Annotated in this window: 47 protein-coding genes and 2 pseudogenes; 12 read left to right on the forward strand and 37 right to left on the reverse strand. The window is 72.4% G+C overall.

Going from position 1 to position 54,491, the window contains the following annotated elements; all coding sequences use genetic code 11:
- Positions 1 to 268: 268 nt before the first annotated feature.
- From ACIRYZ_RS37745 to ACIRYZ_RS37815, 15 genes are read right to left on the reverse strand one after another with little or no spacing between them, the layout of a single operon-like run.
- The gene (locus tag ACIRYZ_RS37745) at positions 269 to 1,513 is read right to left on the reverse strand and encodes an MFS transporter (RefSeq protein ID WP_402952987.1); all 1,245 of its coding nucleotides are present in this window, start codon (positions 1,511 to 1,513) and stop codon (positions 269 to 271) included.
- An 8-nt stretch (positions 1,514 to 1,521) separates the two neighbouring features.
- A complete protein-coding gene (locus ACIRYZ_RS37750) occupies positions 1,522 to 8,670 on the reverse strand; it encodes an amino acid adenylation domain-containing protein (protein ID WP_402952989.1) in 7,149 nt (2,382 codons plus the stop codon).
- A gap of 38 nt (positions 8,671 to 8,708) precedes the next feature.
- Positions 8,709 to 16,574, reverse strand: coding sequence for an amino acid adenylation domain-containing protein (locus ACIRYZ_RS37755; protein WP_402952990.1), 7,866 nt, complete (start codon positions 16,572 to 16,574; stop codon positions 8,709 to 8,711).
- A 26-nt stretch (positions 16,575 to 16,600) separates the two neighbouring features.
- Positions 16,601 to 18,292: a condensation domain-containing protein gene (locus ACIRYZ_RS37760; protein WP_402952992.1), complete on the reverse strand. Its 1,692-nt coding sequence runs from the start codon at positions 18,290 to 18,292 to the stop codon at positions 16,601 to 16,603.
- 58 nt (positions 18,293 to 18,350) lie between these two features.
- On the reverse strand, positions 18,351 to 19,871 hold the full coding sequence (locus ACIRYZ_RS37765) for an AMP-binding protein (protein ID WP_402952994.1): 1,521 nt from the start codon (positions 19,869 to 19,871) through the stop codon (positions 18,351 to 18,353).
- Positions 19,872 to 19,905: 34 nt separating this feature from the next.
- Positions 19,906 to 21,210 (reverse strand): PLP-dependent aminotransferase family protein, encoded by a 1,305-nt coding sequence (locus ACIRYZ_RS37770; RefSeq protein WP_402952996.1) that lies wholly within the window; start codon positions 21,208 to 21,210, stop codon positions 19,906 to 19,908.
- Positions 21,207 to 22,310: an alpha-hydroxy acid oxidase gene (locus ACIRYZ_RS37775; protein WP_402952998.1), complete on the reverse strand. Its 1,104-nt coding sequence runs from the start codon at positions 22,308 to 22,310 to the stop codon at positions 21,207 to 21,209. Before ACIRYZ_RS37775 ends, ACIRYZ_RS37770 begins: the two co-directional genes overlap by 4 nt.
- A complete protein-coding gene (gene hppD / locus ACIRYZ_RS37780; protein WP_402953000.1) occupies positions 22,307 to 23,368 on the reverse strand; it encodes a 4-hydroxyphenylpyruvate dioxygenase in 1,062 nt (353 codons plus the stop codon). Before hppD ends, ACIRYZ_RS37775 begins: the two co-directional genes overlap by 4 nt.
- A gap of 14 nt (positions 23,369 to 23,382) precedes the next feature.
- Positions 23,383 to 24,153 carry a thioesterase II family protein gene (locus ACIRYZ_RS37785; protein WP_402953001.1) on the reverse strand — a complete coding sequence of 257 codons (771 nt, stop codon included), beginning with the start codon at positions 24,151 to 24,153 and terminating at the stop codon, positions 23,383 to 23,385.
- Positions 24,150 to 25,877, reverse strand: coding sequence for an amino acid adenylation domain-containing protein (locus ACIRYZ_RS37790; RefSeq protein ID WP_402953003.1), 1,728 nt, complete (start codon positions 25,875 to 25,877; stop codon positions 24,150 to 24,152). Before ACIRYZ_RS37790 ends, ACIRYZ_RS37785 begins: the two co-directional genes overlap by 4 nt.
- Positions 25,870 to 26,907 (reverse strand): TauD/TfdA family dioxygenase, encoded by a 1,038-nt coding sequence (locus tag ACIRYZ_RS37795; RefSeq protein WP_402953005.1) that lies wholly within the window; start codon positions 26,905 to 26,907, stop codon positions 25,870 to 25,872. The genes ACIRYZ_RS37790 and ACIRYZ_RS37795 overlap by 8 nt, the downstream gene beginning before the upstream one ends.
- Positions 26,908 to 26,933: 26 nt before the next feature.
- A complete protein-coding gene (gene ddaH / locus ACIRYZ_RS37800) occupies positions 26,934 to 27,776 on the reverse strand; it encodes a dimethylargininase (RefSeq protein ID WP_402953006.1) in 843 nt (280 codons plus the stop codon).
- A 4-nt stretch (positions 27,777 to 27,780) separates the two neighbouring features.
- The gene (locus ACIRYZ_RS37805) at positions 27,781 to 27,993 is read right to left on the reverse strand and encodes an MbtH family protein (protein WP_097239155.1); all 213 of its coding nucleotides are present in this window, start codon (positions 27,991 to 27,993) and stop codon (positions 27,781 to 27,783) included.
- Entirely contained in the window at positions 27,990 to 28,313 is a 324-nt protein-coding gene (locus tag ACIRYZ_RS37810) for a hypothetical protein (RefSeq protein ID WP_402953008.1), read from the reverse strand. Before ACIRYZ_RS37810 ends, ACIRYZ_RS37805 begins: the two co-directional genes overlap by 4 nt.
- An 11-nt stretch (positions 28,314 to 28,324) precedes the next feature.
- The gene (locus tag ACIRYZ_RS37815; protein ID WP_402953010.1) at positions 28,325 to 28,504 is read right to left on the reverse strand and encodes a hypothetical protein; all 180 of its coding nucleotides are present in this window, start codon (positions 28,502 to 28,504) and stop codon (positions 28,325 to 28,327) included.
- 251 nt (positions 28,505 to 28,755) lie between these two features.
- Here ACIRYZ_RS37815 and ACIRYZ_RS37820 point away from each other — a divergent pair, with 251 nt between their 5' ends.
- Both ACIRYZ_RS37820 and ACIRYZ_RS37825 read left to right on the forward strand, forming a co-directional pair.
- Positions 28,756 to 29,733, forward strand: a complete 978-nt coding sequence (locus ACIRYZ_RS37820; protein ID WP_402953012.1) for a LuxR C-terminal-related transcriptional regulator — start codon at positions 28,756 to 28,758, stop codon at positions 29,731 to 29,733.
- A gap of 158 nt (positions 29,734 to 29,891) precedes the next feature.
- Entirely contained in the window at positions 29,892 to 32,867 is a 2,976-nt protein-coding gene (locus tag ACIRYZ_RS37825) for an AfsR/SARP family transcriptional regulator (RefSeq protein WP_402953013.1), read from the forward strand.
- Between the two features lie 193 nt (positions 32,868 to 33,060).
- On the opposite strand, the gene ACIRYZ_RS37830 is transcribed toward ACIRYZ_RS37825, so the two are convergent.
- Positions 33,061 to 33,240: a hypothetical protein gene (locus ACIRYZ_RS37830; RefSeq protein ID WP_402953014.1), complete on the reverse strand. Its 180-nt coding sequence runs from the start codon at positions 33,238 to 33,240 to the stop codon at positions 33,061 to 33,063.
- Between the two features lie 492 nt (positions 33,241 to 33,732).
- Here ACIRYZ_RS37830 and ACIRYZ_RS37835 point away from each other — a divergent pair, with 492 nt between their 5' ends.
- Positions 33,733 to 34,509 carry a hypothetical protein gene (locus tag ACIRYZ_RS37835; protein ID WP_402953015.1) on the forward strand — a complete coding sequence of 259 codons (777 nt, stop codon included), beginning with the start codon at positions 33,733 to 33,735 and terminating at the stop codon, positions 34,507 to 34,509.
- A gap of 516 nt (positions 34,510 to 35,025) precedes the next feature.
- On the opposite strand, the gene ACIRYZ_RS37840 is transcribed toward ACIRYZ_RS37835, so the two are convergent.
- The 3 genes from ACIRYZ_RS37840 to ACIRYZ_RS37850 are packed head-to-tail and all read right to left on the reverse strand — an operon-like array spanning position 35,026 to position 36,394.
- A complete protein-coding gene (locus ACIRYZ_RS37840) occupies positions 35,026 to 35,535 on the reverse strand; it encodes a hypothetical protein (protein WP_402953017.1) in 510 nt (169 codons plus the stop codon).
- Positions 35,532 to 35,825 carry a helicase associated domain-containing protein gene (locus tag ACIRYZ_RS37845; protein ID WP_402953019.1) on the reverse strand — a complete coding sequence of 98 codons (294 nt, stop codon included), beginning with the start codon at positions 35,823 to 35,825 and terminating at the stop codon, positions 35,532 to 35,534. The genes ACIRYZ_RS37840 and ACIRYZ_RS37845 overlap by 4 nt, the downstream gene beginning before the upstream one ends.
- Positions 35,780 to 36,394, reverse strand: coding sequence for a transposase (locus ACIRYZ_RS37850; RefSeq protein WP_402953021.1), 615 nt, complete (start codon positions 36,392 to 36,394; stop codon positions 35,780 to 35,782). The genes ACIRYZ_RS37845 and ACIRYZ_RS37850 overlap by 46 nt, the downstream gene beginning before the upstream one ends.
- Before the next feature lie 687 nt (positions 36,395 to 37,081).
- On the opposite strand from ACIRYZ_RS37850, the gene ACIRYZ_RS37855 reads away from it, so the two are divergent.
- The 3 genes from ACIRYZ_RS37855 to ACIRYZ_RS37865 all read left to right on the forward strand — a co-directional run bounded on the left by ACIRYZ_RS37855 (position 37,082) and on the right by ACIRYZ_RS37865 (position 40,683).
- Complete coding sequence (locus tag ACIRYZ_RS37855; RefSeq protein ID WP_402953022.1) at positions 37,082 to 39,439, forward strand: penicillin acylase family protein; 2,358 nt, start codon at positions 37,082 to 37,084, stop codon at positions 39,437 to 39,439.
- A 265-nt stretch (positions 39,440 to 39,704) separates the two neighbouring features.
- On the forward strand, positions 39,705 to 40,454 hold the full coding sequence (locus tag ACIRYZ_RS37860) for an IS630 family transposase (RefSeq protein WP_402953024.1): 750 nt from the start codon (positions 39,705 to 39,707) through the stop codon (positions 40,452 to 40,454).
- Positions 40,387 to 40,683, forward strand: a complete 297-nt coding sequence (locus ACIRYZ_RS37865; RefSeq protein WP_402953025.1) for a transposase — start codon at positions 40,387 to 40,389, stop codon at positions 40,681 to 40,683. The genes ACIRYZ_RS37860 and ACIRYZ_RS37865 overlap by 68 nt, the downstream gene beginning before the upstream one ends.
- On the opposite strand, the gene ACIRYZ_RS37870 is transcribed toward ACIRYZ_RS37865, so the two are convergent.
- Positions 40,639 to 41,052 (reverse strand): hypothetical protein, encoded by a 414-nt coding sequence (locus ACIRYZ_RS37870; protein WP_402953027.1) that lies wholly within the window; start codon positions 41,050 to 41,052, stop codon positions 40,639 to 40,641. The genes ACIRYZ_RS37865 and ACIRYZ_RS37870 overlap by 45 nt on opposite strands.
- Before the next feature lie 333 nt (positions 41,053 to 41,385).
- Between ACIRYZ_RS37870 and ACIRYZ_RS37875 the strand changes: the two genes are divergently transcribed.
- Positions 41,386 to 41,844, forward strand: coding sequence for a hypothetical protein (locus tag ACIRYZ_RS37875; RefSeq protein WP_402953028.1), 459 nt, complete (start codon positions 41,386 to 41,388; stop codon positions 41,842 to 41,844).
- A gap of 342 nt (positions 41,845 to 42,186) precedes the next feature.
- Complete coding sequence (locus tag ACIRYZ_RS37880) at positions 42,187 to 42,534, forward strand: hypothetical protein (RefSeq protein ID WP_402953030.1); 348 nt, start codon at positions 42,187 to 42,189, stop codon at positions 42,532 to 42,534.
- A 150-nt stretch (positions 42,535 to 42,684) separates the two neighbouring features.
- Here the strand turns inward: ACIRYZ_RS37880 and ACIRYZ_RS37885 are convergent, their stop codons facing one another.
- A complete protein-coding gene (locus ACIRYZ_RS37885) occupies positions 42,685 to 42,960 on the reverse strand; it encodes an alpha/beta hydrolase (protein ID WP_402953032.1) in 276 nt (91 codons plus the stop codon).
- 103 nt (positions 42,961 to 43,063) lie between these two features.
- Here ACIRYZ_RS37885 and ACIRYZ_RS37890 point away from each other — a divergent pair, with 103 nt between their 5' ends.
- Entirely contained in the window at positions 43,064 to 43,348 is a 285-nt protein-coding gene (locus ACIRYZ_RS37890; protein WP_402953034.1) for an antibiotic biosynthesis monooxygenase, read from the forward strand.
- A 144-nt stretch (positions 43,349 to 43,492) separates the two neighbouring features.
- Here the strand turns inward: ACIRYZ_RS37890 and ACIRYZ_RS37895 are convergent, their stop codons facing one another.
- From ACIRYZ_RS37895 to ACIRYZ_RS37930, 8 genes are all read right to left on the reverse strand, one after another.
- Positions 43,493 to 43,690, reverse strand: coding sequence for a hypothetical protein (locus ACIRYZ_RS37895; protein WP_402953035.1), 198 nt, complete (start codon positions 43,688 to 43,690; stop codon positions 43,493 to 43,495).
- Positions 43,691 to 44,263: 573 nt separating this feature from the next.
- On the reverse strand, positions 44,264 to 45,841 hold the full coding sequence (locus tag ACIRYZ_RS37900; RefSeq protein WP_402953036.1) for a pyruvate, phosphate dikinase: 1,578 nt from the start codon (positions 45,839 to 45,841) through the stop codon (positions 44,264 to 44,266).
- 29 nt (positions 45,842 to 45,870) lie between these two features.
- Positions 45,871 to 46,500, reverse strand: a complete 630-nt coding sequence (locus tag ACIRYZ_RS37905) for a transcriptional regulator (protein WP_402953037.1) — start codon at positions 46,498 to 46,500, stop codon at positions 45,871 to 45,873.
- Positions 46,497 to 47,105 (reverse strand): helicase associated domain-containing protein, encoded by a 609-nt coding sequence (locus tag ACIRYZ_RS37910; protein WP_402953039.1) that lies wholly within the window; start codon positions 47,103 to 47,105, stop codon positions 46,497 to 46,499. The genes ACIRYZ_RS37905 and ACIRYZ_RS37910 overlap by 4 nt, the downstream gene beginning before the upstream one ends.
- A gap of 1 nt (position 47,106) precedes the next feature.
- A complete protein-coding gene (locus ACIRYZ_RS37915) occupies positions 47,107 to 47,883 on the reverse strand; it encodes a hypothetical protein (protein ID WP_402953040.1) in 777 nt (258 codons plus the stop codon).
- Positions 47,884 to 47,891: 8 nt separating this feature from the next.
- Positions 47,892 to 48,242: a helix-turn-helix domain-containing protein gene (locus ACIRYZ_RS37920; RefSeq protein ID WP_402953042.1), complete on the reverse strand. Its 351-nt coding sequence runs from the start codon at positions 48,240 to 48,242 to the stop codon at positions 47,892 to 47,894.
- 109 nt (positions 48,243 to 48,351) lie between these two features.
- Positions 48,352 to 48,588, reverse strand: a complete 237-nt coding sequence (locus ACIRYZ_RS37925) for a hypothetical protein (protein WP_402953043.1) — start codon at positions 48,586 to 48,588, stop codon at positions 48,352 to 48,354.
- Positions 48,589 to 48,642: 54 nt separating this feature from the next.
- On the reverse strand, positions 48,643 to 49,188 hold the full coding sequence (locus ACIRYZ_RS37930) for a hypothetical protein (protein ID WP_402953044.1): 546 nt from the start codon (positions 49,186 to 49,188) through the stop codon (positions 48,643 to 48,645).
- 31 nt (positions 49,189 to 49,219) lie between these two features.
- On the opposite strand from ACIRYZ_RS37930, the gene ACIRYZ_RS37935 reads away from it, so the two are divergent.
- Positions 49,220 to 49,426: a hypothetical protein gene (locus ACIRYZ_RS37935; protein WP_402953045.1), complete on the forward strand. Its 207-nt coding sequence runs from the start codon at positions 49,220 to 49,222 to the stop codon at positions 49,424 to 49,426.
- Between the two features lie 45 nt (positions 49,427 to 49,471).
- Here ACIRYZ_RS37935 and ACIRYZ_RS37940 read toward each other — a convergent pair.
- The 4 genes and pseudogenes from ACIRYZ_RS37940 to ACIRYZ_RS37955 form a co-directional block, all read right to left on the reverse strand.
- Positions 49,472 to 49,726 (reverse strand): annotated as a pseudogene (locus tag ACIRYZ_RS37940) (IS1380 family transposase); the annotation flags it as partial.
- Positions 49,727 to 49,846: 120 nt separating this feature from the next.
- Positions 49,847 to 50,353, reverse strand: a complete 507-nt coding sequence (locus ACIRYZ_RS37945; RefSeq protein WP_402953047.1) for a hypothetical protein — start codon at positions 50,351 to 50,353, stop codon at positions 49,847 to 49,849.
- Between the two features lie 132 nt (positions 50,354 to 50,485).
- Complete coding sequence (locus ACIRYZ_RS37950; RefSeq protein ID WP_402953048.1) at positions 50,486 to 50,716, reverse strand: hypothetical protein; 231 nt, start codon at positions 50,714 to 50,716, stop codon at positions 50,486 to 50,488.
- Positions 50,717 to 50,768: 52 nt separating this feature from the next.
- Positions 50,769 to 51,104: a hypothetical protein gene (locus ACIRYZ_RS37955; RefSeq protein ID WP_402953049.1), complete on the reverse strand. Its 336-nt coding sequence runs from the start codon at positions 51,102 to 51,104 to the stop codon at positions 50,769 to 50,771.
- A gap of 163 nt (positions 51,105 to 51,267) precedes the next feature.
- Here ACIRYZ_RS37955 and ACIRYZ_RS37960 point away from each other — a divergent pair, with 163 nt between their 5' ends.
- On the forward strand, positions 51,268 to 51,501 hold the full coding sequence (locus tag ACIRYZ_RS37960; RefSeq protein WP_402953050.1) for a hypothetical protein: 234 nt from the start codon (positions 51,268 to 51,270) through the stop codon (positions 51,499 to 51,501).
- Positions 51,502 to 51,786: 285 nt separating this feature from the next.
- Here ACIRYZ_RS37960 and ACIRYZ_RS37965 read toward each other — a convergent pair whose 3' ends face one another.
- Positions 51,787 to 52,197 carry a hypothetical protein gene (locus ACIRYZ_RS37965; protein WP_402953052.1) on the reverse strand — a complete coding sequence of 137 codons (411 nt, stop codon included), beginning with the start codon at positions 52,195 to 52,197 and terminating at the stop codon, positions 51,787 to 51,789.
- A gap of 345 nt (positions 52,198 to 52,542) precedes the next feature.
- On the opposite strand from ACIRYZ_RS37965, the gene ACIRYZ_RS37970 reads away from it, so the two are divergent.
- Positions 52,543 to 52,746 carry a cold-shock protein gene (locus ACIRYZ_RS37970; RefSeq protein ID WP_402953054.1) on the forward strand — a complete coding sequence of 68 codons (204 nt, stop codon included), beginning with the start codon at positions 52,543 to 52,545 and terminating at the stop codon, positions 52,744 to 52,746.
- 134 nt (positions 52,747 to 52,880) lie between these two features.
- Here ACIRYZ_RS37970 and ACIRYZ_RS37975 read toward each other — a convergent pair whose 3' ends face one another.
- From ACIRYZ_RS37975 to ACIRYZ_RS37985, 3 genes and pseudogenes are all read right to left on the reverse strand, one after another.
- Positions 52,881 to 53,213 carry a hypothetical protein gene (locus ACIRYZ_RS37975; RefSeq protein WP_402953056.1) on the reverse strand — a complete coding sequence of 111 codons (333 nt, stop codon included), beginning with the start codon at positions 53,211 to 53,213 and terminating at the stop codon, positions 52,881 to 52,883.
- Between the two features lie 273 nt (positions 53,214 to 53,486).
- Positions 53,487 to 53,897 (reverse strand): annotated as a pseudogene (locus ACIRYZ_RS37980) (zinc-binding dehydrogenase); the annotation flags it as partial.
- 39 nt (positions 53,898 to 53,936) lie between these two features.
- Positions 53,937 to 54,491: YHYH protein (locus ACIRYZ_RS37985; protein ID WP_402953057.1), on the reverse strand; the 555-nt coding region annotated here is incomplete at its 5' end.

Here is a 54,491-nt window from a genome sequence, read left to right on the forward strand (position 1 = left end):
CCAGTCCCACCCTCGATCGACGAACAGGCCGATCATGGCAGCCCGGACAACTGTTCATCAGCGGTTTGCGAATTTCCCAACGGAGTCCTGAAGCCCCGGGCTTCCTCGGCAGAATCAGGTGAAGACAGGATTGGACACCCTCGCACGGGCAATCTACGTCACGATCGACGACCAGCTGAAGGCTTCGCCGCATCTGGCTGCGTGGCGCCCGGCGGCCGGGATCGCGCCCAGGCTCAGGAAGGGCCGTGGCGGCGCCTTTCGCTTCGCCTCACGGCACCGGCAGTTCCCGTCGGGTGCGCAGGGGGCCGATGAGGAGGAGCAGGGCGCAGAGCGCGTTGCCCGTGTACAGGAGCCACAGGGCGCCCCGGTCGCCGAGGACGGTGCCCAGGGTTCCGCCGAGGAGGCTGCCGATCGGAATCGTCCCGTACATCACGAAGCGGATGCTGGAGCTGACCCTGCCGAGCATGTCCGGGGGGCAGTAGGCCTGGCGGAAGCTCACGATGATCACGTTTCCGGCGACGACCCCGGTCATCAGGCAGAAGTCTCCGACCAGGAAGGCCAGCAGGCCCGTGCCGTCCGTGGTGAGCGGGATCAGCAGTCCGAACGGGCCGCTGCAGAAGGCGCAGAGGATGACCGCCCGGGCGGTGCCGAACCGGCGGGCCAGGCGGGGCGAGATCACCGCGCCCAGGACGCCGCCGAGACCGGTCAGGGCGATCAGGACGCCGATGACGCCGCCGCCGGCGCCGACCGTTCGGCTGAGGAAGACGATCGCCAGGCACTGGGCGCCGGCCAGGAACAGGTTCATCACGGCGTCGCACGCCAGGATCGTCCGCAGGAACGGGTCCCGGGCGAGGAACACGATGCCCTCCCGGATCTCGGCGGCCAGGGACCGGTCGGCTCCCGCCCGCTCCTCGCGGCCGGGCGGGCTCTCGCGGGCGCGGATCCGGGTGAGGAGCACGGCCGAGATCAGGAAGCTCAGGCCGTCGGCGAGGAAACCCAGGGCCGCGTTCGCCGTCTGGGCCAGTACGCCGCCCGCCCCCGGGGCCGCGACCTCGGCGGCGGACTCGCTGGTCTGGAGCTTGGCGTTGCCGTCCGCCAGTTCCTCCTGCGGCAGGAGGGCGGGGATGTACGCGCTGTAGGCCGCGCGGAAGAACACGTCGGCGGTGCCGGACAGGAGGGCGACGAGAAGGAGTTGACCGGTCGTGAGGAGGCCCAGCCAGTCCGCCGCCGTCAGGGAGAACATCAGCACCGCCGACACCGTGTTGCACACGATCATCACCGGTCGGCGTCTCATCCGGTCGGTCCAGGCTCCTACGGGCAGGCCGAGCAGAAGCCACGGCATCCAGGCCGCGGCGCCCAGCAGGCCCATGGTGAAGGAGCCGGCGTCCAGTGTGTTCACCGCGATCAACGGCAGGAGCACGCGGGTGGTCGCACTACCGAACTGGCTGACGGACTCGCCGGCCCACAGGAGGCGGAAGTCGCGCCGGCGCAGGGCGCGGGGTGTCGTACTCATCGTCGTGCTCATCGGCGGACCACGCCCTCGCGCAGGAGCGCGGCGATCTGCGAGGCCGGTTTCGCGGCCATCATCTCGCCGTGCGTGCACGGTGCCTCGTGGTGGTCGATGCGGCCCGAGGTGTAGGGCTGCCAGGTCCCGGGCCCCGGTGCGTCGGCCTCGTGCGCGGCGCCGACGAGCGTGAGGTCGCCCCGGAAGACGCCCGGACGGTGGGCCGCGGCCAGCGTGTCATGGTGGACGTACGCCTCCCCCAGCGCGGCGATGGTCCCCTCGTCGAAGGCTGCCAGCGGGCCGTCCGCCGTCCGGGCCGCGCGGACGAGGTCGGCGAGGGTCATCGGGGCGAACCCCGTTGCGCAGGACGGCTCCTGTGCCGGGTAGCCGAGCGAGTCCAGCAGGTCCCGCAGGGGGTCCGCCGCGGCCGTCCCGGTCTGTGGCCGCGTCTCGGTGGCCGGGTAGCCGTCCAGGAGCACGAGGTGCGCCACGTCCTCGCCGTCCGCCTGGAGCCGCACCGCCACCGCGTGGGCGACCAGCGCGCCGAACGACCAGCCCAGGAGGTGGTAGGGGCCGCTCGGCTGGGCCGTGCGGATCAGGGTGGCGTAGTCGTCGGCCATCTCCGCGACGCTCGCGGGCCGCGCCCCCGGCTCGCCGAGAGCACGGGCCTGCAGCGCGTGGACGGGCCGGTCCGGGTCGAGGTGGTCGAGGAGGGCCCGGTACACCCAGCCGGTGCCGGCGCCCGGGTGGACACAGAACAGGGCGGGCTCGCCGTCGGCGCCGGACCGCAGGGTGACCAGGGGGGCGAGCGCGTCGTCCGTACCGCCGGACTCCGCGGTGCCACGCTCCGGTACGCGGGCGGCGAGGCCCGCGACGGTGGGGGCCGCGAAGAGGTCCTGGACACCCAGGTCCTCGCCGAGGGCCTCCCGGACACGGGACATCAGCCGAGCTGCCAACAGGGAATGGCCGCCGAGGTCGAAGAAGCCGTCGTCGGCGCCGACGGAGTCGTGGGGCAGGCCCAGTGCTTCGGCGAACAGGCCCGCGAGGACCTCCTCCCGCCGGGTCAGGGGTGCCCGTCGCGCCGCTCCCGCCGTGTGGGCCGGATCCGGTGCGGGCAGCGCCGTCCGGTCGAGCTTGTCGTTGGGTGTGCGCGGGAACGCGTCGAGCACGACGACCGCGGACGGAACCATGTGGGCCGGCAGGGCCTCGGCCACGTGGGCGCGCAGCGCGGAGGGCTCCACCGCGGCACCGTCCTGGCCCGGGACCACGTACCCGACCAGCCGCTTGCCGCCGCCCGGACCGTCGGAGCGTAGGGTCACGGCGGCCTGGGCGATGCCCGGGGCGGCTGCGAGCACCGCCTCGACCTCACCGAGTTCGACGCGGAAACCACGGATCTTCACCTGGTCGTCGGTGCGGCCGAGGTACTCCAGCCGCCCTTCGCGGTCCCAGCGCACCAGGTCGCCCGTGCGGTACATCCGGGCGCCCTCCTCGAACGGGCACGCCACGAACCGCTGGGCCGTCAGCCCCGGCCTGCGGTGGTAGCCCCGCGCCAGTCCGGCGCCCGCGAGGTACAGCTCGCCCCGCACGCCCGGCGCCACCGGGCGAAGCGCCGCGTCGAGGACGTACGCGCGGGTGTTGGCGACGGGGCCGCCCACCAGGGGGTGTTCGCTGCGGGCGGTGTCCCACCACAGGGCGTCGACCGTGCACTCGGTGGGGCCGTAGAGGTTGTGGCAGAGCATTCCCGGCGTGGCGCGCAGGCGGCTCCAGAGCTGTTCGTCGGCTGCTTCGCCGCCGATGAGCAGCATGCGTGGCGGAGCGTCGAGCAGACCTTCCGCCACCAGTTGGGCGGCGTGGGTGGGGGTCACGTCGACGACGTCGAGAGCTGCGTCGCCGATGTACCTGACGAAGGCTGCGGCGTCGCGTCGGACGTCGTCGCCGATGAGGTGCAGTTCGTGCCCGGCGACCATCCACATCAGGGCGTCCCAGGAGGCGTCGAACGACAGGGACGCGGCGAGTGCCACACGCAACTTCCGTGTGTCGTCGGTTCGTTCGGCGGCCGGGATGGTGTGGGTGCGATGGAAGGCGTGGAGGTTGCGCAGGGCCGCGTGGTCGACGACGACGCCCTTGGGGCGGCCGGTGGAGCCGGAGGTGTACACCAGGTACGCGGCGTCGGCGGGACGGGGCGCGCGGGTGGGGCTCTCGCAGGGCTCGGCCACGGTCGCGTTCCGGTCGTCGGTGAGGAGGAGAGGGATGCGCGGGGCCGCGTCCAGCGGGAGCCGGTGGGTGGTTTCGCGGTCGGTGACGAGGAGCGCCGGGGCGCAGTCCGTCAGGATGTGGGCGATCCGCTCGGCGGGGTGGTCCGTGTCGACGAACACGAACGCCGCGCCCGCCTTGAGGACGGCCAGCAGGGCGCACACGGCTGCGGGCGAGCGGGGCAGGGCGAGCGCGACCACCTGCTCGGGGCCCACGCCGGCCCGTGCGAGGCGGTGGGCCAGGCGGTTCGACCGGGCGTCGAGCTCGGCGAAGGTGATCTTCGTGGCGCCGTGCACGAGGGCGGTGGCCTGCGGGGTGCGGGCGCACTGGGCCTCGAACAGTTCGGGGAGGGTGGCGGGCGGCACCGGCAGCGCGGTGTCGTTCCACTCCGTCAGCAGGCGCTGCCGGTCGGCCCGCGTCAGGGGGTCGGCCGCGCCGACGGGCCGGTCGGGTTGCGCCGCGAGCAGGTGCAGCACCCGTTCCAGGGCGGCGGCGATGTCCTGGGCCGTGGTGTGGTCGAACAGTTCGGCTGCGTACTCCAGGAAGCCGCCGATCCCGGCGGGGGTGCCGTCGGCGGCGCGGCGTTCCTGGACGTCGACGGTCAGGTCGAACTGCGCGACGTCGAAGCGGAAGGGTTCACTGCGGACGTCGAGTCCGGCGAGTTCGAGCGCGGCGTCGGCACCGTCCTGCACCTGGAGCAGGATCTGGAAGAGGGGGTGGCGGGCGAGGGAGCGTTCGGGGTTGAGCGCCTCGACGACCCGCTCGAAGGGGACGTCCTGGTTCTCGTAGGCGGCGAGGTCGGCCTCGCGTACGCGGTGGAGGAGTTCGCCGAACGTGGGATCGCCGGAGACGTCGGTGCGCAGGACCAGGGTGTTGACGAAGAAGCCGACCAGGTCGTCCAGTGCCTCGTCCGGGCGGCCGGCGACCGGGGTGCCGATCGGGATGTCGGTGCCCGCACCGAGACGGGACAGGAGGACGGCCAGGCCCGCCTGGAGCACCATGAAGAGGGTGCAGCCGTGTTCCCGGGCCAGGCCCAGGAGGCGGGCGTGGAGGTCGGCGTCCAGTTCCACCGGCACCGAGCCGCCCGCGAAGGTCGCCGTCGCCGGACGGGGCCGGTCGTAGGGCAGGGCGAGTTCCGCCGGTGATGCGGTCAGCTCCTCGCGCCAGAAGGCGAGCTGGCGTGAGATCAGGCTTTCCTGGTCGTCCTCCTCGCCCAGAACCTGCCGCTGCCACAGGGTGTAGTCCGCGTACTGCACCGGAAGCGGCGACCAGTCGGGGCCGTGTCGCTCGGTCCGGGCCCGGTAGGCATCGGCCACGTCGCGGAAGAGGGGCCCCCAGGACCAGCCGTCGAGTGCGATGTGGTGGACCACCAGCACCAGCACCCACTCGTCCGCGCCGACGGCCAGGAGCGCCGCGCGCACGGGCGGGCGCCCGGCCAGGTCGAAGGGACGGGCCACCAGGGCGTCGAGGGCCTCGGCGGTGCCCTCGGGGCCGCACGGCACGACGTCGAGGGGCACCGTGCCGTCGGCCGGCAGCACCTGCTGGTAGGGCTCGCCGTCCTGTTCCGGGAACACCGTCCGCAGTCCTTCGTGGCGGGCGATGACGTCGGTGAGGGCCCGGGACAGCGCGTCGGTGTCCAGCCGGCCGCGCAGCCGCAGGGCGAACGGGCAGTGGTAGCCGGTGCCCTGGCCCGCGCGGCTCAGGAACCACAGGCGGCGCTGGGCGGGCGACAGGGGCAGGGTGTCCGGGCGGTCCGGGGCCGGGGTCAGGGCCGGGCGGGCGCGGCCCGGGCCGTCGAGGTCGCCGAGGCGGGCGGCGAGCCCGGCCACGGTGGGGTGCTGGAAGAGGTCCCGGATGCCCAGGTCGCCGCCGAGGGTCGCACGGATGCGGGAGAGCAGGCGGGTGGCCAGCAGGGAGTGTCCGCCGAGGTCGAAGAAGCCGTCGTCGGCGCCGATGGCGGACAGGCCGAGCACCTGAGCGAAGAGTTCCGCCAGGATCTCCTCGCGGGGGCCGCGCGGCGCCCGCGAGGAGGTCTGCGCGGTGAAGTCCGGTGCGGGCAGCGCGGTGCGGTCCAGCTTCCCGTTGCGGTTCATCGGGAGCGTCTCCAGGGCCACGACGGCCGAGGGGACCAGGTGGTCGGGCAGGCCGGCGGCGAGCCGCTTGCGCAGCGCGCCGGCCTCCACGGTGCGGCCCGCGGCCGCGGTCACGTACGCCACCAGGCGCTTGCCGCCGGGGCCTGTGTCCCGGGCGATCACCGCGGCCTGGGCCACCTCGGGGCAGCCGCGCAGCGCGGCCTCCACCTCGCCGGGTTCGATCCGGAAGCCCCGGATCTTGACCTGGTCGTCCGCGCGTCCCAGGTATTCGAGGCGGCCCTCGCGGTCCCAGCGGACCAGGTCACCCGTACGGTACATGCGGCCGCCGGCCTCGAAGGGGCAGGCGACGAAGCGTTGCGCGGTGAGCGAGGGGCGGTTGAGGTAGCCGCGGGCCAGGCTCGGGCCGGCCAGGTACAGCTCGCCGGGTACGCCGGGGGCGACGGGGCGCAGCCGGTCGTCGAGCACGTAGGCGCGGGTGTTGGCGATCGGGCGTCCCACCATCGGCTGCTCGCTGTGGGCCGCGTCCCACCACAGGGTGTCGACGCTGCACTCGGTGGGGCCGTAGAGGTTGTGGCACAGCATCCCGTCGGCCTCGCGGACCCGGGTCCACAGGGCTGCGCCCGCCGCTTCACCGCCCAGCAGCAGCACCTGGGGTCGGTGCGCGGGGTCGTCCAGCAGTCCCTCCTCGACCAGTTGCTCGGCGTAGGTCGGGGTGACGTCGAGGGCGTCGATGCCCGAGCGGGCGATGTGCCGGACCAGGGCGGCGGCGTCGCGGCGGGTGTCGTCGTCGATCAGGTGGAGTTCGTGGCCCGCGACCATCCAGAGCAGGCCCTCCCAGGAGGTGTCGAAGGAGAGCGCGGCGGTGAGTGCCATGCGCATCCTGCGGCCGTTGCCGATCTCCTGCGCGCGGGAGATGACGCCGGCTCGGTGGAAGGCGTACAGGTTGCGCAGTCCGGCGTGGTCGATCACCACGCCCTTGGGTTCGCCGGTGGATCCGGAGGTGTGGATGACGTAGGCGGCGCTGTGGGGGTGGATCTCGCGACCGAGGGGTGTGTCCGGGAAGTGGCCGGGGGCGTCGGCGAGGACGTGGGCGGCGCCGGTGTCGGGGAGGGTCGCCGTGGTGGCGAGGTCCGTGACGACGGTGGTCGTGGTGCGCAGCAGGCGGGCGATGCGCTCGGGCGGGTAGTCGGTGTCGACCGGGACGAACGCGGCGCCGGCCTTGAGCACGGCGAGGAGTGCGATCACCGAGGCGGCGGAGCGGGGCAGGGCCAGGGCGACGAGGTGCTCGGGGCCGACCCCGTGGTCGGCGAGGCGGTGCGCCAGGGTGTTGGCGCGTGCGTCGAGTTCGGCGAAGCTCAGCGCCGTGTCCTGGAAGACCAGGGCGGTTGCGTCGGGGGTGCGGGCGACCTGCGCCTCGAACAGCTCCGGGAGGGTCTGCGGGGGGACGGGGGCCGCGGTGTCGTTCCAGTGGATCAGGACCTGCTCGCGCTGTTCGGCGGAGAGGGGGTCGACGTGGGAGAGCGGCACGCCGGGGTCGGCGGCCAGGCGCTCCAGTACGCGGGCGATGCCGGCCGCCAGGTCCGTGGCCGTCTCGTGGTCGAAGAGGTCCGTCGCGTACTCCAGTGCTCCGGTGACCCCGGCCGGGGTGCCGTCGCTGCCCGTCCGCTCGTGGAAGTCCACCGTCAGGTCGAACTTGGCGATGTCCCAGCCGACCGGTTGCTCGGCGCAGCGCGTGCCGGGCAGGGTGAACGCCGGGCCGTGTCCGCTCTCCAGCGTCATCATCACCTGGAAGAGGGGGTGGCGGGCGAGGGAGCGTTCGGGGTTGAGCGCCTCGACGACCCGCTCGAAGGGGACGTCCTGGTTCTCGTAGGCAGCGAGGTCGGCCTCGCGTACGCGGTGGAGGAGTTCGGTGAAGGTGGGATCGCCGGATATGTCGGTGCGCAGAACCAGGGTGTTGACGAAGAAGCCGACCAGGTCGTCCAGTGCCTCGTCCGAGCGGCCCGCGACGACCGTGCCGACGGGGATGTCGGTGCCCGCGCCGAGGCGGGACAGGAGGACGGCAAGGCCGGCCTGGAGCACCATGAACAGCGTGCAACCGTGTTCCCGTGCCACGTCGAGCAGCCGTGCGTGCAGTTCGGCGTGCAGCGTGACGGGGAAGGAGCCGCCCGCGAAGCTCGCCACGGCCGGCCGGGGCCGGTCGTGGGGCAGGGCGAGTTCCGCGGGGGATCCTGCCAGCTCCTTCTTCCAGAAGTCGAGTTGGCGGGTGATCAGGCTGTCGGGGTCGTCGTCCTCCCCCAGGACCTGCCGTTGCCAGAGCGTGTAGTCGGTGTACTGCACCGGCAGCGGCTCGAAGTCGGGCGCCCGGCCCTCGCGCCGGGCCGCGTAGGCGGCGGCCAGGTCGCCGAGCAGCGGCGCCCACGACCAGCCGTCCGTCGCGATGTGGTGCACGACCAGCAGCAGCACCCACTGGTCGCCGCCCAGCTCGAACAGCTCTGCCCGGAGGGGGAGTTTGGTGGTGAGGTCGAAGACGTGCCCGGCCTCTTCGGCGAGGGCGGTCGCGAGGTTCGCCTCCGTTGTCCGGGTGACCCGGAGGCGCGGGAGGCGGTCCGACACCTGCTGCACGGGCTCTCCGTCGGCCTCGGGGAACACGGTTCGCAGCACGTGGTGGCGGGCGGCGAGGTCGCCGAGCGCCGCGCCGAGGGCGGCCACGTCGAGCGGGCCGTGCAGCCGGGTGGCCAGCGGGCAGTTGTAGGCCGAGCCGGTCTCGCCCATCTGGTTGAGGAACCACAGCCGCCGCTGGGCGAACGAAACGGGAAACACAGGACCTCCTGGGACGTGCGGGTGTGCGACGGGCGGGTTCAGGACTTCGTGGGGCGCAGCGCGGGGCGTGCCCGGGGCGCGTCGTCCAGTCGGGCGGCGGTCATGGCCGGTGTGGGGTTCTGGAACAGGTCGCGGATCTTCAGCTCGCGGCCCAGCTCCGCCCGGATCCGGCTGATGAGGCGGGTCACCAGCAGCGAGTGGCCGCCGAGGGCGAAGAAGTTGTCGTCGGGGCCGACCGACTCCTTGCCGAGCACCTGCGCGTACAGCTCGCGGACCCGCTGTTCGGTCCCGTCGCCGGTGTCCGGTGCGGCCGTGTTCTCGGACGGCCGGTCCTGGGCGGGGTGCGGCAGTCGCGCGAGCGTGCCCACCGGCTGCCCGGGGTCGGCCGCGAGGTTCCGCAGGACGGCGGCCAGGTCCTGCGCCATCCGCTCGGCGGTCCGGTGGTCGAACAGTTCGGCGGCGTAGGTGAGTTCGCCGGTGAGGCCGAGCGGGCTGCCGTCCGCCGCGCGCTGTTCGCCGAGGTCGATGCCCAGGTCGAACTTCGACACCTGCCACTCGACGGGGTGAGCCTGTGCGTCGAGGCCTGCCAGGCGGGGCAGGGCCGGGGGCTCGTTCTGCACCTGGAGCAGCACCTGGAAGAGGGGGTGGCGGGCCAGGGAGCGTTCGGGGTTGAGGTCGACCACGACCCGTTCGAAGGGCACGTCCTGGTGCTCGTACGCGGCGAGGTCGGTCTCGCGCACCCGGTGCAGGAGGTCGGTGAAGGTGGGATCGCCGGAGACGTCGGTGCGCAGCACGAGGGTGTTGACGAAGAAGCCGACGAGGTCGTCGAGTGCTTCGTCCGAGCGGCCCGCGACCACGGTGCCGATGGGGATGTCAGTGCCCGCGCCCAGGCGCGACAGCAGAACCGCGAGGCCGGCCTGGAGCACCATGAACAGGGTGCAGCCGTGCTGCCGGGCCAGTTCCAGCAGGCGGGCGTGGAGGTCCGCGTCGAGCTCCACCGGGACGGAGCCGCCCGCGAAGCTCGCCACGGCCGGCCGGGGCCGGTCGTGGGGCAGGGCCAGCTCGGCCGGGGCGTCGGCCAGTTCCTTCCTCCAGAAGTCCAGTTGGCGACGGATCAGGCTGTTCGGGTCGTGCTCGTCCCCGAGCAGCTCGCGTTGCCACAGGGTGTAGTCGGTGTACTGCGCCGGGAGCGGCTCGAAGTCGGGCGCGTGGCCTTCCCGCCGGGCCGCGTAGGCGGTCGCCAGGTCGCCCAGCAGGGGCGCCCAGGACCAGCCGTCGGTGGCGATGTGGTGCACCACCAGCACCAGCACCCATGCGTCGCCGCCCAGTTCGAACAGCCGGGCGTGCAGGGGCAGGTCCTGCGCGAGGTCGAAGTGGTGGCCCGCCGCCTCGCGTACGGCCCCGGGCAGGTCCGCCTCGGTGAGGCGCTCGCACTGCACCGTCACCGGTGCCTGTGCCGCGGTGCGCAGCCGGATCCGGGGTTCCCCGTCGATCTCGTCGAACAGGGTCCGCAGCACGTCGTGGCGGGCGGTGAGATCGCCGAGTGCCGCGTTCAGGGCGGCCACGTCCAGCGGGCCGTGCAGCCGGTAGGCGAAGGGGACGTTGTGGTCCGCGGACTCCTCCTGCGCCTGCTGGGCGAACCACAGCCGGTGCTGGGCGAAGGACAGCGGGGGCTCCTGCGCGCACGGTGTCCGGCGCAGTGGCGGCCGGGCGTGCCCGGCGCGGCCCGCCAGCTCGGCCAGCGCGGCGACGGTCTGCGCCCGGAAGACGTCCCGCAGCGACAGTTCGACGCCCAGGGCCGTGCGGACGCGGCTGACCAGCCTGGTCGCGAGCAGGGAGTGGCCGCCCAGGTCGAAGAAGCCGGCGTCGGCGGCGACGGTGTCGAGGTCCAGGAGCTCGGCGAAGAGACCCGCCAGGATCTCCTCCCGGGGGGTGCGCGGCGGGCGGCCGTCGGTGGACGGCGCGGGTTCGGGCAGGGCCCGGTAGTCCACCTTGCCGTTGGCGGTCAGCGGCAGGTCGTCCAGGACGACGATGTACGCGGGGATCATGTAGTCCGGCAGCAGGCCGGCGAGCCGGGCACGCACGTCGGACCGGGAGAGTGCGCCCACCACGTAGCCGACCAGCCGCTTCTCGCCGTCCCCGGCCGCCCTGGCGGTGACCACGGCCTGGCGTACGCCCGGGCAGGCGGCGAGCGCGGCCTCGACCTCGCCCGGCTCGACCCGGAAGCCGCGGACCTTCACCTGCTCGTCGGCCCGGCCGAGGAATTCCAGCAGGCCGTCCGTCCGCAGACGGGCCAGGTCGCCGGTGCGGTACATCCGGGTCCCGGGTGCGCCGAAGGGGTCGGCGACGAAGCGCTGGGCGGTCGTCGCCGGCCGCCGGTGGTAGCCGCGCGCCACTCCGGCACCGGCGACGTACAGCTCGCCGGGGGTGCCGGGCGGCACTGGGCGCAGCCGGTCGTCGAGCACGTGGACGCGGGTGTCGTCCAGCGGCCGGCCGATCGGCACCGGGCCGTCGGCGTGGCCGGTGACGAGGTGGGAGGTCGCGCAGAGGGTCACCTCGGTCGGGCCGTACAGGTGGCGGATGGCCGTGGCCGGGCAGGCGGCCTGCACCGCCCGTACCGCGGCGGGGCTGACCACGTCGCCGCCGGTCAGCACCTCGCGCACGGTGGCCAGGATGCCGGGGTGCTCCTCGGCGACCACCCGGAACAGTCCGGCGGTGAGGTGGACGGCCGTGATCCGCTCGTCGCGGATGAGTGCACCGAGTGCGGCGACGGTGAGTTCGCCCTCGGGGGCGACGACCACCTGCCAGCCGGACAGGAGGGCCACCCACAGCTCGTAGTCGGCGATGTCGAAGGCGTGCGGGGCGTGGAACAGCACGCGCTGGGGTCCGCCGGTGTGCCAGCTGCGGTCCGCCACCAGGTCCAGGACGTCCCGGTGGGTGACGGCGACGCCCTTGGGCTCGCCGGTGGAGCCCGAGGTGTGCATGAGGTAGGCCAGCTGGTCGGGTCGGCACCGCGCCGGCGGGGCGGCGGGGTCGCTGTCGCCGGTTCCGGCCGGGCCGTCGGCTTCGGCTCCGCTCACGAGGACGGTCTGCCCGCAGTCGAGTTCCAGCCGGTGGAACCGCTCGTCCACCAGCAGGACCGGGCAGCCGGCGTCGTCGAGGATCCGCTGGATGCGCGGGGCGGGGTGGCCGGTGTGCAGCGGCACGTACGCGCCGCCGGCCTTGAGGACGGCCAGCATCGCCACGACCACGTCGGGGGAACGCCCCATCAGCACGCCGACCGGGGTCTCGGTGCCGACACCGATCCGGGTCAGCCGGTGTGCGAGCCGGTTCGCGCGCTCGTCGAGCTCGCGGTACGTCAGCTCGACCGGTCCGGCCTTGAGCGCGACGTCGTCAGGGGTGCGGGCCACCTGGCGGGTGAACGCCAGGTGGACTCCCCCGGGGGTATCCGGGCGCGACGGCGCGGCGGCCGGCCGCTCCCCGACCAGCCGGGTGTGCTCGCCGGGCAGCAGCAGTTCCAGCTCCGACACCCGTGCGCGCGGCCGGGAGACCACCGACTCCAGGACCGTGCGCAGCCGTGCGCCGAGTGTGCGGACGGTGTCGCGGTCGAAGAGCTCGGTGCGGTACTTGGCCACGGCGCGCAGCCCGCCCGCCGGACCGCTCTCCTCGGTGAACTGGAACGCGAGGTCGAACTCGGCCTCGGTGACGTCGACTTCCTTCGTGTCGGCGGTGAGCCCGGCCAGCTCCACGGCGGCCGTGGACGCCGCGCGCCGCAGGGTCAGCGCCACCTGGAAGAGGGGGTGACGGGCCAGCGAGCGGCGCGGGTTGACCGCCTCGACGACCTGTTCGAAGGGCACGTCCTGGTGGGCGAACGCGGCCAGGTCGGTCTCCCGTACCCGGTGCAGCAGCTCGCCGAAGGCGGGGTCGCCCGAGACGTCGGTGCGCAGGACCAGGGTGTTGACGAAGAAGCCGACCAGGTCGTCCAGTGCCTCGTCCGAGCGGCCCGCGGCCACCGTTCCCACCGGGATGTCCGTGCCCGCGCCGAGGCGGGACAGCAGCACCGCGAGCGCCGCCTGGAGCACCATGAACAGGGTGCAGCCGTGTTCCCGTGCCAGCGCTTCGAGCCGGCCGGTGAGTGCGGCGTCCAGGTCGAAGGCGACCGCGTCGCCCGCCGGGCCGGCCACCGCCGGGCGGGGGCGGTCGGCGGGCAGGGCCAGCTCCTCGGGCAGCCCGGACAGCGCCTCGCGCCAGTAGGCGAGCTGCTCCTCCCCCACGCCCTCCAGCAGGTCCCGCTGCCAGAGCGTGTAGTCGGCGTACTGCACCGGCAGCGGTGCGCGGTCCGGCTCCCGGCCCTCCCGCCGGGTCGCGTACGCCGCCGCGAGGTCGCCGAGCAGCGGCCCCCAGGACTCGCCGTCGGTGGCGATGTGGTGGAGCGCCAGGACCAGGGTGTGCTCGTCGGTCCCGGCCGTCAGCAGGGCGGCGCGGACCGGGGCGGCCACGGCCAGGTCGAAGGCGCGGCCCGCGACCTCGGCGATGTCGGCCCGGGCGGCGTCGAGGACCTCCAGCTCCAACGGGGCCGCGGGCAGCACGCGCTGGCACGGCTCGCCGCCCACCTCCGGGTAGACGGTGCGCAGGACCTCGTGCCGTTCGGCGAGGTCGACCAGCGCCGCGCGCAGCGCGGGCACGTCGACCGGGCCGCTGAGCCGGGCGGCCACCGCGCTGTGGTAGGCGGGGTTCGGCCCGTCGAGGCGGTCGAGGAACCACAGCCGCCGCTGGGCGGCGGACAGCGGCAGCCGGGCGGGGCGCTGCGCGGGCCGCAGCGCCGGGCGGGCGCCGCCCGCGCCGTCGAGGCGGGCGGCGAGGCCCGCGACCGTGGGGGTGTTGAAGACCTCGCGGACCCCCAGTTCCACGCCGAGGGCGCCGCGCACCTGGGTCACCAGGCGCATGGCCAGCAGGGAGTGGCCGCCCAGGTCGAAGAAGTCGTCGTCCACGCCGATTTCGGGCAGGCCCAGCACCGCGGCGAACAGGCCCGCCAGGACCTCCTCGTGGGCGGTGCGCCCGGTGCGGCCCCCCGCGCGGTGGCCGGGTGCGGGCAGGGCCCGCCGGTCGAGCTTCCCGTTCGGCGTCACCGGCAGGCCGTCGAGGACGACCACCGCCGGCACCATGTGCTCCGGCAGCACGGCGGCCAGGGCACGGCGCAGCGCGGCGGGCGTCGGGTCGGCGCCCGTGGCCGGCACCACGTAGGCGACCAGCCGCGGATCGCCCGGCCGGTCCTCGCGGACGACGACGGCCGCGTGGGCGACGCCGTCGCAGCCCGCGGCGGCGTTCTGCACCTCGCCGAGCTCGATCCGGAAGCCGCGGATCTTCACCTGGTCGTCGGTGCGCCCCAGGTATTCCAGGACGCCGTCCGGGCGCCAGCGCACCAGGTCACCGGTGCGGTACATGCGCTGGCCCGGCGCGAAGGGGCAGGCCACGAACCGCTCGGCGGTCAGCCCGGGCCGGCCGAGGTAGCCGCGTGCCAGCTGGACGCCGGCCAGGTAGAGCTCACCGGCCGTGCCGGGCGCGGCCGGTTCGAGCCGGCCGTCGAGCACGTACGCGCGGGTGTTGGCGGCGGGGCGGCCGATCGGGACGGGGCCGGGGCCGGGCCGGCAGGCCCAGAGGGTGACGTCGACGGCGGCCTCGGTCGGGCCGTAGAGGTTGTGGAGCTCGGTGTCCGGGAGGGTGCGGAAGAACGTCTCCTGGGTGTGAGGGGAGAGCGCTTCGCCGCTGCTGATCACCCGGCGCAGCGAGCGGGCCCGCGACGCGTCCGGCCCGCTCAGGAACGCGTCCAGCATGGACGGCACGAAGTGCGCGGTGGTGACGGACTCGCGTTCGATCAGCTCGGCCAGGTACGACGGGTCCTGATGGCCGTCGGGCCGGGCCACCACCAGGGTGGCGCCGGTCAGCAGCGGCCAGAAGAACTCCCACACCGACACGTCGAAGCCGCACGGCGTCTTCTGCAGCACACGGTCGTCGGGACCGAGCCGGTAGGTGCGCTGCATCCACTCCAGCCGGTTGACGATGGCCTCGTGGGAGACGAGGGCGCCCTTGGGGCGGCCGGTGGAGCCCGAGGTGAAGATGGCGTAGGCGGGGTGGCGGGGGTCGAGGGTGGGCCGGGGAGCGGGCTTGGCCTCGGGGAGCGGGGCGTCCAGTCGCAGGGTCGGCGTCCCCGGCGCCTGCCAGCCGGAACTCAGCAGCAGTGCCGGAGCGGCGTCCGCCATGATGCCGAGGTTGCGCGCCGCGGGCTGGCCGAGGTCGACGGGCAGGTACGCGGCGCCGGCCTTGAGCACGGCGCACAGGGCGACGATCAGCTCCAGGGAGCGCGGCAGCGCGACCGCGACCAGGCTCTCGGGCCCGATGCCGCGGGCGGTCAGCACGGACGCCAGGCGGCCGGCGCGCTCGTCCAGCGCGCGGTAGCTCAGGCGCTGCCCCTCGAAGACGACGGCGGTGGCCTCGGGGGTGCGGGCGACCTGGGCCTCGATCAGTTCGGGCAGGGCTTGGGCGGGGAAGTCGGCGGCGGTGTCGTTCCAGTCCACGAGGACGCGGCCCCGCTCCTGGGCGGTGAGGGTGTCGAGGGCACTGACCGGGGTGTCGGGGTCGGCCGCCCACCGCTCCAGCAGCCGCACCAGCCGGGCGCCGAGTTCCGCCGTCCGCGCCCGGTCGAGCAGTTCGGGGTGGTGGCTGAGCCTGAGCCCGAGTGAGGCGCCCGGCTCGACCACCAGGGTGAGCGGGAAGTGCGTGGTGTCCCGGAACCGGATCTGCGCGTCCAGGTCGACGCCCGGCAGGTCGAGCGCGTAGTCGCTCATCGGGAAGTTCTCGAAGACCAGGTTCGTGTCGAAGAGGGCGGCCGGGGAGCCGGCCAGGCGCTGGAGCTCGGTCAGTCCGAGGTGGTCGTGGTCGGCCAGGTCGGCGCGCTGGTGCTGCAGCGCCCGGCACGTCTCGCGCAGCGGGGCGGATCCGTCGATCCGGGCGCGGACCGGCACGGTGTTGATGAGCATGCCGATCATCTGGTCGGATCCGGCCAGTTCCGCGGGCCGGCCGCTGACCGTGCAGCCGAACACGACGTCGTCGTGGCCGGTGCTGCGCGCGAGCAGGACGGCCCAGGCGCCCTGGATCACGCTGGTGAGCAGCAGGCCGCACTCCCGGGCCCGGGCGGTCAGGGCCGCCGTCTGCTGCTCGCCCAGGTGCAGGACCACGTCCTCGGGGGTGGCCCCGGGCGACACCTGGCCGCCCGGAGCGAGCCGGGTGGGCTGGTCGAGACCGGCCAGTACGGTGCGCCAGGCCTGCTCGGCCGCCGGGCGGTCGCGCCGCGCCAGGTGGGTCAGGTAGGTGCGGTACGGCCGGACGGGCGGCAGTTCGCCGTTCCCGTAGAGGGCGAACAGTTCGCGGAAGAGCAGTCCGAACGACCAGCCGTCCAGGAGCAGGTGATGGGCGGTCACCAGGAGCCGGTGCCGTGTGGCGCCGAGCCTGACGACGGTGAAGCGCAGCAGCGGCGGGCGGCGGCTGTCCACTCCCAGGGCCCAGTCCTGCTCGGTCAGTTCGGCGGCGCGGGCCTCGGCGGCCGGCGCGTCGAGACCGCCGAGGTCGTGCTCCTGCCAGGCCAGCGGCATGTCGCGACGGACCACCTGGACGGGGTCGCCGTTCCTGCGGTGCGTGAAGGCGACCCGGAGGTTGGCGTGGCGGCGCAGCAGGGCGCCGGCGGCCTCCTTGAGCCGGTCCGGGTCGAGCGCGCCGTCCAGGTCGACCGTGAACTGCGCGATGTAGAGGTGCTTCGACTCCGGGTCGTATCCGGAGTGGAAGAGCATGCCCTCCTGCAGCGGGGAGAGCGGCAGGACGTCCTCGATCGCCGGCTGGCTGGTGTTCATGGGCTGGGTTCGCTTTCTGGAGTGCGTCAGAGGACGTCGAGGGCGGCTGCGAGATCGTCCAGCTCGTCCTGGTCGATCGTGGAGAGCGTGAGATCGGCGGCGACCGCGGCGCCGGCGTCCGGACGGGCGGCGTACGCGACGAGGGCGGTGAGCATCCGGAACCAGGACTCGGCGAGTGCGCGTACCTGCGGCTCGTCGAGCACGCCCTGCGCCCAGGCCCAGTCGGCGTGCAGGACGGGCCCGTCCGCCGAGTCGAGGACGAACGCGTTGACCTCGACGGGGTGCGCCATGGGCATGCCGGGTCCGGGGGCGTCCAGCCGGGCACCGTACTCGGGCAGCAGCTGCCAGTCGGCGTCGCCTGCCCCGCCGAAACGGCCGAGGTAGTTGAAGCCGAGCTGCGCCGGGTCCGTGGCGGCCAGCACCTGTCGGGCGTGCGGGTCGAGATGGCGCAGCAGGCCGTAGCCGAGCCCCTTGCGGGGGATCGCGCGCAGCTGTTCCTTCACCCGTCGCAGGGCGAGGGCGACGGTGGGGCCGCCGTGCACGGCGTCGGGTGCGTCCAGTCCGTCCAGCGCGAAGCGGGTGGGGAAGAGGGTGGTGAACCAGCCGACCGTGCGGGAGAGATCGGCCTCGGCGGGGATCTCCTCGCGGCCGTGTCCCTCCAGGTCCACCAGGAGGCTCGGCCCGCAGGCGGGCCAGCGGGCCAGGGCGAGTGCGAGGCCGGTCAGCAGCAGCTCGTTGGTGTCCGCGCCCAGCCGGTCGGGCACCGACGTCAGCAGCGGTTTGACCGTGGCGGCGGGAAGGCTCAGGGCGAGGTGTGCGGCCAGGTCCTCGTGGTCGCGGGCCGGGTCGAGGGGGCGGCGGCCGACGGGGTCGGTTCCCGGGCGCAGCACGCCGTTCCAGTACGGGAGTTCGGCGGCGCTCCGGTCGTCGGCGGCTTCCGCCGCGAGCAGTTCGGACCAGCGGCGGAAGGAGGTGGGCACGGGATCGAGGCGTGGCGCTCGGCCGGCCGTGACCGCCGCCCATGCCTGCGCCAGGTCGCCGGTCAGCACCCGCCAGGAGATTCCGTCGACGACCAGGTGGTTGACGACGAGGGCGAGGCGGCCGGGCCGGTCCGGGCCCGCGTCGAACCAGACGGCCCGGACGAGCACGCCGTCCTCGGTCGACAGGCGGTCCCGGGCCGCGTGCACCTCCCGCTCGACCTCGCGGGCGGTTTCCGCGCCGTCCGTTCGGACCCGGAGGAGACAGTCCTCGGCCCTGACGGTGCCGGCCGCCCGGGTGTGCGGCACCCCGTCGACCGTGTGCAGCCGGAGCATGTCGTGCCGGTCGAGGACGGCCTGCAGCACCGTGTGCGCGGCCTCCTCGGTCAGTTCCGCCGGGGTGCGCACCACCAGGAACTGGTAGTAGCTGTCGGCCGGTCCGCCGCGCTCGCGAAGCCAGTGCATGATCGGCGTCGGCCGGATCGGCCCGATGCCGTCGTCCTCGCCGGCCCGGCGGGCGGGCGCCAGCGGTCGGGCGGTGGCGGCCAGGGCCGCCACGTCCGGCTGGGTCAGCACGTCGCGGACGGTGACGGCCAGTCCGGCCCGGCGGGCGGCACCGACGACCTGGACGGCGATGATGCTGTCGCCGCCCAGCCGGACGAAGCCGTCCTGCGGTCGGACCTGCGGTACCGCGAACAGGTCCGCCAGTACGCCGCACAGGATCTGCTCCGGCGTTGTCACGTCGTTCTCCATCGTTGTCTGCCTTGTTCTCGCTCGTTCTCGTTCTGTGGCGGGCTTCTCAGGCGGTGCGGACCGTGCCGAACAGCGTGCGCAGCCGTGCCCGGTCGACCTTTCCGTTCGCGGTCACCGGCAGTTCCTCCAGCGCGTGGAAGTGTTTGGGCACCATGTACGCGGGCAGGTGCGCGGCGCAGTGCGCGGCGAGCAGTTCGGGCTGCGTGCCGTCGGTCGTCGTCGGGGTGTAGGCGGCGGCGAGCCGGCGGGAGCCGGCGACCTCCACGGCCACCACCACGGCCCGGCGCACGCCCGGCAGCGCGTTGAGGACCGCTTCGACCTCGCCGGGCTCGACGCGGTAGCCGTTCACCTTGAGCTGGTCGTCGGCCCGTGCCACGAAGTGGAAGTCGGTGCCGTCGAAGCGGACCAGGTCGCCGGTGGCGTAGCAGCGGCGCGCCGTGCCGTCGTCGTGCGGCAGGGTGCGGAACCTGGCGTCGGTGAGCTCCTGGTCGCCGAGGTAGCCGAGGCCGACGTTGTCGCCGGCGACCATCAGTTCGTCCTCCTCGCCCGGGGCGAAGGGCCGCAGCGCGCCGTCCGCGTGGCGGAGCAGTTCCGCTCCGGCGACCGGGCGTCCGATCGGCGGGTGGTCGGGCCAGTCAGCGGCCTGGTGGGGCGCCAGCCGGTGCTGGGTGACGACGTGGGTCTCGCTGGGCCCGTACTCGTTGACCAGGGTGATGCCGCCCGACGCGCAGAAGCTGCGCACCTCGGCGTTGACGACCAGGCGCTCGCCCGCCACGGCGATCTCCCGCAGGTCGGGCATCGCGTCCGGTTCGAACGCGGCGGCCGTGGCCAGCGCGTGCAGGCCGACCACCGGCAGGAAGAGCCGGGCCACCCGGTGCTCGCGGATCACGTCCATCAGCGTGAAGGGGTCCTGGCGCTGGTGGTCGTCCACGACGACCAGCCGGGCTCCGGCGAGCCAGGTGGCGACGAGTTCCTCGTAGCCCACGTCGAAGCCGATGGACGCCGCCTGCAGGGTGTGCGGCGGGCGGTCGTAGGACCAGTGCCGGACGTGCCAGTCGCCGAGGGCGGCCAGGACTCCCGGCGGCACGGCCACCGACTTGGGCTCGCCGGTGGATCCCGAAGTGGGGATGACGTAGCCGACCGGTCCTTCGCGGGGTACCTCCAGCGGGTCGCCGCGCACCTCGTCGACGGTGTGCTCGCTGCCGTCCGGGCCGGTCGGCCCGGCGTCGTCGGCGCGCAGCACGAGGTCGCTGAACCGGGTGATCTTCGCGGCCCGGGGCGCGGGCATGCCGGGGTCGACGCAGACCACGCCGGCTCCGGCCCGCCAGGCGCCGAGCACGGCGGCGCAGCGTGTCCAGGACCGGTGGCCGTGGACGGCGACGACGTTGCCCGGTCCCAGGCCGCGGGCGGCGAGGCCGCCGGCGATCTCGGCGGACAGCTGGTCGAGTTCGGCGTAGGTGTGCTGGACGCCGCGGTCGACGACCGCCACCGAGGCGTGGTGGCGGCGGACGGCGGCGAGCAGGGGGTGGATGAGCGACCGCCGTGAACCGCTCGCTTCGGTGTACATGGAAGTCCCTTCTCGGGTCGTGTCCGTCGCGGGGTCAGGCACCTGGCGTCGAGATGCACTCGGCGATCAGGTCGGCCAGCCGGTCCAGCCCCGTCTCGATCTGGTCAGGGGTCAAGGAGCTGCAGGAGAGGCGCAGTTGGCGGCAGGTGCGGTCGTTGTCACTGAAGTGGCGCATCGGGGTGAAGAGCACGCCGTGCCGTACGGCGGCGTGTTCGAGCAGTTCGTCGGTGACGTTGAACGGCACGGTGAGCACCACGAAGAAGCCGCCCGCGGGGGTGTTCCAGCGCACCCCGGGCAGTTCGGCGAAGCGTCGGTGCAGGCCCTGGAGGAGACAGCCGAGGTTGCGCCGGTAGATGCCGATCTGGCGCCGGTTGGCGTGCAGCAGGCTGCCGCCGTGTTCCAGCAGCATGCCTCCCACCAGGGCCTGGCTCACCGGCGAGGTGTTGACGGTGACCATGCTCTTGGCCCGCGACAGCTCGTCGGCGAGCAGGGTCTCCTCCGGGCCCACGACGCGCTGGTCCGCCACGGCGAATCCCACCCGGGCGCCGGGGAAGCAGGTCTTCGCCAGCGACCCGAGGTAGACCACGCGCTGCCCGGTGTCGAGCGCCTTCAGCGTCGGGGGCCTGGCGCTCTCGGCTGCCTGGAAGTAGCCGTAGGGGTTGTCCTCCAGGAGGAGGATGTCCTCCTGGGCGGCGATCTCCAGCAGCCGGTGACGGGTGGGCACGTCCATGGAGTGGCCGCTGGGGTTGGAGAAGTCGGGCACCAGGTACAGCGCCCGGGGCCGCTCCCCCGCCGCGCGGACCTCCCGGATCCGCTCCAGCACGTCCTCGGGGCGGACACCCCGGGGGCCTTCGTGGACCGGCCGTACGGGCAGGTCCACCAGGCTGGCGGCGCCGGTCAGACCGACGTAGGTGGGGTCCACCGCGAGCACGACGTCACGTTCGGTTGCGCGCAGGGCGCGCAGCACCAGCCACAGTGCCTCCTGGGCGCCCACGGTGACCACGATGGCCTCCGGGTCCACGGTGATGCCCTCGTCCCGTTCGAGCTGCCGGGCGATGAGTTCGTGGACGATTCCCTTGGTACGGCCGTACTGGAACAGCTCCCGCCGTACCCGGGCCTCGTCGTAGCCCTTGTGCTCGGCCAGATGGCGGCGGTAGGTGTCGAGGTAGCGGTGCAGATCGGCCGGGTCGAAGAGGTCCTCGGTGGGCCGGCCCGGGGCGAAGGAGACCGCCTCGGGGAAGCGGCCCGCCACCTCGTTGAGGAAGTTCATCGACAGCAGGGCGGGGTCGGCGAGCGAGGCGTGCAGATCCGCGCGGTCCAGTACCGCGGGTGCGGTCATCGGGCCGCCCCCCGGAGCGAGAGCCACGGTGCGTCGGCCGGGCCGGTGCAGCCGGACAGCTCCAGGGCGAGGCGCAGCTCGGTGCGCAGCAGGCGCAGGACCCGGCTCACCCCCTGCTCGCCGTCGGCGGCCAGGCCCCACAGGACGGGCCGGCCCAGCAGGACGCCGCTCGCGCCGAGTGCCAGGGCCTTGAGGACGTCGGTGCCGCTGCGGATCCCGCTGTCCAGCAGCACGTGGCAGCGGGCGGGGACGGCTTCGCATACGGCGGGCAGCATGTCCACGCTGGCCACCGCGCCGTCCAGTTGGCGGCCGCCGTGGTTGGAGACGACGATGGCGTCGGCGCCGACGGAGGCGGCGGTGGCGGCGTCGCCCGGATCGAGGATCCCCTTGATGATCAGGGGCAGCCGCGTCTCGCCGCGGAGCCGGGCGAGATCGTCCCAGCCCAGGGAGCGGGCGAAGGTCTCGGCCGTGTGTTGCGCCACGGCCGAGACACCGGGCTGCCGCTCCCGGGCCCGGCGGGTGCCGGCCGGGTCGAGTTGGACGGCCGTCACGTCGGAGGGCAGCGCGAAGCCGTTGGACAGGTCGCGCAGCCGTCGGCCCATCGAGGGCACGTCCACCGTGACCATCAACGCCGCGCAGCCGGCTTCCTCGGCGCGCCGGACCAGTTCGGTCGTGGCCGCCGGGTCCTGCTGGCAGTAGAGCTGGAACCAGGTGGTGCCGCCCAGCGCGGTGACGGCCTCGACCGGTTGGCTGCTCAGCGTGCTCACGGTGAACGGCACGCCCGCGGCCGCGGCCGCGCGGGCGGTGGCGAGTTCGCCCTCGGGGTGGGCCAGCCGCTGGTAGGCCATCGGTGCGACGGCGACCGGCAGGGCCGCACGGGCGCCCAGGAGTTCGGTCGCGGTGTCGCCGCCCGTCCCGCCGACGAGGACCCGGGGTACGATCCCGATCCGGTCCAGTGCGGCGCGGTTGGCGGCCAGGGTCAGTTCCTCGCCGCTGCCGCCCTCGATGAAGTCCCAGACCTCCCGGGGCAGTGTCCGGCGGGCGAGTTCGGCGAACTCCTCCAGCCGTACGGGGTCGCGGCCCGTGCCGTGAGCGCTCACCGCGGCACCGCCCCGGCGCTCAGGCGCTCCGCCTCGACGGCTTCGTACAGCGCCTTGATGTTGCCGTTGCCGAAGGTGCGGGCGCCGAAGCGCTCGATCACCTCGTGGAACAGCGTGCGCCTTGGATGAGTGGAGCGGGTGAAGATCTGGAACAGCTGGCCGTCGTGGTCCTCGTCGACCAGGACGCTGATCCCGTGCAGCTCGGAGGTGCTGTGCCGGGTCAGTTCGAGACGGTCGGCGAGCATCGTGTAGTAGGCGTCGGGGACGCTCAGGAACTCGACGCCGCGCTCGCGCAGCGTGCCGACGGCCCGGACGATGTCGCGGGAGGCGAAGGCCACGTGCTGGACGCCGGCGCCGCCGTGTTCGGCCAGGAAGCGGTCGATCTGGCCGGGCACGGCGCTCGTGTCGGGCTCTATCAGGGTCAGGGTGACCTCGCCGGAGGCGCTCTGCACCACCTTGGAGTCCATGGCCTGGGCACCGACCCTGATCAGCTCCTGGAAGATCATGCGGAAGCCGAGCACCCGCGTGTAGAAGTCCACCGTGCGCTCCAGTTCCCCGGACGGCAGGCAGACGGCGAAGTGGTCGATTTCCTCCAGGAGTTCGTCGCCGCGGTCCTGCGCGGCGTCCGGCAGCGCGGTGAAGCCCGGCGGGAGTACGGTGGGCCCGGGATCGACGAGCGTGTGCACCACGTCGCCGAAGCCGGCCAGCACCGCCGTGGTCCGGCCGTCGGGGTGGCGGCGCGGCACGGCGAGCGGCACCGCCCCGCGGGAGACCGCCTCGTCGAAGACGGCGGGTACGTCGGCCACGGTCAGCGCGATGTCGGCCACGCCGTCGCCGTGGGCCAGGACGTAGCCGGCGCCCGGGTGGTGCGGCGAGCGGGCCTGAGTGAGGACGAGGACGATGCGGCCCTGGCGCAGTGCGAGGGACTGCGCCTGCGCGCAGGAGGCGCGGGCTACCAGGCGGAAGCCGTAGCGGTCGGTCAGCTCGGCCGCGGCCGAGTCGACGTCGGCGACGTGGAACTCGACATGGCTGATGCCGAATGCGGGAGAGAAGGTCATGGTTGGGCCGTTCGTCAGAGGGCGGCGGTGGCGGGAGACGTGAGCGAGGCGATCCGGGCCGGGAGGTCGCGCCAGGTCTCGGGTGTGTAGAAGTGACCTCCCGGCAGGACGTCGTGGCGGAACGCGCCGCTGGTCAGGCCCGCCCAGCGGGAGGCGACGTCGTCCCCGATCACCGGGTCCCGGTCGCCGGAGAACACCTGGAGCGGCACGTCGATCCGGGTTCCCGGGGTGTAGCGGAAGGTGTCCCGGGCGCACAGGTCAGCGCGCATCAACTCCACTGCCATTTCGGTGAGTTCGGGTTCATCGAGGACGTGATCGGGCAGCAGGCCGTGGGTGCGCATCCAGTCGAGCAGTTCGTCGTCGCCCTGCCCCTGGGCCAGGAAGCGGTCCCGGTCGGTCACCCCCCGGTCCGGGGCGTTGCAGGCGGAGACGACCAGCGCCTGTGGCGCGGGGACGCCCGCCGCCGCGAGCCGGGCGGTGACGTCGAAGGCCATCCAGCCGCCCATGCTGTGGCCGAACAGGACGTACGGTCCCTGCGCCGCGACCGAGGCGACGCCCCGCGCGGTGTCCGCAGCGAGCTCGGTCCAGGTCTGCGCGTACTCCTCGGCGAAGCGCCCTTCACGCCCCGGGTAGCAGATCGCCACCAGGTCGACGTCGTGCGGCAGCGCCGGGATCCAGGAGTGGTAGGTCGCGGTGCCGCCGCCGCAGAAGCCGAGGCACACCAGGGTGCGGGCCGGGTCGCGGCTGTGCTTCAGGCGCACCACGGTGGTGTCCGGGGCGCTCACGAGGCCGCTCCCGCACGGACCGACTCCGCGTGGCGGGCCAGGTCCCTCAGCCGGGGGAACCGGTAGACGTCCTTGGTCCGCAGCACGATCCCGGCGTCCCGCTTGAGGCGGGAGACCACCCGCAGCGCCACCAGCGAGTGGCCGCCGAGGGCGAAGAAGTTCTCGTCCGCGTGGACGGTTTCGCGGCCGAGCACATCGGCCCAGACGTCGGCGATCAGCCGTTCGAGCTCGGTCCGGAGAGGCTGTGCGGCGGTGTCCGGCACCGACGTGACGGCGGGCAGCGCGGCGGTGTCCACCTTGCCGTTGGGGGTCAGGGGCAGCGCGTCCATCTGCACGAGGACGGACGGTACGAGGTGCCCGGGCAGCGTGGCGGCACAGTGGGCACGCAGTTCGTCGCCGCTCACCGTCCCTCCCGGTGCCGCGACGTAGTAGGCCGCGAGGAAGGTGTCCCCGTCCGGGCCCGAGCGCAGCACGGCAACGGCGGCGGTGACGTGGGGGTGTGCGCGCAGCCGGTCCTCCAACTCGCCGGGCTCCACCCGGAACCCGCGAATCTTGATCTGGCGGTCGGTGCGGCCGAGGAACTCCAGTGCGCCGTCCGGCCGGCGCCGGACTTCGTCCCCGGTGCGGTACATCCGGGTGCCGTCGGCGGCGAACGGATCCGCGACGAACCGCTCGGCGGTCAGTCCCGGCCGCCCGACGTACCCGACGGCCACGGCCGGACCCGCCAGGTACAGCTCTCCCGTGGTGACGGGCCTGAGCGCGCCGTCGAGCACATGGGCGCGCACGTGGGCCAGGCCGTCGCCGAGGCGTGGGGCGTCCCCGGTGATGCGGGTCGCGGTGGCATCGACGGTGCATTCGGTCGGACCATAGAGGTTCCACGCCTCCAGCGACTCCGCCCGGGCCAGCGACCGCCACAGCTGCTCAGGCACCGGCTCGCCGCCGAGCAGCAGCCGCAGGGCCCGGCCGGGCCGCAGCCGCGGACCGATCAGCTGCCAGTGGGACGGGGTGGAGTCGAGGTCCGTCACGGCGTGCTCGTCGAGCAGCGCGTCCAGCCGGCCGGGGTCGGTGCGGTCCTCGTCGGTCAGGACGACCAGGGTGTCGCCTCGGCAGACCCTGACCCACTGCTGTACGGACGCGTCGAAGGACAGGCTGGCGTTCCATCCGACCACCCGGTGCCCGGCCGGGTAGACGCCGCGCTCCTCCAGGCCCGCCACCAGGGCGGCGACGCTCGCGTGCGCGACCTCCACCCCCTTGGGGCGTCCGGTCGACCCCGAGGTGTAGATGACGTACGCAGGGGCGGGCGAGTCGCCCACGACGTCGTCCGGTTCCTCGTCCGGCCGGCCCGGCTGGTAGGGGCTCAGCACCGGCAGACCGTCCGACCACGGGGGCCGGCCGGTGTCCGAGATCACCGCGCGCAGTCCGGCGTCGGCGGCGACGAAGGCGAGCCGGTCGTCGGGGTACGCCGGATCGAGCGGCACGTAGGCGGCGCCCGCCCGCCATACGGCCAGGGGTGCCACGACCCAGTCCGTTCCCCTGGGCACGCTCACCCCCACCCGGTCGCCACGGCCGATGCCGAGCGCGCGCAGCGCCCCGGCCAGCCGGGCCGTGCGCTCGCCCAGTTCGGCGAAGGTGAGGGTCCCGTCGGCGCCGTGCACCGCGGCCCGGTCCGGGAACGACCGGGTGCTCTGCACGAACCGGCGCACCAGGGTCTGCGGGTCAGCCATGGGACACCGCCGTGGCGGCGGTCGCGCGCGGGGCGACGGTCGGTGCGCAGTCGTACACCGAGACCGGCTCGCCCATGGCGACCACGATCCGGCGTTCGCCCCGGAAGGGGTCGCGGGCGTGCGCGGTCAGGACGTTGTCGACCAGCAGGAGGTCGCCCGGCTGCCAGGCGCGGCGCACGGTGGCGTTCTCGTACGCGGTGTTGATGCTCTCCAGGTCCGCCGCCGTCAGCGGGATACCGTCGCCGAGCCCGGTGTTGAACGGAAGCCCGTCCGGCCCGAGTTCGTCCAGCAGGACTTCGCGGATCTCGTCATCCAGGGAGAACTGGCTCCAGAACGCCAGGTGGCTGAACCAGACCTCCTCTCCGGTGTGCGGGTGCCGGACGATCCCGGGCCGCACCTGGCTGGTGCGCAGACGGCCGTCCGCGCCCCAGGCGCAGGAGATGTGGTTCTCGGCACAGTACTTCTCGACCTGCTCGGGGGACTCCGTCCCGAACGCGGACTGCCAGGCGACCGAGAGGCTTTCCGAGTAGGTGCGGGTCAGGATCCAGCCGGACGCGCGCATCCGCTCGACCAGCTCGGCCGGAAGGGCGCGCAGCACCTCGCGGCAGTCGGCGACCGGGGTGGCGCCGCCCTCCTCGGGCGCGGTCAGGCAGCCGAAGAGCAGCAGCCCCGGGAAGGTCAGGGTGTAGCTGTTCTCGTTGTGCGGCCTGATCGCCTGCCCGGCGGGCAGGTCCGTGGAGGAGAAGACCCCGCCGCCGAAGTCGCTGCGCGGAGTGGCCTTCTCCCGGTACGGGGTCGCCCGCGGAATGAGCTCGTCGCGGACCAGGGCGAAGTCCTCCACGCTGCGGACCGGCAGCCCGCGCAGGTACACCGCCCCGTGACGGTGCAGTCCGGCCCGCAGGTCGTCGTGGTGGTCCGCGAGCCAGGCGCGGGCTTCGGCCGCGTCGGCCAGCTCGGGTGCCTGGACGGTGGCGGGGGCACCCGGTTCCGTGCGCCAGTCGAGGGCGCTGCCCCGGGGGGCGTCGCTCACCGGTGAGCTGTCCGTCGGTACGCCGGTCATCGCACACCGCCCGGGGCCGGTGCGGCGTGGCGCAGCTCCAGGGTGCAGCACTTGACGCTGCCGCCGCCCTTGAACAGCTCGGAGAGGTCGACGCCGATCGGCTCGAACCCGCGCTCGGCCAGCCGGTCCATGAGGTCGCGCGCGGTCTGGGACAGCAGCACGTGGCGCCCGTCGGAGATCGCGTTCAGCCCGAAGGCCTCGGCGTCGGCCTCGGTGGCGAGGAGCGCGTCGGGGTACAGCTCGCGCAGGATCTCGCGGGACTCCGGCGAGAAGGCGCCCGGGAAGTACATGATCTCGTCGTCGTCGAGCACGGCGAGCGCGGTGTCCAGGTGGTAGAAGCGTGGGTCCACCAGGGTCAGGCTCACCACCGGGACGCCCAGCACCTGCTCGGCCTCGGCGTGCGCGGCCGGGTCGGTGCGGAAGCCGGTGCCGGCCAGGATCCGGTCGCCGGCGACCAGGTAGTCGCCCTCGCCCTCGTTGACGTGGCGGGCGGTGTGCACCTCGGTGTAGCCGTGCCGCTCGAACCACGCCTGGTAGGCGGGCGCCTCGGCGGCGCGTTCGGCGTGCCGGAACCTGGCCACCAGAACACGGCCGTTCAGGACCGTGGCGCCATTGGCGGAGTAGACCATGTCGGGCAGGCCGGGTACGGGTTCCACCAGTTCGACGGTGTGACCGAGCTCCTGGTAGAGGGCGTAGAGCCGCTCCCACTGCAGGACGGCCAGCGCCGTGTCGGTCGGCTTGGCCGGATCCATCCACGGGTTGATGCGGTAGTCGACGGTGAAGTGGGAGGGGCGGCACATCAGGTAGTGCCGGGGACGGGCGGTGCGCTGGGTCGGCATCGGATCACGCCTCCTTGAGGGCGGCGATCAGGCTCGCCGGGCGCAGGTCGGTCCAGGTGTTCTCGATGTGGTCCAGGCAGTCCTGCCGTCCGGCCGGGCCGTGGGTGGCCGTCCAGCCCGGGGGGACCGCGAGGGAGGCGGGCCACAGGGAGTGCTGGTTCTCCTCGTTGACCAGGACGAGGTAGGTGGCGTCCTCGTCCTCGAAGGGGTTGGTCACGGATGCTCCTGTTGCGTCTTGTGACGGATGACGTCTTGTCGAAGGGATGGGGCGTCGGCGATGCGCCAGCCGCTGAGCGGAGGTGAGATCGCGAGCGCGCGGCGGCAGATGGCCAGCGCGGCGGCTCTGGCGGTCAGTCCGGGCGTCGCCACGGTGAACATCCCGAGGCGGATGCCGTGCGGGCGAACCTGCACGCTGACGTGCTCCAGGCGTTCCCCGGGGGCTGCCGCGGCCCAGAGCAGGTCGATGATCTGGCGGCGGTCCGGCGGGCGGACCGCGACCGGGTCGGCAGGGGTGAGGGCGATGAGGGTCAGCTCCACGCCGGGCTGCGTCAGTCCCAGATGAGGCCGTCGGCGGCCACGGCCGGTCCTGCCGCGTGGAGCGCCCCCGTGGCGTGCACCTGCGGGTGCTCCTGCCCACCGGACTGCCCACCGGACTGCCCGGCGACGGCGGTCGCCAGGATGATGGCAGCGGCGCAGGCCGCACGGACGACGTGGATGCGAGAAGTCATGGCGGTGCCCTCATCGGAAGTGGGAGAGAGGTGGCCGGGTGAGCCCCCGGCGGGCGCCCGGCACCGGCCGGAGCGACGTGTCCATCCTTGCCGCCCGGATTCCTCCGGGGGAACGGGTCCAGGACCGGCAAAACCGTCCAGGCCGCTTTGTGACACCCGCTCACCTGTGTAGACCCGGGCGTGTATCGCTCGTAGATGCCCGGCGTGCAGGCTGGACGCAGATCCACCGGGTGACCACAGGAGGGAAGGCGGTGTCCGTGACGCTCTGCCTGGAGACGCTGGACCAGACGGTGTACGAAGAGATGCTCAGCCACACGGCGCTGGGCGTGGACGAGCTCGCGGCCAAGCTGGACGTCGGGCCCGACCGCATCCGCGACTGCCTCGACAGGCTGTTCGCGCTGCAGTTGGTCCAGGCGTCCTTCGAGACCCCCAGCAGGTTCACCGTCGTGGACCCGGTCCTCGGAATGAAGCGGCTGCTGGAGCAGCAGCACGAGGAACTGGTCCGGAGCCACCGCCAGGCGGCAGGCAGCCAGCAGGCCCTGATCAGGATCCTGGCCGGCGCGGGCGGCGGCGCCCAGCAGGCGGACGGTGTCGAGCGGCTGGCCGGACTCGACGCGGTGCAGCGGCGGCTGGAGCGTCTGGCCCTGGAGGCCGGGAACGAGATCCTGACCTTCATGCCCGGCGGGCCCCAGTCCCCCGCCTCGCTGGAGGCCGCCCTGCACAACGACGCCCTCGTCCTGCAGCGTGGCGTGGCGATCCGCACCATCGGCCTGGACTCCGTCCGCGGCGACGCCGCGACCTTGCGCTACACCCGCGCGCTGGTCGGGCGGGGCGGTGAGTTCCGTACGGCCGCCGCGCTGCCGACCCGCATGGTGGTGGTCGACCGGGCGTACGCCCTGGTGCCGATCGATCCTGAGGACAGCCGCAAGGGCGCGCTCTTCCTCTCCGCACCGGGCATGATCGCCCCGCTGCTCGCCCTGTTCGAGCGGGAGTGGGGAGCGGCCGTACCACTCGGCAGCGACACGTCCGACGCCTCGTACGTGCCGAACGAGCAGGAACGTTGTCTGCTGGCTCTGCTCGCGCAGGGCCACACCGACGAGTCCGCCGCGGGCCAACTGCACATCTCGGCCCGCACCGCCCGGCGGATCATGGCGTCGCTCATCGAGCGGCTCGGCGCCCGCAGCCGCTTCGAGGCCGGCCTGCGCGCGGCCCGGCTCGGCTGGGTCTGACCGTTCCCGGGCCGTGAGCAGGACCCGCCCGACGGGTGGCCTGCCAATGTCATGATCTTGACCCTTAGGATGACGTCCCGTACACCGGCGTGCACCCAGAACTGGAGACCAGCCGCCGGTGAGAGCTGTGCGGCCTCGGGGGGACTGTGGAATTCTTCGTGCTCGGACCTGTGGGCATACGCATCGGCGGGCCCGTCGTGTCCGGTGGCCCGCCGCAGCAGCAGGCGACCCTGGCCGCGCTGGCTCTCCGTTCGGGCCATGTGGTTCCCGTGCACGAACTGATCACCGCCGTGTGGGGCGAGGCGGCACCGGAATCCGCAGTGATGATCCTGCGGACGTACGTGTGGCGGCTGCGCAAGCTCCTGGAGGCCGGTGGCCGCGATCCGCAGGTGCTGGCGTCCGCGAACGACGGCTATCGGCTCGCGGTGCCGCCGGCGTCGGTCGACGCCTACCGGGTCGAACAGCTGGCCGCCGACGCGGCGCGCGCTCGCGAGGCGGGCCGCTACGACGCGTCCGCCGAGTCGCTGGCCGAGGCCGTTTCGCTGTGGCGGGGAGAGCCGCTGGCGGGGGTTCCGGGGCCGTTCGCGCAGAACCAGCGCTCCCGCCTGTCCGAGCTGCGCCTCCACCTGCTGGAGGAGCGCTTCGACCTCGACGTCCTGCTCGGGCGGCACGCCCAGGCAGTCCCTGAACTGACCGGCTTCATCCACGAGGAGCCGCTGCGCGAGCGGCCGTACGGGCTCCTGATGCGCGCGCTGTACGCTGCCGGGCGTCAGGGCGACGCCCTGGCCGTGTTCGCCAGGGCGCGCGAGGTGTTGGCGGACCAACTCGGGCTGGACCCGGGCCCCGAACTCCGCGCGTTGCACGGCCGGATCCTGGCCTGCGACCCCGAACTGGTCGCCCCGGTACCGGCACCCGCCGGCACCGGGGCGGCGCCGGCGCGGGCGGAGGCCGGTGACGCCGGGGAGCCAGGTCCGGGCCCCTTCGTCCGCCCGGCCCAACTCCCCGCCGGCATCGCCGACTTCACTGGCCGGACCGCCGAACTCGCCGCCCTGTCGGACGCCCTCGCCGACCGGGACCGCACCGCCCTGGCCGTCGCCACCGTCAGCGGGATGGGCGGCATCGGCAAGAGCGCGCTGGCCCTGCGGGCGGCGCATCAGGTCAAGGAGGAGTTCCCCGACGGCCAGCTCTACGCCGACCTGCGCGGCACCGGCACGGACCCGGCCGATCCGGGAACGGTGCTGGCCAGTCTCCTGTCCGCCCTGGGGGTGCCCCGGCGGGAGATACCCGGCTCGTTGGAGGACCGGGCCCGGCTGTTCCGGACAGTCCTCGACGGACGCCGGGTGCTCCTCCTGCTCGACGACGCGCGCGACACCGCCCAGGTCAAACCCCTGCTCCCGGGGTCCGCCCGCTGCGCGGTGGTGGTGACCAGCCGGGCCCGCCTCGCCGGCCTGCTGTCGGGCAGCCACGTCCAGCTGACGGAGTTCAGCCCGGCGGAAGCCCTGGGCCTGCTGAGGCAGATCGTGGGCCCGGAGCGGGTCGACCGGGAAGGGGCCGCCGCGGCCGCGCTCGTCGGCGCCTGCGCCCAGCTGCCGCTCGCGGTGCGCATCGTGGCCGCACGGCTGGCGGCCCGGCCGGGCTGGACGGTGGCACACCTCGTGGTCCGGCTGGCCGACCAACGGCGACGACTGGCCGAGCTGCGGGCCGACGACCTGGCAGTCGCCGCCGTCTTCGAACTCAGCTACCGCCAGCTGACGGACCGACAGGCGGCGGTGTTCCGCCGGCTGGCACCCGTGGCCCGGCCGAGCATCGGCCTGGCCGCCGCGGCCGCGGCGCTGGACCTGGCGGAGGCGGACGCGGAGACGCTGCTGGAAGCGCTGGTCGACGCCGCGCTGCTCGAATCGCCGGAACCAGGCCGGTACCGGCATCACGAACTCGGCCGGGACTTCGCGCTGAACCTGACCGGACCGCACACCGATCCCCCGGACGAGGCGGACTCCGCGGTGCAGCGTCGCCTGCTCCACCACCTGATGGGAATGGCCGCCGAGGCTTTCCAGCGAATCGTGCCCGGGGACCCGGTGCACAGCACGATCACCGCCACGACCGCGGAGCCGGGCGACGAACGGCTCGGGGACCTGGCCGAGGCCCGGGCCTGGGTCGTCGCAGAGTTCGACTTCGCGCTCCATGCCGTCCAGCTCGCGCTCCGACGGCAGGACGGCGCCGAAACGGAGCTGCTGACGGTGGCCGCCGACCTCCTGGTGGCCCTCAGCTCGTTCGGTCAGGACATTCCCTACGCACGCATAGCCGTCACCGCCGAGGCGCTCGCCCGGGCCGCGGCGCTGAGCGGGAACCACCGCGCGGCCGGTCGCGCCCGTTTCATCTGCGGCAACGCGGCCCTCCAGGCCACCCAGTTGACCCGGGCTCGCGCCAACTCCCACATGGCGGTGGAGGCGTGCCTCCAGGCCGGCGACCGCGCCATCCTCCAGCAGGCGTACAACGACCTGGGCGTCATCGCCCAGTTCGAGCAGCGCTACGACGACGCGGCCGAGTGCTTCGACCGGGCGTTCGCCCTGGCCCGGGAGCAGGGGCACCGCTCAGGCGCGCTGACCATCACGCTCAACGCCGCACTGGCCAGGATCCGCGGCGGTCGCGCCGACGAGGCGCTGCCCGCCTGCGAGGAGGCGCTGGACGCGCTGCGCGCGCTGGCGGACTACCACGGTGTCGCACACGCGCTGTGCGTCCGCGGCCAGGCCCTGCACGAACTGGGCCGCCTGCACGAGGCGCTGGCCAGCTACGAGGAGTGCCTCGACCTCTGCGAAACCGTACGGATACCGGGCCAGCAGGCACAGGCACGCTACCGGTACGCGGACACCCTGAACGGTCTCGGCCGCACCGAGCCCGCGCTGGACGCGGCGGCCAAAGCGGTGGCCCACCTTCGCACCGTGCCCGACCGCTACCGGGACCAGGGCTACGCCCTGCTGATCCACGCCCGCATCTCGCTCGACGCCGGCCACCGTGACGACGCGCTGACACATTCCCGCGAGGCGCTGGAGGTCTTCACCCGGGCCGGACTGCCCGAGGCCGCGCATGCGCGCCTGATCGTGGACACCGCCGCTGCCCCGCTTCCGGCAGTCTGAGCCGGAGATCGCACCGGGCGGCCCTTTTCGGGGATCCTGACAGCACTCGTCGGCGCTCGTCGGCGGTCTTGTGGAACGGCGACCGGGTCGTCGTCCCAGTGAGCGGGCGGTGCCGCCGTCGTCGTCCCAGTGGGCGGGCGGTGCCGCCGAGGGGGACACCCCGGTCCCACCGCCCGCCCGCACCCGGACGCTGTCAGGCCTTGGAGTTGAACTCCGTGGTCCCCTTGTCGGACCGGTCGGCCGAAGAAGCCAGTCGCGCGTCACCGGAGTGGCCCGCGTCGGCCACGGTTCCCAGGACGGCCAGGACGGCGGCCAGGACGGCGGGAACAAGGAAGGCCAGACGGTGCGTGACGGACTTCTGGATGCGCTGCACGGGAGACCCCTGTCTGTTCGTCCAGGAGCCCGTGGGTGACACCTGGCTTGCGAGTCGTTCTGCGACCGACTATCGCAGGGCTCCATCTACATCTCATATACGCGCCGAGCACGGGGCCGTCGCACGGCCGGGAGCGACACGGCTCCCCCGGCCGCAGCGTGCCACAGCGGGTGGAACAGAAGAATCTTCGGCCGGGCGGCCAGCGGCGCTTCTTCTGCGGCGGCGGGCCTCCGACCGGGCCGCGCTCCTCGGACAGCCGGCTCTCCGGGCACGCCGAGGACGGCAGCGGCGGCAGTGACCGCAGACCCGAAACACCCGGTTGCCACGTCGTCGAATGACGCGTTCCGTGACGACTCGACATATACCGGTGGCCAGGCACGAGACGAGGTCCTGGAAGCCCGCTGGCCTCTAGGACCGCCGGTGGTGCTGTCAGTGATCCAACGACCGGTCTTGTGGGTGATGCGGATGGGAACTGCCGTGAGCAGGACTGCTGTGAGCAAGTTGCCGATGGTCGGCGCCTTGTTCTGGGCGATCAAGATCGTGGCGACCACCCTGGGCGAGTCGGTGTCGAACTTCGTGTCGATGTCACCGCTGCACCTCGGCTACGCCGCTGCCGCGATCATCTTCCTGGTGGCGTTCGGGCTCGCCCTGACGGTGCAACTGAAGATCGACCGGTTCCAGCCGGTGGTGTTCTGGTCGGTGATCCTGACCACCAGCATCGCGGGCACCGCGATGTCCGACTTCATGAACCGCACCCTCGGTCTGGGCTACGCCGGCGGCGCTGCCGTGCTGACCAGCCTGCTGGTTGCCGTGCTCATCGGGTGGCGGATGACGGGGCAGACCATGGATGTGGAACGGATCGACACGACCCAAGGCGAGATCCTGTACTGGACCGCGACCCTGGTGTCCAACACGCTGGGCACCTCCAGCGGTGACTTCCTGTCGAACGGTCTGGGCCTCGGCTTCCGCGACAGCGCTCTGCTGCTTTCCGGGGCGATGCTGCTGATCCTCGCCGCGCACTATCTGACCCCGGTCTCGGGCACCGTGCTGTTCTGGGCGGCCTACGTGCTGACCCGCCCACTCGGGGCGGTCGCGGAGAACGCGGTGGAAAAGCCCGTCGCGCAGGGCGGACTCGGGGTGGGAACCACCATCACCTCCGCCGCTCTGCTCGCCGTACTGGCGGTCCTTGTCGGCTACCAGCTCCTCAGCAGCAACGAACAAACCCGCACGGCAGACACTGCTCTCTCGACCAGCAGCGAATACGACTGACGGCTCGGACTGTGGCCCGGACGCGTGGGCCAGCAGGACGACCAGGGCACCGTACAGGGGCGCAGCAACGGCCCCAGGTCAGGACGGCGGCGCCGATGTCCTCCGCCAAGAAAGTTGACCGCTGAATCCCGAGGTCACGGGCGTGCTCAGCACGATCGGTGCCCGTCGTCGGCAGTGCCGAGGGCGCGGTGGCTCGGGCACCGAGCCACCGCACTGACAGGGCCGCTGACCTGCGGCGATCAAACTTCGCTGTCACCAACTGGCGCTGGTCAAAGTTCAGTGGCAATCGGTCAAGGTCCGCTGTCACGGGACAGCGTCCACGGCGGCCTGCTGCGCGGCCCGGGGCAGTGAGTCCGCCCGCCCCGGACGGGCCGGTCCGGGGCGGGTTCCGGGCGCCGGTTGCAGGTCGGCGGCCAGCTGGAACGTCCCGCCCGGGCCATTAGGTCCGCCCAGGCGGGCCGCGCCCGCTGGCCCGCCTAGTGTCAGGCCGCGGGTCACGCGCGGGGGCGGGGGCGTCTATCCGGGGTTCGGGTTGGTGATCTGGGTGCGGGCGCGGGCGAGCATCTCGTTGGCCTCGGTGAGGGCGCTTGCTGCCGTCGCTGGCTGGTAGTCCTGGTCGAGGTCGGCCTGGAGAATCAGCATGAGGGCGCGGACCGTGTCGCTGGCGGCGTTGATCAGCTGGTTTTGGCCCTCGGTGGCATCGCGGAGGTAGCGCAGCTGTCCGGCGAGTTGGGAGACCTGCCAGTACCAGATGGTGGGCAGGTTGGCGGCCATCGCGGGCAGTATGGTCGCGCGGCTGGCGGTGATTTCGTCCAGGTCCGCGCCGCTGTTCAGCAGCTGGATCTCCGCCAGTGTGGCCTCGCTGGCCAGGGCGCCGTAGGCGGCGGCCGCGAGGCTGGCCGTGCGCAGGGCGTGCCGGTCGGTCGCGGCTTCGTAGGTGGGGGCAGGGATGACGGGGTCGGCGACGTGAAGGAGCCGCAGGATCTGGGCGAAGGTCTGTGCGTCGAGTGCGCTGTGGTCGGTCACGGGCGGCATTCCACAACGTCCAGGCGGTTGAGGTGTCTGCGGCGCGCGGCGGGCCAGGCGGTGCGTCGGAAGGTGAGGACGGCGTTGTGGCTACCGAACCGCCGCCGGTCCGACAGCCATTTTCCGAGCGGAAAGTTCCCCTCCTCGCCGACCATCGCGGAATAGGGCACGTCGAGCCGGCCGGTCTCTTTGTGCCAGCGCCTGGCGTGGTTGACGCCCTCACGCCAGAACTGGTTCTCATCCGTCAGAACCCGCGAGGCGATGAACAGCGCGAGCACGTTCTCGTCCACCGGCGTCTGGAACCGCACCGGCAGCGTGAACGCCCTCGAACCACGATCCAGCGCTTGGGTAGCACGACGAAGCCGCGCATGTCGTCAGTGCGCTTGACGATCGCGAGGACCAGGGCGAGGGCGGTGAGGCTGTACTCGACGAGGCTGCCGGCATAGCCGCCGTCGGCCCAGACCAGGGCAAGCCGGTGGTGTGCGACGGCGACCTGGGCGCGCAGGAGTTGAGCGGCAGCGCGATCGCCCACGTCCGCCGCGGTGACCATCACCGCGAGTAGCAGGCTGAGGGTGTCGACCACGGCGTGCCGCTTGCGGCCGTTGATCAGTTTGCCGTCGTCGAAGCCGCGGCTGTCGGATCCGACGACGGCGTCCTCCTTGACCGACTGGGAGTCGATCACGCCCGCGCTCGGCTCCGGATCCCGGCTCGCCTGCTCGCGGACCCGGCGGCGGAGCCGGTCGTGGAACTCGTGGACCAGAGCGTGGTCGCGCCAGCGTCGGAAGAATGTCGCTGTGCCGAAGCGGAGCGACACCGCTGGGTGGCGGACGTTGATCGCCCTGCTGAATGCAGGTGTCACGTTCCACTCTGGCTGCTGTTACGGGCCGGACTGGCGGCCTCGCACACCGCGCGAGGTGCGCGAGCGGCTGGCCGCCGCGGCAGGCACCGGCGTGCCGCTGAGCACGGCGCTGACGACAGTCGACATTGACGAGCTCCGTTCCGGGCACACCTCACGCTGAGTCGTCGGCTTGGGCCGTCCCGTACCCGGCAGCGAGCGCCTCAATAAAACTCTCGTTCGACTGCCACACTTCAAGATCGGCACAGCAACGGCTTCTTACGACCTCGAAAGCCGCAGACTCGTGCGTACCCGCGTCCTCGGCGGCGTCATCAATGAGTATCGGTACGCAGCTTGACCAGCAGCGACGACTTTCCGAGCCCCACACGCTGGGCAACCACAGCAGCCCTCAGCATGAGGCGCTGAAGACCCCGGATCACCGCTCCAGGACGGCAGCGCGGCCGGGTAGGCGCGGCGCTCGGCCTGCACGGTCACCAGCGCCCGCTGCGCCGGCGGGCGCTTCGGGAGGCCTTGGCGAGTGCCGGGGTGACGGGTGCCGGGTTAGCCCGGGGGCGTAAGCCCAGGGGCTGACGTCGCGCGCGAGGTTTCGCCGCCGGGCCGATGCCGGGAGGGGGCCGGCCACGGCACGGTGGTCCCATGGTTCACGCCAAGCGACTCACGACACGTCAGCAACACTCGAATATCAAACGGTTGGCCTCCACGGTGGCCGCGCTGTGTCTGGCCTCGGTCACCGCGGGGCTGCCGGCGTCCGCCTCCGCGGCGGACGCGGACGGTCTGACGGCGGGCGGCGACGGCTACAGCGCGAAGATCCGCCGGACCGAGTACGGCATCCCGCACATCCTGGCGCACGACTACGGCGGCCTCGGGTACGGCTACGGCTACGCCTTCGCCCAGGACAACCTGTGCGAACTCGCCGACCAGGTCGTGACGTTGCGCGCCGAGCGCTCCCGCTACCTCGGCCCCGACACGTTCTACCGGGGCAGGACCACCAACCTGGAGAGCGACACCTACCACCAGGGCCTGCGCCAGGCCGGCACCGTGCAGCACCTGCTCGACCGGCCGGCCCCGCTCGGCCCGACGGCCGAGCTCCGGCAGATGGTCGAGGGCTACGCGGCCGGCTACAACCGCTACCTGCACGACACCGGAGTGGCGAACCTGCCGGACGCCTCCTGCCGAGGCCAGGCCTGGGTCGGCCCGATCACCGCCGAGGACATCTGGAGCCTGGTCTACGAGCTGAACACCGGCTCGGGGACCAGCGGCCTCCAGCAGTCCATCGCCACCGCGGTCCCGGGCGCCCAGGCCGAACCCCCGGCGGCCCCCGACGCTGCGGCCGCGCCGGCCAAGGGCCCCGAGCCTGGTCCGGATCTCGGCAGCAACGGCTGGGCACTCGGCCGGGACGTCACGCAGAACCAGGACGGGATGCTGCTGGCCAATCCGCACCTGCCCTGGTCCGGCGACATGCGCTTCTACCAGGTGCAGCTGACCATCCCGGGCGTCATGGACGTCTCGGGCGCGGGCCTCTACGGCACGCCCGTGGTGGAGATCGGCCACACCCGGGGCCTCGCCTTCACCGAGACCTCCAGTTTCGCGGACCACGCGAGCCTGTACCGGCTCCCGCTGGTGCCCGGCGATCCGACCAGCTACCTCGTGGACGGCAAGGCCGTTCCGATGGACAAGCAGGACGTCCAGGTCACCGTCCGCGGCGCCGACGGCACGCTGTCGACCGTCACCCGGACCCTCTACACCTCCCGCTTCGGCCCGGTCCTGGCCGACCACTGGTCGGGCACCTACGCGTACACCGTCCGCGACGCCAACACCGAGAACCTGCGCTCGATGAACCAGTGGCTGGCACTCGACCAGGCGCAGAGCCTCGGCGAGCTGGAGCAGGCGGTGGACACCTACCAGGGCGACCCGTGGAACTACACGGTCGCCACCGACGCCACCGGGGAGACGTACTTCACCGACGCCTCCAACGTGCCGCACGTCACCGACGAGCAGCTCAAGCAGTGCCGCCGGCCAGAGATGCACGACCTGCCGACCGTCCTGGACGGCTCGACGACGGCCTGCGACCCGGGCAGCGACCCGGACGCGGTGGTGCCCGGCATCTTCGGCCCGGCCAACCACCCCAAGCTGGCGCGGACCGACTACCTGGCCAACTCCAACAACAACCCGTACCTCGCCAACGCGGACGCCCCGCTCGCCGGCTACCCGGGCATCTACGGCGCCGGCCGCGGGCTGGCACCGCGCCCCCAGCTCGGGCTGCGGATGATCGCCGACCGCCGGGACGGCAGCGACGGGCTCGGTGCTCCGGGCTTCACCCTGCCCAGCCTGCAGGCGACCGTGTTCGGCGACCGCAACCACAGCGCGGAACTCGGCCGGGACGACGTGGTCGCGATGTGCCGGGCCAACCCAGTCCTGCCCGCCACCGACGGCAGCTCGGTCGACGTCGCCGCCGCCTGCGACGTGCTCGCCGGGTGGAGCACGCGGGACGACGCCGACGGTCACGGCGCCGTCCTCTGGGACAGGTTCTACCGCGGGCTGTTCCAGCACTACGTGGACCCCTTCGTGCGGGTGCCGTACGATCCGGCCCAGCCGCTCACCACCCCGCGCGGCATCAAGGGCGACAGCGTCACCGCCCAGCACGCCCTGGCCGACGCCGTCCAGCAGCTCGCGAAGGACGGCACCACGCTGGACGCCACCATCGGGGACATCCAGCGGTGGGCGGGCATCCCGCTGCACGGCTGCGACGGGAGCGAGGGCTGCTTCAACGCCGTCAAGGCCTCTCCCACCTCGGGCACCACCGGCGCCGCCCGGCCCGCGGACCTCACCGACGCGTACGGCACCAGCTTCGTCATGGCCACCGAACTGACGCCGGACGGCCCGCGCACCCGCACCCTGCTCACCTACGGCGAGTCCGTGAACCCCGAATCGCCGCACTACACCGACCAGACCGCGCTGTTCTCGAAGAAGCAGTGGGTCACCGAGCGGTTCACCGAGGCCGAGATCAAGGCCGACTTGCACCTGCAGATCACCAGGCTGCATCGCTGACCCGTGACCAGCAACTTCACGATGCACAGTGCTCAATCACGACACACGGCTTGCCTAGTGGCTCTGCTCGATTGGTCGACCAGGAAATTGGTCGGTTGCTGGTAGTCCGTCAGACTGCCTCCGGGATCTGATCTTGGAGGTGGTCGTGGGGCGTCGTCCGGGAGTGTTCGTCCGGCCGGTCAGCATGGAGGAGGGACGTCGGCTGCAGCGGATTGGCCGGACCTCGAAGGATCCGGTTCGGCTGCGTCGCGCGATCGTGGTGCTGATGTCCGCCCAGGGCCAGTCCGTGCGGAACATCACCTCGCTGCTGCGGGTCGGTGAGGACTACGTGCGTGATGTCATCCACGCGTTCAACGAGCGGGGGTTCGACGCGTTGGACCCAAAATGGAGCGGGGGACGCCCGAAAGCGATCGGTGACCAGGTGCGCGAGCGCATCTGCCTGATCGCCCGGACGTCCCCCGCTGACTGGGGCATCGCCGCGTTCTCCACCTGGAGCCTGGCCAAGCGCGCCGAGCACCTGGTAAAGCGGAATGTCGTGCAGACCCTGAGTCGGGAGACCCTCCGCCGGATTCTGCGGGAGGGCAAGGTCTCCTGGCAGACCACCACGACGTGGAAGGCGTCCACCGACCCGCAGTTCGTCGCCAAGATGCAGCGCGTGCTGGAGCTGTACGACACTCCGCCCGCCGACGGCCGGGTGGTCTGCGTGGACGAGTTCGGCCCGCTCAATCTCCAGCCCCGCAAGGGCAAGGCCTGGCGTCCGGCCCGCTCTCCGCGCCGGCTGCGGGCCACCTACAACCGCTACGACGGCGTGATGCACATGCTGGCCGCCCTCGACCTGGCCACGGGCAAGATCTACTACCGCATCCGCAAGCGGAAGCGCTGGCGCGAGTTCCTTGACCTGCTCAAGGGCCCTGCGCGCCCGCTGGCCCGGCGGGAAGCTCTACGTCGTGCTGGACAACTTCTCGCCGCACAAGCACCCGAACGTCCGGGCCTGGGCCGAGGCAAACGAGGTTGAACTGGTGTTCCTGCCCACCTACGGATCATGGCTGAACTGGATCGAATCCGAGTTCGCGGCGCTTCGCTACTTCGCCCTCAACGGCACCGATCACCGCAGCCACGACGAGCAGAACGCCGCCATCAGCGCCTACATCCGCTGGCATAACGCCCGCGCGGAGCCGAAGACTGCCTTCGCCGCCGAATCACCGATCCGCTCCTGGACCCAGTACCCGGCGAAGGCGGCTTGAGAAGTCCTCCGCCGGCCCCTCCGGCACGGACGGCCACTCTTCGACGGCCGCGACGATCTCAGCCAGCCCAGCTTCGAAGGCCACCACGTCGATCACCCCGTCTCCAAACCTCTGCCACAGGTCAACGAGCCGATCGCCCCACTCGGCAAGATCGATCATCTTGTCGCCCAGGGTGAAACCGTCCAGGGAGGGCTTCCCGACCTCCAGCACCCATCGACTCGCAGCCGCGTCTGCCGCGATGCCGCGGCCCGCCAGCTCTACGACGGTGAACGGCACCCGGGGATGAGCCGCCACCGCCAGGAACACACCCAACGAGACCGAGTTCCGAACAGCCAACGGCTCGATCCGGGACGCCTCACCCTCCGACACCTGCCACCCCCGACTCCGCGCGATGCCGCGTACCAGATCGGTCGCGATCGCCGAGCAGCCTAACCAGTTACCCGGCCGAGGATCCGAGACGAGCCACTAGGCATGCATGCGCAAGCACCTGTCACGACCGAGATCACTGTTTGGTGGGAGCTCCGTGGAACGGCGTTGGATCCAGCTCAGGGCCGGGTAGAGCCGAACTCGCGCTCAGGCCGAGCGGATCACTACGCGCCGTGACTGAGGCTGACTGTTTTCCGGATCAACTGAGCGGGGCGATCAGGTGCCTCTATACGATCACGGAACTGCCCTCTGCTGACGTGATCTTGGAGATCTTTCATGCGCATGCGTAAGACCCTGGCCGCGGGCCTCGTGACCGTCGCGAGCGCCGCCGCGATGACCGTCGCGCCCGCGGCGCACGCCGGATACCCATTCCCGTACCAGTGCCAGTACACCAACTACAACAACGGCTGGACCTTCAACGGGGGCTTCGGGACCGCCCCCGGCGAAACCATCTGCGTCAACAACTATGAGCTTGCCATGCAGAACGACGGCAACCTCGTCATCTACAACAACATCGCCACCCCGATCTGGTCCTCGGGCACCTGGAACCACTCCGGCGCGACCGCCAAGTTCCAGCCCGACGGCAACCTCGTCATCTATGGGTACGGCGGCAGCCCGGCGCTGTGGGCCTCGGGCACCTACGGCAACTCGGGCGCGACCCTCAATTTTCAGCAGGACGGCAACCTCGTCATCTACGGCCCCGGCCACCAGCCGCTGTGGAACACCGGCACCTGAGACGGCCTCGGGGCTCCGCGCCGCCGCTCAGCGGCGGCGCGGAGCGCTGAACTCGCGGCTCGGCTCGGCGATTTTCGTAAAGAAGCCAACACCACCCCCGGGTCGGTAGTCGGGGTCGCCAGCCGCAGATGCCCGGCCGGCACCGCCACCGGCCCACTGCGGTCCAGATGAGTCCTGTAAGCACGGGGCAGACCCGGTGCGATGTCCCGGGCGTCCACCAGCCCGGCCCCCGCCCCTGGTACTCGCCTCCGGTCACCAGCAGGACGTCGTCCCGCCCCCGGCACCGCGCTCCGCCCCCAGGGCGATCGAGACCGCGTCGACCGCGCCGACCACCTCACCGCAGTGGCGTCCGCGCAGCCCGGCCGCCAGGTGCGGGTACGCGAGAACACCCTGGTCCTGCACACCCTGCTGTGGCCCGACGAACTCCGCTCCCCCGGAGGCATCGCCCCGGCCGACATCGAACTGCAGGAAAAGGAACTCGTGCTGGCCCGCACCCTCATGGACGCGATCTCCGAGGATCTGCACCTGGAGACCGAGCACGACGACTACGCCCACGCCCTGGAGGACATCGTCGCCGCCAAGCTGCGCGGCATCGAGCCCCCACACCCCGCTGGCGCCCTGCCGCCCGCCACCGGCCAGCGGGGCACGGCGGCCGTGGGCATCCCGACCACGCACCACATCCGGCCCTGACCGTGAACGGTGCCCCGCCCCACCACCACCGCGCCTCGAGCACGACGCTCACACCAACCGCTCCGTCCAAGCCGACGAAACCGCCGTCCTCACCGAGCCGTTCCTCCCTGGCCTCGATCCGGCCACGCCGCGGCGATAGACCCTGCCCGGCTACGCCTTGGTGCAGGTCAGGTCGGCCTCCGGCAGGCGCCCGTCGGCCAGGTAGGCGTTGACCGCGTCGTCCACGCACGCGTTGCCGTACGTCCCGTAGAGCCCGTGCTGGTTGGCGCCCCGCAGGGTCAGCAGCCGGGAGCCGGGCAGCATCCCGTGCAACGCGACGCCGTCCCGGTAGGGGGCGCGCGGGTCCCCGGTCGCGGAGAGGATCAGCGCCCGGGCGCCGTGGCGCACCTCGGTGGACGGCTCGCGCGGGGGTCCAGGAAGGCGCACGGGGAGATGTTGTCGAGCAGCGGGCCGGACGCGAGCGAGAGACTCGCGCTGAGGGGTACGTCGTCTCGCACAAGATGGCCTCGGGACCCGTCGGGAGACCAGCATGTACGCGGCAGTGCAGCGGTACGAAGGGGTGACCGATCCCGCGGAGGCGGGACGCCGAGTGGCCGAGGGATTCGTGCCTCTCCTTCGCCAGGTGCCCGGATTCGTAGCCTATTACTGGGTTGATGCCGGGGATGGAGTGATGGTCTCCACCAGCGTCTTCGAAGACCAGGCCGGGGCCGAGGAGTCGGTCCGGAGGGCGGCGGGCTTCGTGCGGGACAACCTCGCGACACTGCTTCCCGACCCTACCCAGGTCACGGCCGGCCAGGTTGTGGCCGCTGGATAGCGAACCTCCGCAACGGCTCTTCACGGAACTGCGGAGAGAGCCATCTTGGGCTGTCCGCCCACACGGGCCCGGCGAACACTCAGGCCCGGCGCCGACCGGGTGCTGGCCGACACAGTCCGGGCTCCCCCCACCCCGCCACCGTGGTCACCGGCCGCCGTCGAAGGTGCGCTGCACGCCGCGCTGGAGGAGTTCGAGCAGCGGGCCGAGCCGTGGCGGGAGGCCTTCGAGGGCCTGGACGAGGACGTCCTGGCCGAGGCCGCCGCCGAGGCGCGTTCCTTCGGGGCCGACCCGACCGGCGCCGTCGACGAGCTGGTGCGCGGCCTGCTCGGACAACTCGACCACTGGCAGCAGGCGATCGGCGAACTCGGCCGCCGGCTCACCGCGGCCGCGCAGGAGCGGCCGCTGCCCGAGTGGGCACCGGGATCGCTCACATCCCGAGGGCAAATAGTTTCGGAGCGTCACATTCCAAGGTTTAGAAACCAACTCCCTGCAAAAGCGGACCGATCAGGTCGAAGCCTGACGATGACGCACCTCGCCGACCATACGAAGACTTCAAGTCGTGACGGCTCGCCCAAGCCGGTTTCGAACGGTCCGCAGGCCGAGACGTGGGCGATTTCGCGGACACCCTGGTGGTCGGCGTCGATGAGGCGACGCGGGAGGAACAGGCGCCGACAGGACCTGAGGCCGGTCCACAGCAGGGCCGATCGGCAGGGGAGTTTCGCGGCCTCCAGCCACACCTGCTCACGAAACGCCCGCCGCTCAGCGGTCAGGCCCCCACCCTGCGCATGCCGCATACCAACGGCATACCGCAGGGATCACGACCTGTCACTACCCGACAGTCCTCAGTAACCGACCACCGACCGCAGGACGGCGTGAGCTGCGCTGAGACGCTCTGCCACGTCGCGGTTTTCACCGTCACCGTCGGCGCCGGCGACCTCGTCGGCCCAGGCGAGCAGGCGGTGCAGTCGGGGGTCGGCGGCGGCGTCGACGATGCGGGGGGGTGCCGACGACGACCTCCCCGCTGGTGCCGCCGAGGGCGATCAGAGTGCCCTCGGGGAGTGAACGTCCGCCCGCCCGGACCGTGGCGACCGCGATGTCGACCGTGAGGCCGATGGCCCCGACGACCGCGGGTTTGCCCATCGACCGTGCGACGACGGCGGCGTGGCTGGTCGGCCCGCCCCGGCTGGTCACGACGCCGACGGCGGCGGCTAGGCCGTGCATGTCCAGCGGCGAGGTCTGCGGGCGCACCAGCACCACCGGGCCCTGCGCGGCCATCCGGGCCGCGCTGTCGGCGCTGGTGGCTACCCGGCCCACCGCGACGCCCGGGAAGGCCCCCAGCCCGCGGGCGAGGACGTCGGCTGTGCCGTCCAGCGCGATCCGGGGCGTGCGCACCTGGTGCAGCTGCTGCGGCGCGATCCGCAGCAGCGCCTCGGAGCGCTCGATCGTGCCCGCGTCGGCGAGGTCGACCGCGACCCGGACCGCCGCACGTCCGACCAGTCGGCCCGGCCGCACCTGAAGTACCCACAAATCGCCAGCCTCGAAGGTGAATTCCACGTAGCAGGCATCGCGATAGTACGCTTCGATCCGGTGCAGGGCGTCCAGCAGGCTCGCCCACACGGCCGGCTCCCGGTCGGCCAGCTCCTGCAGCGGCGAGGTCAGCGACCGACCCGAGACGACGTCCTCGCCCTGGTGGCCGAAGAGAACCTCACCGAACGGCACGGGTTCGCCGGTGTTGGGATCGCGGCTGAACGCGACCCCGGTCCCGCTGCGGCCGTCGCGGTTGCCGAACACCATCGCCTGGACGATCACCGCGGTACCGAGGTCACGCGGAATGTCGTGCAGCTCGCGGTAGGTCGTCGCGCGCGGAGTGTCCAAGGACGAGAACACCGCCGCGACGGCGCGTTCCAGGTCCCGGGCGGCGTCCTCCGCGACCGGCTCGCCGGCGCGTTCGCGGATGAGCTCCGCCACGCCCCGGATCGCCTCGCTGAGCCACTCCTCGGCCTCTCCGGAGCGCCTCTCGGAGACCTCGTGCTCGACCGCCGCCAAGCTCTCGCGGTCCACCCCGAGCACTTCCGTCGCATAGCTCGACAGGAACCGCAGGCGGGAGTCGAACGCGAACCGCGGGTCGGCAGTCTCGGCCGCCAGCGCGGCGGTGGCCACGCTGGTGAGACCGAGGTTGAGCACGGTGCTCATCATGCCAGGCATCGACACACTGCTTCCGGAGCGCACCGATACCGCCAGCGGGCGGTCGGTGCCGCCGAGGGTGCGCCCGGTGGCGGCCTCCAGAGCGGCGAGCGCGTTGGCCAGTTCGGCGTCGAGCCCCTCGGGGAGCCGGCCGTGGCGGAGGAAGGCGCGGCACGCCGCCGTGCTGATGACGAAGCCCGGGGGCACGGGCAGGCCGAGGCGTCGCAGGACGACCAGGCCGTATCCCTTGCCGCCGAGGACCTCCGCCGTTTCCTCGACCTGAGCCGAGATGGGGTGGATCCAGGTCATCGAATTTGCCCTCCTTCGGTGACGGTGGGTCAGTTCCGGGGCCGGCCCAGGGTGGCGAGCAGGTCCTCGTGCAGCTGGAACCACACGGTGTGGTACGGAGCGGTGCCGTCCGTGTCATAGTCCAGCTCGCCGGCGTTGGCCCGGGTGAGCGCGTGGGCGAGCCGGCTGCGGTAGCGCTGGAAGCGCCGCATCGCCCCGGACAGTTCGGTGCAGACGGCGTCGGCCCGCTGGTCGAGGTCGGCGAGCCGGTCCAGCACCCGGGCGTCGTAGGCCTTGTCGGTGTGGTCGTTCAGGGTGGTCGAACCGTCGACGGAGCGGGTCTGCCAGGCCGTGCAGAGGTCGAGCAGTTCGGGGTTGAGTACCAGGAACCCGTTGAATGCCTCGGTCACCACGGCTGGGGCGCCGGCCGCGTCCAGTTCCTCGGTGATCCGGCGGGCGTCCTCGGCGCGGCCGGCGTCCGTGATGCCCCACCCGCCGAAGGGACCCGCCATGTGCGTGACCAGCCCGGCCACGGCGAGGTCGATCAGCTCCGATTCGACGTCGGACTCCGGCAGCCCGGTGGCCGCGGCCACCGCGGCCAGGCCCGAGAAGCCGATGCAGCGAAGGGCGTGGAGCACCAGATCGGTGCTGGTGGCGTGGGGCGAGACGGGCCGGGTCATTTTGCGGCCTCACGTGGTGTGGTGTTCGGGACATCGGCGGTAGGAACAGCATGTGCGGCGCCTCGTCCGTCGGCGGGTAGATCGATGCCGGCGGCTGTCGGCCGGTGGAGGTGTCCGCTCTTGTCCTGCTTGCGCAGCCAGATGCCGGGGCGGAAGGCCGGGTCCGCTTCGCCGCCGGTGCGGTTCGCGGGGCCGGTGAGGGTGCCGCCGGCGGCGAGGTAGGCGAGCAGGCGGCGGTAGGAGCGGTTCCAGTCCGGCTCCAGGCGCCACGGCTCGTCCAGGGCGTCCAGCTTCGTGGCCTGGTCGGTGGTGAGGTTCTCGGTTTTGCGCTGGCGGCGCATCCAGGCGCCCACCGCGTAGTCGTCGAGCTTCGCAGTCGCCGGGATCGCGAGGTGGCCGTGCTGGTGGTGGAAGGCCTTCGCGTAGGCGTAGCCGCGTTCCCAGGCGTTGGCGAGCTTGGACCAGATCATGCCGAGCGCGTCCAGCTCGCTGACCCGGGCCGCGTCGAGCAGGCCCTGGCCGTTGAGGTGGCGCTGGCGGGTGAGCCAGGAGATCAGCTCGACCTCCCACCGCCACCGCCTTGAAGCGCCGAGCTCAGTAACCATGTCAGGACGGACAGATGAGTGACCCGAGCGGCGGACAGGGAATGACCAGCGTGCTGACGCCAGGGCGCTCGACGAAGGCGCGGGCAGCGGCGGCCTGGCGGCGCTGGGACTCCAGATCGTCGGCGCGCCAGGCGTCCCGCCGGGCGCGGGCGTCGTCCCAGTTGTAGGAGACGGCGCTGACGGAGGCGTTGCCGGCGGCGCGGCTGATGTCCGCCTTCATGATGGCGCGTTGGAGTACGGTCTGCGTGGCGGCGAGGTCGATCCGGGCGATCAGGACCCCGGGGGTGTTCGGCACCCGGGTCGGAATGAGGGCCTGGGGAAGCAGGGAGATCCCGGTGTCGTGGCGGCCGATGTTCTCGGTGGAGGCCCTCGCGGCGTCCCGGGACATGAGGTGTATCTCCCGGTGTATCCACACGAGTTCGTCGAGGTCGGCCATGGTGATGCGGATCCGCTGGTAGATCGCGCGGAAGCGGGGGTCCTCGTGCAGCGGCCGGAGCGCGGCGGCGTGGAGGGCGACGCAGTCGTTGAAGCCGGCCGTGACGGCGGCGTCGAGGTGGAAGAGCGCCCGGTCGATCTGGCGGTGCAGGAAGGCCAGGGCGGCGAGCCCGCTGTGCCCGGCGCCGACCAGCCAGGCCGCGTCCGGGCCGAGCGCGGTGGCGCGCGCGATGACGTCGTGGAAGCCCGTGGCGACGTAGTCGGCCGAGGCCGCCGGACTGGTCAGGTTCGCCACCAGCAGTTCGTGGACACGGGAGGCGAGCGAGTTGATGGTGTCGGCCATGGATCTCCTCAGGCAGGGGCGGCGCACGCGGTCGGCACGAACGTACGGCAATGGCCCGACAATGCCTGGTGCCGGCCGTGCACGGCCGGCCCCTGTTCGAGGTACGCGGCCAGCTTCTTCTGACACCGCGCCGACAGCTTGCATCGCTGCCCACCCGGTCCCCGTGAAGCCGGCGCCCCGACCCCGTCCTCCCGCCAGGCCTGGTGCCACTGGCAGGCCGATTTCGCGGTCACCCGCAACCTGCGGGCAGCCTCCCTCGGCGGGACACCTTCGTCGAACAACGCGGCGGCCTCCAGCCGCACCGTCTCGCGGCGCTGACGTGCCTTCGCTGTCAGCCCGCCCCCATCCGCATAGCGCATACCAACGGCATAGCGCGCAGATGACCGTCAGTCAGCCACACAAACAGGCCAATCACCTCGAAGCGCCGAGGTCAGTAACAGGGGAACGCCAGTGAACGCTCAGCGTGGCTCACTGGGGGTGAACGGGGACCTGGCTGTTGGCGCGCAGGTGCGTGAGGTCGAGCGGTGGCAGCTGTGACAGGCGGGTGCCGGCGGCGGTCATGGCGGCGGTGTGGCGGGGGTTGCCGAGGACGGACGTGATGGCGTCGGCGATCTCGGCGCGCGTGGCGGTGAGTTCGAGGGCGCGGCCGAGGCCGTGGCGGGCGAAGGCGGCGGTGTTGTGGGGCTGGTCAGCGAGGACGCCCATACCCAGGACGGGGGTCGCGGAGGCCGGACATCCTGGTGGTCAGGGTTCCGAGGCTCACGTAAACGAGCGGGCGAGGGGGGAGCGGGTGCGCTCCAGGCGCTTCGGGAGGGTGGTCCGGAATGTCGCGACGGTGCGTCGGACGGCGTGTGCCCTGGACGGGGGCGTTTCGTAGAACCACTGGACCGGTGCGGGGGTGAGCAGCGGGGGCAGCGCGGGGGTGTCCTGTCCGTACTGCTCATAGAGGGGGGTCAGGGCGGGCGCGACGTCGGTGTCCCAGAGGTCCAGGAGTACCGGGCCGAGACCGTTGTCCGCTGCGTGCACGGGCAGGTCCAGGGCCTTCGCCGCCAGGTGCGCGCCGAGGTCGCTGCACTCGGCGATCACCAGATCGGGCCGTGCCCGGGTCCATGCGGCGATGAGGTCGCGGGCCTTCGCTTCGGCCTGGTCCGGCCAGAGCCGGCCGAAGACGTAGCGGTTGAAGGGCGCGTTTCCGTACTCCTTCCAGATCTCGCTTGCGGCCCGCTGGACGGCGGGATCGCCGGTCCAGTCCGTGCCCGCCCGGTGGAAATCCACTCCTCGGCGGCGGGCTTCGAGGCGGAACATGAGGGGGCGAAGAGGGTGACCGCGTGGCCCTGTGCCGACGGACATCCTGGAGAAGCTCGCCGTCGATGCCGAGCCGCGGGTCCGTGCTGCGGCAGCCGGCAATCCCAGCCTGCCCCTGCGGTGCCTTGCGGTGCTTCTCGCCGACGAGCAACGCAACGTGGCCGAGGAAGCCGGCGCCTCCGCCCGCATGCCCGTGGAATGGACGGATGCCCTGCTGGCCGCGGAGGGCATTGAGTAGCCGACATATCGCTTCGCTTCTGTCAGCTCTCGTAGCGGGCGAGCCTGGGCCGAACACGTCCCGCTGGTCGCGCAGCAGGGCCAGGTCGGCGATCGCCTCGCCGCCGTCGGCCAGCATCACGGCCAGGTCCACCGCGACGCGGCCGGGGTCGTGCCCGGTCCCACGCGGCCGCAGTCGGTGCAGGGCCTCGGAGAGGGCGCTGGTCAAAGTGGTGGCGTCGGCCAGATCCGCGAGCAGGCGCGAGCCGGCGTGGTTGACGCCGCGACCGGGTCGTGTGCACGCAGAAAGTGCCTTCCTGCTGGAACGACCGGGACCTTAGACAAGCCTCATCGTCCCAGCCCAGAAGGCACTCTCGCTTTTCCGATCATGCCCCGGACGCGACCCCGGAACACGCAGGCTAGAGCTGACGGACCGGGGTCACTAGTACTGGATGCCCCAGGTGTTGTCGTTCTCCGCGGCGGGAGCCGTCATGTGCGTGGTGTAGACCGTACTGGTGCGGCAGTTGGTGTACTGCTCGATCTTGGACACGGTGAAGGAGGCCGCCTTGTGGTACATCATGAGGCGGCCCCGCTGGTTCCCCCGGACGGTTCCGGAGTAGCTCCAGGAGTCGGTCTTGGACCACTGGCGGCCGACGGAGAAACTGAGCTGCGTGCTGACCTTGGCGAAGATCACGCCTGCGTCGGCACCGACCGTGGCGGTGCCGGTAGCGCTCCAGGTGCCGGTGGTCGTCTTGTTGTACGTGATCGTGATGCCCGGCTGTGCCCAGTCGCTGTGAACGTTGGTCGGCTCCCAGACCGTCGACTCATTGGAGAACTTGTAGCTGTATCCGCCGTCGCAGATCGTGCGGGCGGATGCCGGAACGGCGGTGGCGACCAGCCCACTTACCGTCAACGCGGCGACGGTGAGGCTGACTGCAGCCTTGCGCATGAGATTCTCTCCCCGGATGGAACCGATTGTGGTTTCGTGTGAAGCTCACGTGTTCGATCGGTTTGGCGGCTGAACCCTAGCGTCGAAGTCGTGGACGTTTCATGAGACTTGAGCGACTTCTGAGGAAGCCGTTCAACTATCTCCGGGAGTGCCCGATTTGCCGGTCCGCTGCCCGGTCGGCCCGACGCGCCAGGAGACCTCCAGCAGCACGCCCTCGGTGAGGGAGTGCCGTCCGGGGCGGCCGTAGCGCCACCGCACAGGCCCGAGTGGGCCGTGCTCGGCGAGGAGTTCCAGGGTGGTCGCGATGACCGGCACCGAGTCGTCGTACTCGCGCCAGCCGTCCTTGTTGTCGTCGCGGACCACCGTGTCGCCGCCGCCCGCTCCGGCGCCATGGTCGAGCGGTCGACCTCCACCATCAGCACCGGCACCCCGATCTCCGCCGCCTGCCACACCGCGTCCGGGCACACCTTCCGCCGCCCGGGAGCGTGAACTCCACCTCCGTCGCCCAGTCGGTCACGGTGCCGACTCCGCCCAAGGCGTCCGGCGCGGCGCCGCCCAGGACGAAGGCGAGCACGGTCTCGTTGACCGCCATCGTGTGCTGGGCGCCGAAGCAGCCGGCACCCTGGGCGGTGGAGCCCATGTCGGAGCGGGGCAGTCCGAGGACGTGCCCGGCCGCCTCCAGCCCAGCCGAGCCCTCCAGCCAGCATCGCCAGCAGAACCGGCACTCACCCCCGAACACGAGCCCAGCCACCCCGCACTTCTCAATCAACCTGCAAACCCCAGCCCACAAACAAGATCAACCAGCAATCCATCGACCCACCACAGATCAGAAGCAGGCATGACCTCCCGATCGATCCGGCCGGTCGGCCGTACGAGCGGATGCGTCACGGCTGCGGTACACCGAGGCTGGAACGGTGAGCGTGATCGTCGTCCTGGAGAACCCAGACTCGCCCGACCCGATGGTGCACGCGGCCGCGTCCGATCCGGACGTGCCGAGCGCCCCCGGCCCGGTCACCATCTGTGGCCTCGACACCGCCGAGATGGTCAGAAGCGCGTGGCAGCCAAGCAACCCCAGCCAACGCTGGTGGCCACCCGAGCCGCGCAGCCGCACCTGCCCACGCTGCGACCGCACCCTCCGGACCGCGTAGAGCCGGGGGCACGGATCCTGGAGGTGGCACGGAGGTGCGGGCCATGACCGCCGAGCAGGACTACGCACGCGAAGCCGTGGCCGCCACAATCGCCTACCGGGAAGCCCTGACAGGCATCAACTGGGACCGGCTCGTCAAGGCCGGCCACGCCTAGGGACCGTACCCCTGCATCAACTGCGGAAAGCCGGGCCGGGCGCGCCCGGCCGTCGGCGAGCACTGCGTGCCCGCGCCTGCCGATCATGCCGCCGGTGCCTGGCCTCCGGGGTCCTTCGCATGCTGCCGCGGTCACGCCTGGCCTGTGACCGACGGCGGACTCTCGGGCCACACTTCGAACGCCTGTGAAATCCCCGCCGGCGGTCCGGCACGGAAACGGCCGCGGATCAGCGCCGCGACCTTGGCCACGGCATCGGCTCGACCGCCGAGCTCCACTTTCACCGGGCCCGCACCAGCATGTGCGAGGGCAACCGGCCGTGTGGCGGGTTCTGTGATCGGCGCCGAGGTGTCCACCTGCCAGCGGGTGCGGACCACCCGATCGGCGAGTGAGACATAGTCCCTGGCCGTGCCAGGACTCGGGACAGCGATCAGCCTGAACGACTGGCCTACCGCGTCCGCGACCACGTTCGCCACGGGTAGCGCACCGGCGATCGACATGTGCACCATCGCACTCGGTTCCCGTGAGGGGCTGACGCCGGCCATCGTTTTCCTCCGTGATCGGTTCCTCTCCCAGGGTCTGCCGGTGCCAGGCCTGCCGCACCTGGGCAGCGGGGAGTCCCAGCCCCGCACACAGCGGCTGGCGGCACGACGTCGGCCGAAACGCGTATGTGGGCGTAACGGCTGCGCCGCCGCGTGTCTTTCTCGGCTCCCTGGCTGTGGGATCCCCTGCGGTGTAACGTTTTGATCAAGCAGTCGTGGTGCCGAAGTTCTCGCCCGCGGTTACATGTCGTGGGCGTTTTTGCTGTTCAGCGTCTCTCCGGACCAAGGCGATCACCTCCGGGCCCGCAATCGTGGGACCCGATCAGTTCCCCCGAGGGAGAGAAGCGCATGGCTAGCGGCACTGTGAAGTGGTTCAACGCTGAAAAGGGCTTCGGTTTCATCGAGCAGGACGGCGGCGGTCCCGACGTCTTCGCCCACTACTCGAACATTGCGACCCAGGGTTTCCGCGAACTCCAGGAGGGCCAGAAGGTGACCTTCGACATCGTGCAAGGCCAGAAGGGCCCGCAGGCGGAGAACATCCGCCCCGCCTGATCTCCAGCGCACGAACAGGCGCCCCGCACGGATCCACGTGCGGGGCGCCTGGCGCTGTTCACGTCACAGAGCAGCGTTTCGACAGCAGTTCGGGAGGCAGCGCCTGAACCGGATGTTCCGGCACCTGCGGCTTGTCAGAACCGGCGGCGCACGGTCGGCCGGGCGGGCCGGGCCTGCTCGGTGCCGCGCAGTGCGAGGGCCGCGGTGCGGGTGCGCCCCAGCCAGCTCATGACCTGGCGCAGCGCGGCGGGGTCGAGGTCGCGGGTGAGCGCGCGGACGGCCTGGTGGTCGTCGTCGGTCAGCGTGTAGACGCCGGCGCGCTCCAGGGCGGTGCAGAGGGGCTGGGCGGCGGTGCCTGCGAGGCGGCGGTGAGCAACGTCGGCGGTCTGGCGGGCCTGGTGGGCTGCCTCGCGGGCCAGGGCGGCGACGTCCTGCCGATGGCGTTCGGCGCGCAGCCGGTCCGCCACACGGCGACGCGACCCAGCCCGCGGCCACGCCCAGAAACCCTGTCGCGCCGGACAGGGGCCACCGGAGTGACCCGCCAGGGCCCGGCCGGGTGAGGACGGGGTCAGGAGTGGCGCCCCCAGAAGCCGCCGCGCTTCGCCTCGCCGACCGGGGCCTCGGTGGCGGCCGGGCTGATGCCCGTCCGGTGACATCCGGCGACCGAGTGGCCACGGACAGGTTGAGCGGGAGCTGGCGATTGCACGGCCGGTGTTTCGGTCACGGATGATGACGACCTTGCCGCGGATGCGGCCGGCTTCACTGAGGCGGTGGACGTCCGCGAGGTCGGCCAGCGGGTATGAGGCGCTGATGTCGAGGGTGACCTCACCCGCGTCGACGAGGTCCACGAGCGCTGCCAGATGCGCCACATCGTTGCGGGCCACCACGTGCATCGCCCTCACCCCGGCGTCGGCAAGCAGTTCGATGGGGGTTGCGATCGAGACGATCTGCCCGCCCGGCCGCACCGCAGGTGCCAGAGCAGCGGCATCGTGCGGGCTCAGCGGAACGAGATTGAGCAGAGTGTCCACCGGGCCGTCGAGCGCGGCGGCGGCCTCCTTCTTCTGCTGCTCCTGGTGCTTCTCGTGGCAGGGGTAGCAGCGGCCGCCGGGGCGGCGGGTGGCTCCGGCGACCTCGACGAGCGGCGCAGCGATCCGGCCGACATCGACGACGACGGGGCGGCCCGATGCGGCCTAGTGCCCGCTATGCCCGGACCCGGGTACCGTCACCGGCTTTCCCCGGAAACATCCGATGGAGTACGGATACTCTCCGTTGAGGTGGTAGTGGTACATGACGACCTTCTTGCCATCCCATGTGATCGCGTGTGTGTGACCGTGGCAGACGTCCAGATCCCTGTTCTTGACGATCTTTCCGTCCTCGCCGCGCGGCCCGAAGATCCCGAAACCGTCGATGGCGTATCCCACGAGCGGTGAGTGCCGGAAGCGGGTGTGCGCGGATCCCCTCAACGGCTTGCTGCCGAAGCAGGTCTGGGAGGGGCCGTGGTAGTGGTACTGCGTGTCGTACGGATGGCCCCAGCAGCGGTCCAGCGGCAGGGCCGCGTTGGGGTCGACCGGTCGGTCCTCCGCGTCCGTGGCCACCTCCAGGTGGAAGGTGCCGCCCGCCAGAGCCATCCCGGTCGTCAGCTGGTCGATACACGTGGGCTGCGCCTGGACAGACGGATCACGCGGAACGGTGACGTCGAGGTTCCACGGCTCGATGGGGATCGCGGCGGCGTTGGGGTACCCGTG

Origin of the sequence: Kitasatospora sp. NPDC101155, from assembly GCF_044768305.1 — a bacterium.
In the GTDB taxonomy this organism is placed as follows: domain Bacteria; phylum Actinomycetota; class Actinomycetes; order Streptomycetales; family Streptomycetaceae; genus Kitasatospora.

Excerpts from the sequence above, each read along its gene's own strand:
- ACIRYZ_RS37745 (WP_402952987.1), bottom strand. The coding sequence starts at position 1,513 with ATGAGTACGACACCCCGCGCCCTGCGCCGGCGCGACTTCCGCCTCCTG.
- ACIRYZ_RS37755 (WP_402952990.1), bottom strand. The coding sequence starts at position 16,574 with ATGAACACCAGCCAGCCGGCGATCGAGGACGTCCTGCCGCTCTCCCCG.
- ACIRYZ_RS37765 (WP_402952994.1), bottom strand. The coding sequence starts at position 19,871 with ATGTACACCGAAGCGAGCGGTTCACGGCGGTCGCTCATCCACCCCCTG.
- ACIRYZ_RS37770 (WP_402952996.1), bottom strand. The coding sequence starts at position 21,210 with ATGACCGCACCCGCGGTACTGGACCGCGCGGATCTGCACGCCTCGCTC.
- hppD (WP_402953000.1), bottom strand. The coding sequence starts at position 23,368 with ATGACCTTCTCTCCCGCATTCGGCATCAGCCATGTCGAGTTCCACGTC.
- ACIRYZ_RS37790 (WP_402953003.1), bottom strand. The coding sequence starts at position 25,877 with ATGGCTGACCCGCAGACCCTGGTGCGCCGGTTCGTGCAGAGCACCCGG.
- ddaH (WP_402953006.1), bottom strand. The coding sequence starts at position 27,776 with ATGCCGACCCAGCGCACCGCCCGTCCCCGGCACTACCTGATGTGCCGC.
- ACIRYZ_RS37815 (WP_402953010.1), bottom strand. The coding sequence starts at position 28,504 with ATGACTTCTCGCATCCACGTCGTCCGTGCGGCCTGCGCCGCTGCCATC.
- ACIRYZ_RS37860 (WP_402953024.1), top strand. The coding sequence starts at position 39,705 with ATGTCCGCCCAGGGCCAGTCCGTGCGGAACATCACCTCGCTGCTGCGG.
- ACIRYZ_RS37875 (WP_402953028.1), top strand. The coding sequence starts at position 41,386 with ATGCGCATGCGTAAGACCCTGGCCGCGGGCCTCGTGACCGTCGCGAGC.
- ACIRYZ_RS37890 (WP_402953034.1), top strand. The coding sequence starts at position 43,064 with ATGTACGCGGCAGTGCAGCGGTACGAAGGGGTGACCGATCCCGCGGAG.
- ACIRYZ_RS37900 (WP_402953036.1), bottom strand. The coding sequence starts at position 45,841 with ATGACCTGGATCCACCCCATCTCGGCTCAGGTCGAGGAAACGGCGGAG.
- ACIRYZ_RS37905 (WP_402953037.1), bottom strand. The coding sequence starts at position 46,500 with ATGACCCGGCCCGTCTCGCCCCACGCCACCAGCACCGATCTGGTGCTC.
- ACIRYZ_RS37910 (WP_402953039.1), bottom strand. The coding sequence starts at position 47,105 with ATGGTTACTGAGCTCGGCGCTTCAAGGCGGTGGCGGTGGGAGGTCGAG.
- ACIRYZ_RS37915 (WP_402953040.1), bottom strand. The coding sequence starts at position 47,883 with ATGGCCGACACCATCAACTCGCTCGCCTCCCGTGTCCACGAACTGCTG.
- ACIRYZ_RS37920 (WP_402953042.1), bottom strand. The coding sequence starts at position 48,242 with ATGCGCTATGCGGATGGGGGCGGGCTGACAGCGAAGGCACGTCAGCGC.
- ACIRYZ_RS37925 (WP_402953043.1), bottom strand. The coding sequence starts at position 48,588 with ATGGGCGTCCTCGCTGACCAGCCCCACAACACCGCCGCCTTCGCCCGC.
- ACIRYZ_RS37930 (WP_402953044.1), bottom strand. The coding sequence starts at position 49,188 with ATGTTCCGCCTCGAAGCCCGCCGCCGAGGAGTGGATTTCCACCGGGCG.
- ACIRYZ_RS37945 (WP_402953047.1), bottom strand. The coding sequence starts at position 50,353 with ATGCGCAAGGCTGCAGTCAGCCTCACCGTCGCCGCGTTGACGGTAAGT.
- ACIRYZ_RS37965 (WP_402953052.1), bottom strand. The coding sequence starts at position 52,197 with ATGGCCGGCGTCAGCCCCTCACGGGAACCGAGTGCGATGGTGCACATG.
- ACIRYZ_RS37970 (WP_402953054.1), top strand. The coding sequence starts at position 52,543 with ATGGCTAGCGGCACTGTGAAGTGGTTCAACGCTGAAAAGGGCTTCGGT.